This is a genomic window from Thermoanaerobacter ethanolicus JW 200, assembly GCF_003722315.1.
In the GTDB taxonomy this organism is placed as follows: domain Bacteria; phylum Bacillota; class Thermoanaerobacteria; order Thermoanaerobacterales; family Thermoanaerobacteraceae; genus Thermoanaerobacter; species Thermoanaerobacter ethanolicus.
In genome coordinates this window covers 403,036-455,000 of record NZ_CP033580.1, presented here as the reverse complement: position 1 = coordinate 455,000, position 51,965 = coordinate 403,036, and the positions used below count along the sequence as shown (strand labels likewise).

The following is a 51,965-nucleotide window of genomic DNA, read 5'->3' as shown; positions in this document are numbered from 1 at the left end:
AAATTTATTCCCTCTTTTTTTGCTTTTTTCAATAAATATATGTACTTTCTCTTTAAACTCTCTAACCGATATATAGCATAATCTACTAAGTCAGGGTCTGTGACACTTTGAAAATAAATTTCTGCATCTTTCAATTCTTTTATCGTTTGTCTCACTTCATTTACCAATTGATAGTTCTCACTATTGTAGTCATATATATTTTTTGTTACCGCAATCCCTTTTAAATAATCGAAAAGCATTCCCATAATATACCTCCTCAACCGTATTATTTCCTAAAATACGGTTGAGTATACATCAAAGTACCACTTCTTTTAAAATTTCTAAAGACTCTCCGCTTACTTTATTATCTTTCACCGATTTTGCAATAATGTCTATCGCCTGCTTCGGTTCAAGTCCCTTTCTATAAGGCCTGTCTTCTGTCAATGCTTGATACATGTCACAAACCGCCACATGTCTATCATCTCTCCAATTTCGTCACCTTTTAATCCCTCAGGATACCCGCTTCCATCTAATTTCTCGTGATGATTTGCGGCCCATTCTGCTATATCATCTATTCCTCCTATTTCTTTGAGTATTTCTTTAGTATAATAGGTATGAGATTTTATAACCATAAACTCCTCTTCAGTAAGCTTGTCCGGTTTGTCAAGAATAGAATTAGGTATGGCTAGCTTTCCAAGGTCATGAAGCAATCCCGCAATTTTTATTTTTCGAGAAGTTTCTTCATCATATCCTATCACCTTAGCCATTTCATAAGCTAACTTTGAAATACCTTTAGAATGGTTATAGGTAAAACGGCTTCTATTATCGATAATCTGTGCAAAAACCTCTGCTATATCCTCTAATTCATTAATTCCTATTGAAACCGTGTCTTTAGGTTCAATCCTTTTTAATATACTTTTTATATCAAAAAATTTATAATCAAGCCAAAATTTTTCTTGTCTTGTAAGGTCAAGTAATGCATTTGCAACCACGGGATTAAACATCTTGCCAGTACCACTTTTTATACCTTCTTTGATATTATTCCGAATATTATACTCACTTTCTTTCCCAACCGATGAGGTGTACCGTATATCAAATTGATCAGATATAAAAACAATCTGAGCTCCTAAAGGAATAGAATCGCCATTTAGTTTAAAATGTCCGCTTCCATCGTAATTTTCATGATGATATCTTATAATATCCGAAAAATTTTCTCCAAAGGGCAACTTCTTTACAATTTCACTTCCTCTTTCACTGTGTTTCCACCATTCGTCTTTGTTAAAATCTTCGTATATATCTCCTTGTCCTATATCATGTAACAAAGCAGAATAATACACTTTTTTTGTTTCTTTTTCATCCAAATTCAGCATCTCAGAAATCCTTAGAGAAATATAAGCCACCCTTCTTGCATGTCCCATGTTCTTATACTCTTGCACGTCAAGGGCCAAAGATAAAGCAGACAGCAGATTATTATAATTCAAATTCACATTTTATTCCTCCTAACTGATATTTATTTTCTACTGACATATATTATACACCAATCAAATCAATTTTCCCATATAATTTCCGAGATAATATCCCAATACTCCTCCTATTAGTCCAAATATAATTGTTAAGGACATATATATAAATGCATGAAAATATTTTTTATTCTTGATTAAGTCTACTGTCTCATGGGAAAAAGTTGAGTATGTTGTAAAAGCACCTAGAAATCCCGTTGTCAGAAAAAGTTTAACATCATAGCTTAAATTTACATTTATTTTAGGACTTGATAAAAAGTTTAATAAAAACGCACCTAATACATTTATAATAAAAGTTTCGATAGGAATAACTATCTCTCGGTTTTCCTTTATATGCCGCGATATTTCATATCTCAATATTGCTCCCAAAATTCCTCCAATTCCTACATATAGTATACTTGTCACTGTTCTTCCTCCCGCTCCTTTAGTAAGTCAAAAGTTTTGTCAGCAAATTCAAATCCTAAATAAGACATCAAAAGGCCTCCAAATATTGATAAAATTATATAACTTAGAGCAATATAATCTTTCCCTGCTTTTAATAAATTTATTGTTTCCATACTAAAAGTAGAAAATGTTGTAAAAGCCCCAATAAATCCTGTTGTTATCGCCAATCTCAAATTAGTATTTACCTTGTACTCATCCATAGTAAAATTAGCAATAAAACTTAACAAAAACGAACCTAAAATATTTATCATAAAAGTTTCAAAGGGAAATGCAGTGTGATACATCTTTGTAAAGTAAATTGTTATTAAATATCTTAGTACTGCTCCAAAAAATCCTCCAATCCCTATATAGATGTATTCCATGAAAATCTCCCTTTCTGTTTACATTTTTGGGCAATAAAAAGCTCCTATTAGGCCTTATATCATCCTAATAGGAGCCATCAGCGTTTCCGCATTTATGGCGAGCTCCATCGCCTTCTGTTATTTACTACAAATTTATTATAATAAAGTACAAATGAAAATGCAATACCTTTTACAATTCTCTTCTACCTTCAAGAGCCCTTGAAAGAGTTACAACATCGGTGTATTCCAAGTCACCACCTACCGGCACCCCATGAGCAATCCTTGTGACTTTTATTCCTAACGGTTTTAATAGCTTAGCAATGTACATTGCTGTCGCTTCTCCTTCTATGTCAGGATTTGTAGCAAGTATGACTTCTTTTACATTTCCATTTTTTACTCTGTCTAAAAGTTCTTTAATTTTTATATCTTCAGGGCCAACGCCCTCTATAGGAGAAATAACACCATGAAGTACATGATACACTCCTTTATACTCTCGTATTTTCTCCATTGCAACAACATCCATAGGATGAGAAACAACACATATAAGAGAATGATCTCTTTCTTTATCACTACATATGTTACAAACCTCTGTGTCAGTTATGTTATAACAAATTCTACAATACTTTATCTTTTCTTTTGCATCAATAATCGCTTGAGACAAGCTTTTTACCTCTTCCAAAGGCATATTTATTATGAAAAAAGCAAGCCTTTGTGCTGTTTTAGGACCTATACCGGGCAACTTTGACAGTTCTTCTATAAGCTTCGCTATAGAAGTAGAATAATAGTTCATTTTTTCACCTCAAAACAGTCCAGGAATGTTTAGTCCTCCGGTTATCTTTGCCATTTCAGAAGCAATCATTTCTTCTGCATTCCTTAACGCTTGATTAACCGCAGCTAATACAAGGTCTTCTAACGTTTCTACATCATCTTTATCTACAACATCAGGATTTATTTCAATACTTACAAGTTCTTTTCTGCCATTAGCAACTGCTTTTACCATCCCACCACCGACAGTAGCTTCTACAGTCTTTTGCATTAGCTCTTCTTGCATTTTCTTTATTTCTTCTTGCATCTGTTGGGCTTGTTTAATCATGTTATTTATATTAAACCCGCCCGGAAATCCGCCTTTTGCCATAACACTATAACCTCCTAAATTTTATTCTAAAAATATTTATATGCTTTTTTGAATTATTTGTGAAAATTATATTATCTCTATATCTTCACCAAAAAACTCCTTAACTTGCTGTACAAGTAATTCCTCTTCATTTTTTCTTAATTCAAACTTCAAAGGAATTGCCTTCCCAACTAGTTCTTTTAATATTCCTTCAATAAAACTTTTGTTTTCCGCTTTGCTCAATTCCTCCTTTAATAAAGCATACTCTTCAGGATATTCTACCACAATTGTTCCTTTTTTTAAATAAGGAATCCCTTTTTCTATAAAGGCATACAAAGCTATTCTTTCTTTTTTTATCATTTCTTTTACTTCAGCCCACACCTTTTCTAGATCTATATCCTCTTGCTGTACTATTTGCGATGCCACGTTTTCTTCTTTTTCTTCTTCTGGCGAATTTATTTTTTTATTTTTCTCTTCTTTTTCTTCCCTCAGAAAAAATTGTCCTTTTTCTAATTTGTCTTCTATTTGTTCTACTCTTGCTAGCAAACTCATCATATCGTAAGAAATTTCCGGCTTTATCAACCTCAAAATAGTCACTTCTAAAAGGGTTAACGGAGATATAGCATATCTAACTTCTTTTTGTAGATTTGTAAATTTTTCTAAAGCGTTAGTCAAAAAAGCTGTACCAAAGTTTTGCACTCTTTCTTTTACAGTTTCTACATCGCTGTATAAAATTTCTTTTAATTCCTCTCCTCCTGTTTTGTAAAGCACCATATCTCTCAAAATATAAGTTAAGGACTTTAAAAAATTCCCCACGTCTATTCCATAAGACAAAATTTTATCTAATTGTTTCAATGAAGCTGCTACATCTTTAGCATTCATGTAATCTAAAAGAGAAAATAACATTTCATCATTAGCTACACCTAACATTTCGCATACATCTTCATAGGTTATAAGGCCTTCTTTATAAGAAGCACATTGTTCTAAAAGACTAATAGCATCTCTCATAGAACCATTGCCATAAAGTGCGATAGTTTTAAGACCCTTCTCTTCAATTTTTATGTTGCTGTCAATGCAAATTTTTTCAAGATTTTGCGCTATTAATCGAGTAGGTATTTTTTTAAAGTCAAACCTTTGACAGCGGGATAAAATAGTATCTGGCAATTTGTCCGGCTCTGTAGTCGCAAGAATAAAAATCACATGAGGAGGTGGCTCTTCCAATGTCTTTAAAAGAGCATTAAAAGCCCCTGTAGAAAGCATATGCACCTCATCAATTATATATACTTTGTACTTAGCTATGGATGGAGAGTAAATTACAGATTCTCTCAATTCTCTTACATCATTTACACTGTTATTAGACGCAGCATCAATCTCTAAAACATCCATCGTAGTGTTGTTATTTATAGCTTGACAAATCTCACAAGAATTACAAGGCTCTCCATCTTTATTATTTAAACAATTAACTGCTTTTGCAAAAATCTTAGCTACACTGGTTTTTCCTGTTCCTCTTGTACCTGTAAAGAGATAAGCATGTCCTATCTTTTTTAACTTTATTTGGTTTTTTAAAGTTCTTACAATATGTTCTTGCCCCACCACTTCTTTAAAACTTCTTGGCCTATACTTTCTATACAAAGACTGATACATGTTTAACACCTCGTTATTTTCAATTGTAACAAAAAAAAAGATATATTTCTACATCTAAAATTTTAAGAAACACTTTCAAATATCTGATTTTTTACTTCCTCTAGCTTTTGCCTCGCATTCATGTAAATTGAGATAAATACATCTACTATTTCAGGATGAAATTGAGTACCTTTATGTCTTAAAATTTCATTTACTGCTTCTTCAATAGTCATTCCTTTTCTATAAGCTCTATCAGAAGTCATTGCATCAAAGGCATCAGCCACACCAAGAATTGCTGCTTCTATAGGGATTTCTTCGCCTTTTAAACCATAAGGATAACCTTTCCCATCATATCGTTCATGGTGTTTGGAAATAGCTTCTAATATTTCTTTCGGCAGATCTATAGGCATTAAAATTTTTCTTGATATCTCTGGATGACTTTTTATAACGTTATACTCTTCTTCCGAGAGTTTGCCTTTCTTTAGAAGAATAGTATCAGATATACCTATCTTTCCTATATCATGTAATATCCCTGCAATCCTTAATTGTTCTATTTTTTCCCTTGAAAAGCCCATATATTCCCCTATTAAAACAGCATATTGAGATACTCTCATAGAATGTCCTTTCGTATATAAATCCTTTGCTTCCATTGCATAAGCTAAAGCTTCTATAGTCTTTATATAGACTTTTTTAATCTCGTCATACAGTTTGGAATTTTCAATTGCCACAGACACTGCGCTGGCAATAGATCTCAATAAACTCATATTTTTGACCGTATTTGCTGCAGTCCAAACTGTTAAAATTCCCTTAGTTTCATTTCTAAAAATTAAAGGCACTATCACAACTGAATAAACATCTTTAGCTGCAAAAATAGGTGTTATTTTTTCACTATGAGAAAACTCTTCTACATCTTTTATTTTTATTTCTTTTTGATTTACTAATTCATTTATGTCCTCTTCTGATAATTTAATTTCTTCATAGACAGGATAATCTTTTAATTCTCCCCCTTTTACAAGTAAAACAAACTTATGAAAATACGGATTATATTCTCTTATAGTGCACAAAGGTGAATTTAACAATTCAGCAACTTTTTCTACTATGTTATTCAATACCTCTTTTATGTCACTTCCCGATGTAAGTAGCCTTCCTACATCACTAATAGCCAATATTTCATTATTCTTTTCAGCTATCTGTTTTTTTACATAATACATTTCTGTAATATCTCGAGAAATGCCTTGAATGCCTACCACTTCTTCATCAATTTTTAGCCTTTTAACATGGGTTTCTGTTATAACCAATAAGCCTTCTTTGTTTTTAAAATTGATTTCTGAAAAATTAATTTTACCTTCCATCATGTTTTTCAAGATTTCTCTGCTGTCTTCATCTACAATTTCAAAAATGCTTTTTCCTATCAATTCGTGAGGAGTATAATTTAAATACCTTATAACTCGTGAATTGACAAATTCAATAATAAAATTTTTATCAGTCACCCACAAAATATCCCGAATATTTTCTACTAACAATCGATACTTTCTTTCAGAAATTTCTAATTCATGAGTCAAAGTCTCTAACTGCTCGTAGGAAGCTTCTAATTCCGCGTTAAACTCCTGTAATTCTTCATTTTGTTGTATTAAACTTTCCGTCTGTTCTTTTAATTTTTTATAACTTTGAGATAAGTCTCTAGCCATGGAATTAAAATTCTCTGAAAGTTCCCTAAACTCTTTTGAATCAGTAATATTTAACTGATAATCAAAATCCCCGCGAGAAATCCTTTTAACAGCTTCGTTTAATTTTTTAATAGGTTCAGACAATTTTTTAGATAAAAAACTCGATAACCCCAGCGAAATTAATAAAATTATTCCCCCTATAAAAACTCTATTTTCAAACCCTAACAAAAAATGAGCTAATGACAACGAGTAAACAATTACAGAAATTCCAAATAAAGTAAAAAATATCCGTGTATTATAATATCTTTTAAACATACTATCCTCCATCTCTTTTCTTTTGTAAGAATAAGTTCCCTATATTTATTTCGGCTAAAAGCCTTCACATTTTAAGTAAGAGTTATAAAAAATAATAAGAAATATTTTCCAGTAAAAGAACAAAAATAAAAGGCCGTACACCCAGCTTCGACCTGCCACCATAAGCGTTACATAAGCAGTTAGCTCCACTCAAGCTCCCCTGCGGCACACGGAAGTGTTTGCTTACCGCTGCTTCCTTCCGGACCTGACGGGGTTCGCAAATTTCCGTTGCGCAGGACTCAAGTATCAACGCCACTTACTTATGCCAGACCTTACAATGGTCAGGCCTCAGCCTGGGAATTCGACCCTGCTATAGCGGGTTGCAGGTTACAGGGCACCGCTACCTCCCCATCTAGTACGGCCAAGAATTACCTTTTTCATGGCGGAGAGAGAGGGATTCGAACCCTCGGTACCCCTTTTAAAGGGTACACACGATTTCCAGTCGTGCACCTTCGTCCACTCGGTCATCTCTCCACGTTTTACTGGACTTCAACCCATGTAATTACTCCACCTTTTTATTCAATTTTCATGGCGGAGAGAGTGAGATTCGAACTCACGAGGCGAAAAATTCGCCCACTCGCTTTCGAGGCGAGCGCTTTCGACCACTCAGCCATCTCTCCGCACTTATCCCCTTAAATTTTCAAAGAAATCTTTTAAAAGAGTTTTGCATTCCTCTTCCATTATTCCAAAATACACTTCTGTTTTACTTCCTAAATAGCTGTTATTTAAAATATCAACTACTGTACCTGCAGCACCTGTTCTTTCACTTTCCGCTCCTATATATACCCTCTTTATGCGGGATTCTAAAATAGCTCCAGCGCACATAGGGCAAGGCTCTAAAGTCACATACATGCTACAGTCATCAAGTCTCCAACTGCCAAGAGTTTTACAAGCTTCTTTTATCGCTAATATTTCCGCATGAGTTGTTGCATCATTTGATGATTCTTTTTGATTGAATCCTTTCCCAATTATTTGTCCATCTTTTACAATAACAGCTCCAACAGGTACTTCTCCAAGTTGGTAACTTTTCTTCGCCTCTAAAATAGCAGCTTCCATGAATCTATTAATCATACAGTCCACCGTAAATATGCATGCCCACAAAATAAACCTGTGGCTTTTTATTTGTACTCTGCATAAAGGTATTTTATCAGAGAATTATTTAAGTGTCAAGTATACTCCTACTTGAATTTATTTAGATCACAAACAATACAATATAATACACTATCAAAAGTATTGCACCTAGAGGAACAGCAGTTCGTGCCCATTCTGTACTTTTTATTTTTAATTTTCCCGCTGAAATGATGTTTGGAATATTACCTGGAATTAACATCCCTCCACTAATAAGCATTCCCATTAAAATAGCTCTTATCTGTTCCGGCGTCATTGATGGAGAAATTTCTGCTGCTGCTAGCGTAGCATTATCAACAATTGCGGAAATTGTATTTACCCAGTATAAAAGCTCACTTTTCATTTTAACAATATATAAATCAATTATAGGCTTAAAACCTGTTCCAAGTAGCTCTAATGCAAAAATAAAGACGAATACTTTAAAAGCTCTAATGAATACTTCTTTTATATTCTCATCTGCCTCAACATCTTCTGTAGGCTCACCTATCCCACTTTCTCTTTTTGCAAAAAATGTTCCTATTAATCCAAGAGCTAAAATTGCAATTATTATATCAATACCTATTAATCGTGCAAGATAAAAGAAGTCGGCATGTAACTTGGATACAACAATAGTAGCCAGTGGCTCCCCTACAGGCGTTAAAACAGCACCAAGGCCTATGGAGAAACAAGCAATGACAATTAAATTTATTTTGTTTTTTCTAGTAAGAGGCAAGTAGTTTACGACTTCAACCAAAACCAAAGAGGCAATTATTGCTGTAATAATGCTTGACATAAGCCCAAGTACCACGATTATAATGAATGCAAAAAGCCTCAAAGATATTTTATCTGCAACTTTTTCAACACCTATTTTCAATTTTTCTTTTAACAATGTAAAAATTAACCCTGCAATCAAAACTGCTAAAGTAATATAGTAAATGAGTGGATTTTTGAAAATATGGAAAAACAATTCTGCACTAAATTGTTTTGACACAATTACAGATATAATTCCCATTGTAAATAAAAAATATTCCAAATTGTGTTCTACTTGTTTTACCACAAATGGCAATAACAGAATAAGCACCAAAATTACAACTAATGCTGTTACCATATATTATACCTCCTACTTTTGCATATGTTTATCAATATAATCACAATGAGTAATTTTTATCCTAATATTTTCTTGGTTTTCCCAGTATTATACCCTATATCATCTCCCAAAGATTCATCCGGCAGAAGCTTAAATTTTTGCTTTATATGCTCTACCTCTTCCTTTGCACTCATCGATTTTACTGTCTTTACTTTGTATATATAATGTCTTGACATCTTTAATGAGTTAGTTGGACAAACATCTACGCAAAATCCACAAAAACTACACCTTCCATAATCAACAACTGGTTTTTTAATAGCTCTGCCTTGCTCATTTTCGCCAATAACTTTCATTTCTATAGCATCGAAAGGACATATTCTCTGGCACATTCCACATCCAATACATTTGTTTAAATCATTGGTATGAAGCCCTCTATAAATAGGCGATACGCCATCTTTTGGAAACACTTTCAAAATTTCTTTGGGATATTTTACTGTCATAGGTTTTTTAAATAAATTTTTAAGATTAGTAAGCGGGGAATATACACTCTTATCTCCCAGTGACATATCATTACTTCCCTCCTATTTATCTATATCAGGCGGACAAATTGCAAGTGATGCCATCCACGCAGCTACATCATCTATTTTCATTTTGGGAAGATGTTTTTGCGCAAGCAGTAATCCTGCAGGAAGAGAAGGACCTCTAACCGCAACTCTGTATGGCTTCATTCCGCCGTCTGACACTACATAATATCCAAACTCTCCCTTTGACGATTCAACTTTTGCATATGCTTCTCCTTTTGGCACTTTAAGTGCCGAAAGATTTCCAAGATTTAGTCTAATCTCTCCTTCTGGCATAGTCTTAAGTGCCCGCCTTATAAGATTAATCGTTTCTTCAAACTCCAATCTTATTTGAATAGCCCTAGTTAATGCATCTCCACCTTCTTGTGTTATTACTCTAACGTCAAGGTAGGGGTAAGCTGCATATGGATCATCAACTCTTACATCATAGGGGTTACCTGATGCTCTAAGATTCGGGCCAGTAAGCCCATATTTTACTGCATCTTCTTTAGAGACATAACCTAATCCTTTTAATCTTTTGTGGATTATAGGATTTTCAAACAGTAATTTATCATATTCAATTAGCCTTTTTTCTAAATGGTCCAATACTTTATATAGTCTTTCTACAAAACCATCAGGCAAATCATTTCTAACGCCTCCTGGTATGCTAAACATGTGGTATACTCTTGCTCCTGTTAACCATTCGAATAAATCAAGTATTAAGTCCCTATCGGCGGTCATAATGTTCATAGCCGTATATAGACCTACAGCTGCAGCAAGGGCACCCATTCCCATTAAGAAAGAAGACAGCCTGCTCATTTCAAGAGTGATTGTTCTTAAAAATTTTGCTCTATCTGGGATGTCAACCCTTAGTATCTTTTCAATGGCTGTACAATAGGCTACTTCATTGGGATCTGGATCAGCAACACATATTCTAGGAACAAGTGCTATATTTTGAACCCACAGCTTCTGTTCCATTAATTTTTCAAATCCTCTATGCAAATGTCCTGCATTGGGTCTAACTTTAACTATTTCTGTCCCTATCATTTCAAGTACATAGCCAAAATTACCATGCATTCCTGGATGATTAGGACCAAAAAAAAGCTCGTATACAGTTAAATTGTCTTTTTCAGCTATTTTGCTCAACATATATGATGGTGAATCCATCATATATCACCTCCTTATCTCGGCACCAAACAATCTTACAGAAAACTCTTTTGTATCAAAATCTTTTCTAAGCGGCGGTATATCTACCCAATTTTCCAAGAACAAAGGAGATAAATCTTTGTTTCCCTCAAAAATTATCCCAAAAAACTCGTGTATTTCTTGCTCATAAAACTGCGCTTGTTCCCAAAGATTTACTATCGTTGGTATAACAGGATTATTTCTGCTTATTCTTACTTTGTTTAAAACATGAATTTTATGGGTGTAAGACCAAACATGATAAACAAGTTCAAATTCACCTTCATCTATAAAATCAACTGCATTTATAAATGATAGATGATCAAAACCTATTGACCTTAAAAATACCAAATGGTTTAAGAGGTTATCTTTTTTAATATTTACACTTATTTGATTTGGATAAAGGTCTAAAACCTCTACTCCTTTTTGATTTAAAAGTTCTATTATGCTTTCCTTATCAAGTTTCATAATTCCCCTCCTTTTCTTGATAAATTGACTCTGTTTCGCTGCTTCCTAATATTGGGGCTGTTTTCCTTAAAACTCTATCCTGGTTCTTTTTATAGTATTCATAGTTTTCTTTGTATTTTTTGTACGCTCCTCCCTCGCCAGACTGTATCATCTCCATTAGCGTTTGCAATGCATCTATAACTGCTTCTGGCCTAGGCATACAGCCCGATACAGTAATATCAACAGGAATATATTCCGCAAGATTTGTTATGGTGTTATAAGAATCCCAGTAAATTCCTCCATTTACTGTACACGAACCAAATGCTAAAACCCATTTGGGTTCTGGCATTTGTTCATAAATCTTTATAATCCTCTTTAATGTCTTCAACGAAACATATCCTGTTACTAAAAGGACATCTGCCTGTCTTGGCGTCGCCATTGGCACTATGCCAAATCTTTCAATATCCCACCTGGATGTCATTGAAGGCGGCAGTTCCACTGCTCCGCAACCTGTACAGTAATGAAGCATCCATATAGATCTTTTTCTAAAAAAATCTATCAAATTATCAATATAGCTTCTTTTATCATTAGCCTTTAAATCTTCCATTCAAATTGCCCCCTTCTATTATCTTACAATAATATTATCGCAAGCTGGACAACTGCAATGCTCATGGGAACAGTCCAGAGAAATTTAACTGCCTGCTCTATTCTAAATCTCGGGAATACGGCCTCAATAAGTACAGTAATTAAATATATTTCAAATTGTTTTAATACAAAAGTAAATACATTTGAAGCACCGCCCATAAATAAATTTACCATTATCCCCGTTTCAACAAAAATTGAAACTGCATGTGTCAAAAATGCAAGTCCCAGGTACTTACCACCAAGCTCCACCATAGGTCCTGAAGCTATCTCAGCAGGTGCTACCATTGCATCAAATGGTTTTTCTCCCATTATCGCTTGTAATGCAATTTCAGCTGCTAAAAATCCAAGCGGAAATTTAACCATATTCCAATTCAATAATCCACCTGCCTGACTTTGCGCAATAAGCTCAAGAGAAGAAGTCCCATTAAAAATTATTAATCCTAACATTACTGTAAAAAACGGAATTTCATATCCCAGCATCATTGTAAGTGCACGAGATACACCAATTGTTGCATTGGGATTTCCACTAGCAGAAGCTGCCATCGCCATTCCAAGATGTCCAATGGCCATAAGGTAAATTATTAGAATTAGATTAGAACTACTCTTTATAGCCATATGTCCAGCTACTGGAACAAATAGCATAGTTGACAGTAGTCCCGCAAGCGACATTATCATACCAAGGTCCATCACAAAATTGTGTGTTATGGACTTTCTGGCAAAGAGTTTTCCTACATCTAAAAATGCCTGATAAAATGGTGGGCCTAATCTCAACTGAATTCTTGCAATAATCTTCCTTCCTATTCCCATAAATAAAAGTCCAATAAATATTGCAAACAAACTGTAACCAAAAACTCTTATAGCTGCTATCATAAAATCCAACCTCCTAATATCAATAAGAGAACACCAATGCTAAAAAGCAACACTGCTCCTTCTCCTCTTTTATACAACCCTTGAATGGTTGGGCTTATATATTCAAAATTTTTACCTATACTTGAAAAAAATCTATCTATTGAAATTCTTTCAAAAAGCGGGTCAAACATCTCCTTAAATGGTTGGTAAAATGAATAAGAATAGTTAAACTTGTCTGCATCAACTCCCCATTCTATTGGGTTCTCTCCTGCTGTGTAATTATCATGCTGTGGTACAGTTTCGGATTTGTTTCCAAACAAATACATCAAAGCTGCAACTACAATACCCATAGCAAACATGTAAAATACTATTTTTAAATCTATCGTCGCATTTTTAAAAGACGAACTAAGAGTAGTCCAAGTAGCGATATCAACTTTATACCCTAATGCATCCAGTGCAATAGTTAATGGTTTCATCACAACCCCTGGTACCACACCAATTAGAAGCATCAAGCCCATCATTATAATCATGGGTATTGACATTGTATATGGTACCTCTTTTACATCCTTATATCTTTCGGGAAGTTGTCCTAAAAATATAGAAACAAGTGCCCTAAATAAATACATAAACGCTCCGGTTGATGCAAATACCATGGATATTACAAGAACAACCATCTTCTTCTCCATAAGCGCTTGTATTATCATCCACTTTGAGCCAAAGCCATTAAGCGGTGGTATTCCTGCTGCTGCTATTATTCCAAAAAGAAATGTCAAAAAAGTAATAGGCATTTTATATACAAGTCCACCTAATTTGTGCATCTCACTCTCACCCGTCCTATACACTACAGCAGCAAGAGATAAAAATATCGCAGCTTTTAAAACAATATGATTAACAACATGGAAAAGCGAACCTTCAAAACCTACTATACTCATAGATGCGAAACCTAAAAGTATATATCCCATGTTTGCCACAGAGGAATACGCAAATAATTTTTTCATATCAGTCTGAAACATAGCAAGTAAAGTCCCTACAACAGCACTAAGCGCTCCAAGATAACCAATAAAATATTGCATCCAATTACCTGCATTAAATATCTTAGGAAGTTGTAAATTCCCAATTACAGGAACTATGAATATTGCCATAGGATAAATGCCATATTTTATCATTACTGAAGACATAAACGCAATGTAATCTTCAGGACCTACAGCATATACTTTTGAAGGCCACATGTAAAATGGAAATATTGCCGATTTTATGAAGAATGCCATAATAAACAAAAGTAATATTGTTGTAAAAACACCTTCTGCCAAATTAAACAGCTGGATCAATCTATAAGCAGAAGTAATAATAATAAAAGTTTTAGTATATGCACCAAGCAGTAATATTGCAATTAACATGGAAGACCCACCAAGAAGAGAAAGAGCCAAGTAATATTTTGCACCATCTAATGCTTTAGTATTTCCATTGGTTATTGCGAAAAAAGATGTCCATCCCATTAGTTCCCACATCATAAAAAATGTTATCCAATCTGCTGCATAGAATATTCCAAGATTAGCAAATATAATTAGCATCCATATAGGAGCTACATTTCCTTTAGAGTTTGTATTAAATCCTATAGAAAATATAGCAATTACTAAGGTAACAACAGCCGAGAAAAAGGCAAAATACCATCCTAAAGGATTATTTGAAAGTCCTAAACTTAGTTTTGCACCAAATATTTGGTAATCAGTGTTTAATATATAAGTTAAATCCCACTTTCCATACAATGAGTAAAGTTTATATAATATATAGCCATTAGAAATCAGAAAAAGAAACCATACGAGCCGCTTGTTTTTTATAAAAATAGCCGATATAACTGCTGTTATAAGAGGAACCAGTAAAATTTCTACCATAGTCTCACCCTCACTTTAAAGGCAAAATTACTTGTATATATTTTTCTGGTGTATTCTGTATTTCATTTATCATCGTCCATATTATATTTTCAATTGAATTTGGATATATCCCTATAATCAAAATAACCGCCGCTAAAATTATTGGTAGCACGCAATTAATCCTTGATAATTTAGTGTCTTGAATATTTCCATCACTAAAAAATGTATGAGATATTCTAAGATAATAAACACCTTCAATTACAGAGGAAATCAGTATTATTATTACACCTGTAATGGCAATTTTGTCCATTAAAAGTGCATTTCCAACTATGGAAAGTTTACCCCAAAATCCTGCGAAAAAAGGCATTCCCATAAGACTTAAAGCTGATATTGTAAAAGCTATCGCGAGTCCAGGATATTTTCTCCCTAATCCTTTCATCGCGTTGTAATTTCTGCTTCCTGCAACAACAGAATAATTTTTTGCAACAATAAACATTATAAGTTTCGCAAAATAGTTTGATATAACTATATAAAATGCTCCTTTTAGTGCTTCATAATTGCCTAAACTTATTCCAAACAGGAATATACCAAGTTGTGCCATAGAGGAAAACGCCAAAACTTTAATTAAATTTTTTTCTGTCAAAGCTCCAATTTCGCCAATCATTACTGTTATAAAAGCTAACAATATTAAAATATTTGCTATGTTGCTACTTTGATCTGACATTACACCATTTTTTGAAAATACCATAAGAAGTATTCTTATTGCCCCATATACACCGGCAGTGCTAACCATCCCATGAAGAAAAAGATTTACTGCTGGAATAGAAGCATCATAAGCCTTTACAACCCAAAGGTTAAAAGGAAAAATCTTCAGTTCAACCAACATACTAGAAATAAAAAGTATTAAAATTAAAGATAATGATGCCTTGTTTAAATTAGAAATTTTGCTGGCTATGTCTGCAAAATTAAGGGTCCCCAAAGTCTTGTATATGAGGCCTATTGCTGCTAAGCTAAAAATAGATGCAGTTGATGATAATATTAAATATTTTAGTGATGCACCTGTAGCTAATCTATCTCTTTTGTACGCCACAAGTCCTCCAATTGCAAAGGTAGTAAGCTCTGTAAAAAGATAAAAGTTAAATATATCACCTGTCAAAACCATACCATTAGTCGCAGCAAGTAGTATAAAATAGAAAGCATAGAATTGGTACTCCATATGTTCCTTTATTGTTGTCAGTGAAAGAACTGCTGCTACATTAATAAGTAGTAAAAAGAAAATTGTGATATCAGTAACAACAAAGTTTATTCCATATGGAGCCCTCCAACCTCCAATTGCAACATTAAAGGGTATTTTCCCACTTACAAGGACAACTACAGAAAAAGATAAGTTAAAAATTGTAACTATATATGCAATTAATTTATTCACCTTGCCTAAAAATAAAGATAAAAACGCCGCAATAATTGGTATTACAACTAGAAAAACTATGCTATTCATATACCTCTTCCCTCTTCCTCTTCAGATGCATTTATTAAAATAGAATTATGAGTAATTTTGTATCGTATTGCCAATGCTAAAGCAAATGCAGTTGTTCCCAAGCCTATAACTATTGATGTAAGAACAAGCGCCTGTGGAACTGGATCTACCATTTTATTTAGGTTAAGTATACTCTCCTGTGAAGTTAAAATAGGTGTTATTCCATGATCAATGTATCCAAAGGAAACCAAAAGTAAGTTGATACCTGTTTCTATAATATTTAGCGCTATAATTATTTTTAGTAAATTTTTTCTCGTCAAAACTCCATATAGACCTATAAACATAAGAGAAAGGGAGGACAGTATAAAAACTTGCGTCATAACATCACTCCTCATAAAATTCAAAATAGATATTTGAAAGCTCAGCAGCAACTTTAAAGGCTATTAAACCATAAAATATAGGTATCAAGCCACCTGAAAATAGATCTCCTATCTTGTCATTTAATATAAAATTCTGAAAGAAGCTACCAGTTAGAAAATAGCTTATGATTCCGATGGAAAATATTGATATACCTGTTATTGCCTCTATTATTTTAAGGGATTTTTGACTTATTGTTCTCCTTCCAGTCAAAACACCCGTCAAAATAGCCGTCGATATAATAGCACCTGCCGGGAAACCCCCTCCAGGAGATAAGTGTCCATTAATAAATGTGTATCCCCCTATCATAAGCATAAGCAGCATCAGAATTGGCGCCCACCTGTTAAGTATAGTGGTAGGTTTAATTATCTTTCTCTTGTCTTTAGGAATAACAAAGCCAAAACCTAATATTGTAATAAATAAAACTATTACCTCAAGAGTTGTATCAAATAATCTATAATCAACAACAACCGAAGTTACAATATTAGCAGCTGTATCTTCAGCTGTACCTCCCCATTGATATGTGCTATTATCATCTAACACGTTCTTGTTTAGATATTTATCGGCCACCCTCATGGTAGGAGTTATATTATCCGTTATTTTTATTCCTGCTCCTGTATCAATAGCTACAATATATATATAAATTCCTATCACAAAGAGAATTAAAAAAGCAATAATATTTACTAATACAGATGTTTCATCTTTCATCTTTTTCCTCCTCCACTTTTTTGTATGTGAAAATAAATAAAGCAGTAGTTATGCCCGAGCCTATAGCCGCTTCCGTTATAGCAACATCTGGCGCCTGCATAAGTAAAAACATTATAGAAGAAGAAAGGGATACTATTGCAAATATAACAATAGCTTTAAATAAATCTTCAGTTACAATTGTCCACATAGCACCAAATATCATAATAACCGCAATAATTACTGATAAAAACATATTACTCACCTTCTTTTGAAAAAGCATTTTCTTTTAATATAAGTTTTGCTTTATTTCTCTTTATCGCTGCCTTACATATTGCATGTGAAGCAATCGGCGAAGTAAAAAGAAAAAACAATGCCATAAGAATTAACTTGGGGGCCCACAATGGTTTAAGAAAAGCAAAACCAATAAATAGTCCAACAATCCCCATAGTTGATGCTTTAGTCCCCGCTTGAGATTGATTTAATACATCCGGCATCCTATATATTCCGAGACCTGCTAGCGCTAAAAAAACAGCTCCAATAAGCAAGAAAAAGTATCCAATATACTGCATACTAAATTCCTCCTTCTAAATAACGAGCTATTGCTACAACCCCAATAAAAGACAAAATACCATATACCAGCGCCACATCTAAAAATAACCCGTTATCGCTTATAAAAGCAAAAATCACTATTAGTCCCGAAGAAATAGTTGTCATAATGTCAATAGCAACCACTTTGCTTTCAATTGAACTGCTCCTTACCAACCTTATAAAGCTTAATAAAAGACCGAAAATCACTAATCCTAAAATAACATTTATTATCATTCAAAAGCCTCCCTTAAAATCTTTTCAAAGGGTCCTTTTAAATCTTCAACGTTTTCTACTTTATCACCCTCAACCACATGAATGTATAATGTATCCCCATCAAGTTCTACAGATATTGTTCCTGGAGTTAAAGTTATAGAATTTGCAAGTAATGTTCTTGCTATTGGAGACTTAAGGCTTGTTGTAACCTTGAAAATCTTAGGCGAAATAGGTAAAGAAGGAGTCAAAACTATTCTTGCCATATTCAAATTAGCTTTGACAAGTTCTTTTAAAAACACGACGAAATATTTAATCAAACAAAAAAAAGTTTTTAATTTAAATTTTTTTTGCTCTTTATCATATACATTAGCAATTACTGCAATCAAAAATGATAAAATAATTCCAAAAATAGTTTTTTGGGCTGATAGTGGCGCATTCAATGCAGTCCATACCAAAAACATCGCTACCCAAATAAATAACAAATTGCTCAATTAGTCACACCTCCATTTTCATTAGTATCACGTATAAAGCTCCGCTGTATCGTCGTTTATTACCGCCTTACTCTAGGGAGGTATATATTATTTCCACTTGAAATTATATCACACAAAACATTCATAGTAAACATTCTCAACAAAATTTTTTTAATTTTGTTCAACTTTTATAATAGTTGTAGCAAAATTATTATTTAATACAAAAATAGATTGTCACAGATTCCTTACTTCCTTGATAAAAATAAAAGGATATCGTTACAACATAAGTCTTTGCTATCTTTTTTTTAAATTTTGGATTAATCTTTATATGTTTACTCTTTCAAAAGATATGTATAATTTCTCTGCAGATACTCATATATCTTATGTGCTATTATTTTATGGCCTTTTTCATTAGGATGAATACCATCTGCACAAATAAATTGCCTAAAATCTGGGTAATTCAAAAAAGCGCTCCTTATATCAATAAGCCTTGTTTTTGTTTCTTCAGCTATACTCAATATAGCTGAGTTATACTTTTCCTGCCACCAATATATTTTAGTCACACTGCCTAACCACTTTAAAATGTTTTTGCCCATCTCTTCACTGTTTTTACTTATCCATTTAAAATATCTGTCAGCATCCAAAGGAGGTAATGTCATTAACACAGGAATTATGTTTGCATCATCTAAGGATTTTATCAATTCTTTAAGCTTTTCTTTAAAAATATAAAAATCTGTTTTGGGTCTATGCTCATCATAAGGATTCTTTGCAATTTCTTCCCAGTCGAAATCACAGTCATTTCCTCCAAATTCTATTACAACTATATCAGGTTTATCTTTTGACAAGTACCTCTTCAAAGTGTCAATACCTTTTAAAAGAGTGTTCCCAAACTTAGCAATATTTTTTACTGTTCCTTTTATGTTATTCTTTAGTAAATTTACATAATTTACATCTGATATAACATATTTATTTTTTTCTTCGCTGTATACTACACCCCTTGAAATAGAGTCCCCTGCTATAACAATGTCATAATAATTCTGCAATGTCACACTGGCCATTTTTACCACCCCACCATAAAATTTTTATTTGCCAAAACATCAACTGACATCAACCATTTTGTAACAAAAGTTAACTTTTTAGCAATTTCCATTATCATTATACCACTAATAACCACTTACACCAATGGAGGAAATTTGGCACTTTTGTACAAAATAATGTCGCTTAAGTCCAAATAATCGGAATTTCTAACACCAGGTGAAATAGTTAAGAAAATTAGAAAAATGCTAAAAATGAAGCAAAGAGAATTACAGGTTTGTATAGATACCTAAATATAAAAAGAAAATATTGGATGTTAATATTGCAAAAGTGCCTACTTACTTGCTTCGTAAAAAGGTGAAAAATATGAATAAAAATAGAAATACTGGTTTTTTATATCATTGCAGATAATTTCGGATATAGGAAATTGGTAGATAGAATTGCTGTTTTAATGTTAGTATACAATATTAATAAGTCACCTGTAGACATGTCATTTCTATCTATTATGATGTTATGCCTTCAATAATATTTGGAGCTTTTGCTGGGAATGCATGAAAAATATAAAAATCAAAAAAGGTATCGGCGCAATTCCGATACCTTCAATCTCTCAAAATGGTGCGCCCGGAGGGAGTCGAACCCCCAGCCTTTTGATCCGTAGTCAAACGCTCTATCCAATTGAGCTACGGGCGCTTAAGCTATAATATATAATAACACATTTTAATTTCAATTGCAATTGTAACTTTGCTTTATTTCCCTTATATTATTTTTTCACACTTTTATTTAATTCATCTAATATCTTCCTTAATTCCTCCATATATTTTCCAAAATCAGACCAATTTCCTTTCTGAACTGCTTCCATAGCGTTTTGATATGTTTCATGAGCCTTCTCTATAAGCTGCTTTTGTGTATCATTTGCTGTATTTGAAGGTACATTTTGCTGAGATATTTGCTGAGTATTCAGGTTAAACAATTTATTTAAAGCATTTTTTAAAGTATCTTCCATTACAATCTGGTCTTTATAAGCTACAATAACTCTCTTTACTTCTGGCAATGCATTCTGATTTTGCGACTGTATATACAAAGGCTCTACATAAAGCATAGAATCATCAATCGGAATCGAAAGGAGATTTCCTCTGCTGACTGTTGAGCCCTGTTGGTTCCACAAACTTAATTCTTTAGAAATATTAGGGTCTTGATCAATCATGTTTTCTATTTGCAAAGGTCCATAAATAATGGTATTTTTGGGAAATTTATATACAATAAGTTTGCCATAATTTTCTCCGTCCATTCTCGCTGCCATCCAAGCCACCATGTTAGCTTTTGTAGCAGGAGTATAAGGTATCATTAAAATGTATTCTTCTTTAGTTTCTCCTGGCAGTTTCATTATCATATATTGAGATTCTTGGTACTCTATTTTATCTTCAAATTTTTCTTTTGCAATATCCCATGCGTCTTCTTTATTGTAAAACACTTGTGGGTCAGTCATGTGATAATTTTTATAAACCTCTGCTTGAATGTCAAATAGAAATTGAGGATACCTTATATGCTGTCTCAAACCAGGAGGCATTTCTTTTATATCTCTAAATAATGTAGGGAAGATTTTGCTATATACTTTTATTAAAGGATCATTATTGTCTGAAATATAGTACTTAACATCTCCATTATAAGCATCTACTACTACTTTCACAGAATTTCTTATATAATTGATTCCCATACTCCCATAAGGCTGAGAATATGGATAATTGGCAGAATAAGTGTAAGCGTCTATTATCCAATATAATTTACCATTATCTATTACAATGTAAGGGTCATCGTCATAGAGCAAAAAAGGAGCTATTTTAGAAACCCTTTGCTCTATATTGCGATATATGAGTATCTTACTGTCTTTTGTTATATCAGTAGACAATAAAATTCTTGCATCCCCTGTATATATGCTAAAAAGTATCCTGTTTATAAATGTCATAGGTATACCTGTAGTTCCTTTATAATTTGTCTGGACATTTTTGTCTCCAGAAGGATAATCAAATTCTCCAGTTTTTGTATTTACAATAGCATAATCGTTAGTAAGTTCTCCAAAGTAAATTTCAGGCCTATCAATTTTTATATCAGTATTAGTAGAAGGTGGTATGTTTTTTATTATCATAGCCGGTTGGCCTGTTGGTGTAACATCATTGACTAGAGACATTACTACACCGTAGCCATGGGTATATTTTAAATGCAAATTTATCCATGTTTTTGCTTGAGGAGATAAACTCTCATGGTCCATCTCTCTTGCTGCTAAAAATACTTGCCTGTACTTTCCACTTATTGTATACCTATCCATGTCAATGTCATTAAACTTGTAATAAAGCCTTATCGCTTGTAATTGATTATACGCCTGTTTAACTGGTCTATAGTCGTTAATCATTATATTATCAATAGTAGCCTTATTTTCTTCCAAAACTTTAGGAGTTAACTCTTTTTTCATATCATAATTTTTTTCTGTTACTCTATCTAACCCAAAAGCCTTTTTTGTGTATTCTATGTTATAGCTTATATATTTTTTTTCTTTGTCTAACTCATTAGGAGAAACAATTAAATTCTGAACGGCTGTTTCAGTGATCACCATTATGGCTGCTAAAATTATTATAATAGCCGGAGCAGCAACTATATATTTTATATTTTTCTTATAAAATCCTATCAAAAGTAAAATAGCTGCTACAAAAGAAATTATTGCAAGTGCCCTGTAAAACTGCAGTGAAACGTGAATATCAGTATAAGTCGCTCCAAAAACTATACCTTTGGTAGAATACAAAAGTTTAAAAGCTTTTAAATAATACCCTATGCCCATGAGTACAAAAAAGATAAATCCTAAGAGGACAACTTCTTTAAATGCTTTTATTAAAATGTCTTTGTTATAAATGGCTTTAAATAAATTTCCGTCTCTGTCTGAAATCTCATAAAACCTTGTTTTATCAGACAAGTACATTAGTCCATACGCGATTATTACGACAACTATCATCACAGGTATAAACACAATTAAAAGATTATAAATATCATAAAAAAGCGGTAACTTAAACATATAGAAGCTAATGTCTTTATGAAATATGGGGTCAGTTTCATTAAAATCTACAGAATTTACAAAAAACAATAAATCATTCCACCAATTTGTCGCTGCATATAGCGTTATAAATAGTGCAATTAATAGAGAAATAGCAATACCTAATCTTCTATATATGTTAATATTCTTTTTAACGATTATATCCTGTGCAAAGTTAACATAATCTCTTATTATCTTGTTTGTATAAAAATACAACACCATAAATACAAGAATGAAAATCGGCACACCCATTGTAAGCTGAGTCAAAAATTTTTTAAAAAATACATTAAGATAATGCAAATCAGAAAACCATTGAAAATCCACGAGGATGTTTATAAAATTTACAATAATTCCCAAAATCACAAAAATTAAAATGATAAAAGAAATTAAAAAAATATTAGGTCTTTTCAAACTCAGCACCCCTTTTTCATAGCTTTTCTTTTTATTAATTATATCATAATCTTGATATGTAGTCTTTAAATAGAGAAAGAAGGAGAATAAACTTAATAAATATTGATTCTAGTGTAGAAACTCAATTTTAGAATCTGCTTTTCTGTACTTTGACAAATTTATTTAGGTAAATTGTGGTAATTTGCACCTATGATAACAAAAATCCAGTTTAAAGTCCGCCAAGAAAAGCTTATATTTTACCTTTATAATACGTTATTACCATTTATTGGGCCAATATGGGCACACTTCCCCCTCGGACCTTTGGAATAGCTTTTTTAGCTCGCTCCAACATGTATCTTGCAAAACGCTTAAAGTTCTGGGCCAATACCTTTAAGCCTACGTTTACTCTACATTTTACAAGTCCCCTTACTCGAAGCTTCGAAAGACCATGACCCCTCTTCAAGGCTGAATTGGTACCTTCTATTGCAGCTCTTTTGCTCTTGTCTTCCTCACACCTACATTCTATCTTTTCCCGTTGTTTGGCTGCTTCTATCGATTTTAGATTTATCCTCACCACGTAATCTTTTTTCTGTTCTTTGCAGTAACATTGATTTTTCAATTCACACATTGCACAGGCTTCTTTTGGAAAATGGGCCACCGTCTGCCCCTTCTTAACACCGGCATGGATGGGTATTATTCCCCTTGGGCACTTCGTTATCACTTTCGTTTCTTCATCTATTTCATATTCGGTCACTGATATCCTAGAAATAGGCTTCCTGCCGCTTAAGTCGGTAAAGTGGAGTTCCACACCGTTTTCTTTTGCAATTTGCACTACTTCTTCGGAGTAATAACCACCGTCTACATAGACTTCTTGGCATTCAGTATTTTGTTTTACAATAGGTAGTCTTTCTTTTAAAAGTTCTACATCGCTTTTTATGTTCTTTTCTACCGTATAGTCTGTTATGAGCTGGAAGGGATTTTCTTTTGAACAGGTTTCGCTGAGGTTTAAAACGTATCCGCTTTCAGCTTTGTTCCCCTTCTTGCGATAAGTAGCATCCTCATCGTATGCTGACTGAAGGGAATCGCTGGGTATGCTTTTGCTGTCTTTGGCCTTGAGCCTCTTGGTTTTTTCGTCGTAGTACGCCTGTTCTGACAGGAATCTTGCGAGGATTTTATATGCATCGGATTTTTCAAGTCCGGGAATGTTTTCGATTGTTTCCTTTGCTTCTTGGCACAGATTCAAGAGTATTTCGAGCCTGCTTTCGCTTTCTGAAGGCTTGGTTTTATGTATCACTTCTGTCTTGAATTTAGGGTTGAGGACTTCTTTCAGGTTCTCTGAAAGTCTATCTTCAGGGATGGATTTTACTGCCCTGTAAAGTACATCAAAGGCAAGGGCGATTCTTCCTGCTTTTTTGATGTTTGACATGAACATGGTGGAGTCCATGCGCTGTTCTTTCATGGATATGCCTGCTTCTTTGGCAAAAATACTGGTAAGATTTAGAAATTGCCCGAATATCAAGTCCTCTTGTTCAGGATGTTTTATGAGGTATTGGTATATCCTTGATCTAAAGTCATACAAGGTTTTCTCTGAAAGGTTCATGCCTCCTAATGTCCTTATTCCTACAGCGTAATTTATCAGGTAATTGAAGTTAAAGTTTTCAATAAGTTCATCATCAGAGTAGTTTTTAAGGTGTTTTATGTATTCCAGGGAAAGGAGTATGTTAACCGGGAAGTTAGGCCTTCCTGTATCACTGTATAAGACTGAAAAGGGTTTTTCATCGATGTTGCAGAACACGTATTTATAGAATATGGGTGCCCATGATTTTTCTAGTTTAGCCTTTATCCTTGAATCCATGAAGTTAACACTTTCAAATAAAGATTGTTGAAAATGGTCGCTGTTTTCTCTAAACAAGTGCAACACCCCATTTGTTGTAATTTTTGCTTCTTTGATTCTAACATAATTCTATGAAAATTTGTACTACCTATATTTTTATGTTTATTTATTCAATCTATTTTATATTTATACTTCTTCATAAAGAAAAGAGGCTTTTTACACTAGAATCAATATTTAATAACTTGTAACATTCTATTAATTGACTTTTAATTTTTAAAATGCTATATATTCATTATATAAACAAAATAATGGTACGGTAGTTATAGGAGGAAAAACCATGAAAAGAATATTAAAAATAATAATTCTTATTATAATAGGTATTGTCCTTTCCCTTGGTGTGGGAACTTATATATTTTATAAAAATATTCATGTCCCTGCTTCAAATGAAAAAAATACTTCTACCGTTAGTAGAAATGAGTCTCAAAATAAAGAGCAAGCTATAGAAAGGAAAAACATTCTTTTTGTAGGCAGTGATGAAAACAATTTATCAGATACTATTTTTGTAATAAACTATGACGCTGTAAACAAAAAAATAAATATATTATCAATTCCAAGAGATACATACTATCCAAGGCCAGGATTTAACGCTCCAGAAGAGAAAAAAATAAATGCTGCCTTTTCTGAAGGAAAAATTGAAGGGTTAGAAAAAGCAGTAGAAGATTTATTAGGTATCAAAATCGATAATTATGTAATTTTAAATTATGAAGGTTTCAAAAAAATAATAGATACAATCGGGGGAGTAGAAGTCGATGTACCCTTTAACATGAAATACGATGACAACAGTGCAAATCCCCCTCTTCATATAGATTTAAAAAAAGGTAGGCAAGTATTAGATGGAGAAAAGGCAATTCAGTTTGTAAGATATAGACATGGTTATGTAGACGGTGACCTTGGAAGAATAAAGGCACAGCATCAATTTCTCGAAGCTTTCTTAAAAAAAATGCTGCAACCCTCAATATTACCAAAAGTACCTTCTTTAGCAATAGCAGTCAGTCAATATTTGAAAACAGACTTAACCGCCTCTGAGATAACTCAATACGCTTATCAATTTATAAAAGACAAGCCTTCGACTATAAATGCAATGGCTCTTCCCGGAGAAGGCCGATATGAAGGAAATACCAGCTATTTCTTTGTAGACAATATAAAAGTTCAAGAAATAGTAAAAGAACTTTTTAGCGATGAGGTTTCAACCTCAAATACTTCAACAACATCTTTTGCAGAAAACAAAAACATAAAAGTAGAAGTGTTAAACGGTGCAGGAATACCAGGGCTTGCCACAAAGTACGCTGAAGTTTTAAAAAATGAGGGTTTTGACGTTGTGAAAATCGGAAACGTCATTGGCATGACTTTTACTTCTTCCCATGTATATGCAAGAACAGATGAAGAAAGGGCTGAAAAAGTCGCAAAAACTCTTTTTATAACCAATGTAGAAAAAGATATCTCTCCTGATGCAAATGTAGATGTGACAGTTATATTAGGCAAAGACAAAGAATAAAAGTAGGCAAAAGCCTACTTTGTATTTTTTCTATGAAAAATAGAGCAACACTATAATAAAATGGCGGAGAAGGAGGGACTCGAACCCTCGCGCCGGGTTATCCCCGACCTACAGTCTTAGCAGGACCGCCCCTTCACCATCTTGGGTACTTCTCCACGTTAGTTGCTCATAAAAAAATATTAACTTTCTGGCGGAGAGGGTGGGATTCGAACCCACGGCTCCGTGAAGGAGTCACTGGTTTTCAAGACCAGCTCCTTAAACCACTCGGACACCTCTCCCAGCTGGGACGATATAAAGTATATCATACCCCAGCTTTATTGTCAATATGCTTATATAGTATAATATTGGAAAACAATATATTTATTTCTTTATCACATCTACTTTCATGTATGGCCTTAAAACTTCTGGTATTACAACAGATCCATCTTCTTGTTGATAATTTTCTAATATTGCAGCAAAAGTTCTTCCTACAGCAACTCCAGAGCCATTTAAAGTATGGACATATTGAGCCTTTCCACCGTCTTTAGGCCTATACTTTATATTAGCTCTTCTTGCTTGAAAGTCTTCACAATTGCTACAAGAAGAAATTTCTACATATCGTCCATAGCTTGGCATCCACACTTCTATATCGTATTTTTTAGAAGCAGTAAAGCCTAAATCTCCTGTGCATATGGCCACTACTCTGTAAGGAAGTCCTAACGCCTGCAATACTTCTTCAGCATCTCTAGTCATTTTTTCTAACTCTTCATAGGATTTGTCTGGCTCTGTAAATTTGACAAGTTCAACTTTATTAAACTGGTGCTGCCTTATAAGCCCTCTCGTATCTCTTCCTGCAGAACCTGCCTCTTGTCTAAAACAAGCGCTATAAGCACAGTGGTATATTGGAAGCTTATCGCCGTCTATTATTGTGTCTCTGTACATATTAGTAACAGGCACTTCTGCCGTTGGTATCAAAAAATAGTCTGTACCGTAAACTTTAAAAGCATCCTCTTCAAACTTAGGAAGTTGACCTGTGCCAAACATGCTTCTTCTATGTACCATAAAGGGAGGAAACACTTCAGTATAGCCATGTTTTTCAATGTGTAAATCTAACATAAAGTTTATAAGTGCTCTTTCTAGTCGTGCCCCCAAACCTTTATAAAAAGTAAATCTAGAACCTGTAACTCTTGCAGCCGCTTCAAAATCTAATATACCTAATTCCTCCCCTATTTCCCAATGAGGTTTTGGTTCAAAGTCAAATTTCCTCGGTTCTCCCCATCTCCTTATTTCAACATTATCTTCATCACTATCGCCAATTGGAACACTCTCATGAGGTATATTAGGGATTGTCCATAAAATTCGCTCCAATTCTTCTTCTACTTCTTTTACCTCTTGTTCCATTTCTTTAATCTTATCCGATAATTCTTTCATTTCAGCAATCAAATCGCTAGCATCTTTGCCTTCTCTTTTAAGTTTTGCAATATTGTCTGATTCCACATTTCTACGATTTTTTAATGTTTCCAACTCCACTAGCATTTGTCTTCTTTTTTCGTCTAATTCTAAAAACCTATCTATATCTGCTTTTTCTCCTTTAAGCTCTACAGCTCTTCTTACAGCCTCTGGATTATTTCTTATCCTCTTTACGTCTAACACTTTACCACACCTCCCTTAAAAATAATTCCCGTCCCATAAAGGGACGGGAATGCCGTGTTGCCACCCTCTTTTGGCTTAAATAAGCCCTCCACATGATTTAACGGTCGCCCGAAGGTCATTACACCTTAGCTCCGGGATGGAATTCATAAGTAAAACTTACTGGTTCGCACCCACCACCAGCTCTCTTAAAAGTTTATACTTACTACTCGTCCCTTCATTGCCGACAATATTATGTTTTTTAATATTATACTACTTTATAACACTACTTTCAATAACTATTTTCCAGACATAGAACCAATTCGATCAGGAGGCCAAATTCTAAAAACTATTTTACCCAAAATTTGGTCTTTTGATACATACTTGTGCTGCCAAAATCTACTATCCATAGACTCATTTCTATTATCACCTAACATAAAATAATGACCAGGTGGGACGACATATGGTCCAAAATTGCCTTTCATAGGTTCTTTTATATAGGGCTCCTTAACTACTTTTCCATTTCTTATTAACTGACCATTTTTTATTTCAATTACATCTCCACCAATGCCAATAACTCTTTTTACAAAATTAACTTTTGGGTCGTCAGGAAAACGAAATACTACAATATCTCCTCGTTTTACAGGTTCAAACCTGTATATAAACTTGTTTACAATAAATTTATCATTTATTTGAATAGTATTTAACATTGAACCTGTGGGTACATCTACCAATTCAAAAACATAAGTTCTTATAAACATTGCAATTAAAAAAGCAAGAGCTATAGTAAATATCCAGCTTAATATTTCTTTTTGTACATTTTTGCCCATATTTTCTCTCCTCACTTAAAAGTACAGTGATATTATAGCATAAACTTCAAACAAATTCTAATTTTTTTATTTTGTATGCATATTTTTCTAATATATGTCAATAATAAAATTAAAGAATTATTTGGGAGAGATGTAAAATGAGAGAAATAGAATATCTTCTAGATTTAGCCGAAATAAAAGACACAGAGTACAAAAATTTATTGGCTTTACTTTCCCTCATAGATTTACTAGTAGAAAAAGGAATTATAACGCGAAGCGAACTTGCCCAAAAATCAAAAGAAATAGCAAAAATAAAAACCGCCCTTTAAAAAATCCGTTTCGGCGGATTTTTTTATTATAGTCAATAATTACTCTTAATGATAGACTTTCATCAATTCTCATATTATAATAAAGAAAAAGGAGGTCAAAACGGTGAATAATTTTCTATTGAGATACGGTGATATAATAAAAAAAACACTGCTCATTGTTGCTGTCTTTATTATATTTTACTTAATCATATTTAAAATTATTCCTTTCTTGATGCCATTTGTAGTGGCTTTGCTTTTCGCTGTGATAATCGATCCTGGTGTAAATTTCTTAGAGAAAAAATTAAAGGTGCCGAGAGGATTAGCATCCTTTATTTTACTTTTGATATTAATAGGCGTGATAGGATCACTTATTGCAATATCAATAACACAACTTATATATGAACTAAGTTCTCTTGCGGAAATAAGTACAAATTATGCAAATACTATTAATGACATAATTTTAAATCTCGTTGATAGAATAAGAATGTATTACGTAACATTACCCCCAAATATTACATCCCTTATTGAAAACAACATGCAATCGATTTTAAACTATATATCATTATTTGCAAAAAATCTTGCTACATGGCTTTTGAATTTTGCAACAAAATTGCCTAATTTTTTCTTTATGACTTTGATAACACTCGTTGCTACTTTTTTTATAAGCAAAGATAAACAGCTTATACTAGATTTTATAAAAAGGCAGATTCCATCTCATTGGGCACAGCATGCAAAAAATATTCAGGTAGACCTTTTAAAGACATTTTTCGGTTATCTGCGAGCAGTAGCAACAATAATGCTTATAACCTTTTTGGAAGTCTCCATAGGCCTTGCAATGATAGGTTTTGACTATCCATTTCTATTGGGTCTTCTTGTAACCATTGTAGATGCATTGCCCGTACTTGGTTCTGGTGCTGTCATGGTACCATGGGCGCTTTATAACATCATAATGAAAAACTACATGGTAGGGATATATCTTTTAATACTGTACGGCTTGGTGGTAGTTGTAAGACAAATGATAGAGCCTAAGATTGTAGGTCAGAGTATCGGACTTCATCCTCTTGTTACGCTTTTATCTATGTTTATAGGTGCAAAACTTTTCGGTGCTTTAGGGCTTGTAATAGGGCCTGTATTTGTAGTAGTATTTAAAGCTCTTCAAAAAGCAGAAATTATTCCTCCTTGGAAATAAAATAAGGGCATTTTGCCCTTATTTTATTTCATCTATTAGATTTGCCATCTCTATTGCTGTAACGGCTGCCTCAAAACCTTTATTCCCACCTTTTGTTCCCGCCCTTACAATAGCTTGCTCAATTGTATCTGTGGTAAGAACGCCGAATATAACTGGAACTTCTGTATCAAGAGATATTTTTGCAATACCTTTTGATACCTCATTTGCAACGTAATCAAAATGGGGTGTCTCTCCTCTTATTACTGCTCCAAGTGCAATTACTGCATTATATCTTTTAGATTCAGCCATCTTTTTAGCTATAAGTGGTATTTCAAATGCTCCAGGTACCCATGCAATTTCAATATCTTCATTTAAAGCACCATGCCTTTTTAGGGCATCAAGTGCTCCTTCGAGAAGTTTGTTAGTTATAAATTCATTGAATCTGCTTACCACAATTCCAAATTTCTTTCCTTCTACCGTAAGTTTTCCTTCGTATATTTTCATAACTATGCACTCCCCTTACTAGTGTTCTTCACTGTGCTTATAATTACATTCAATTCACTTTTTGCATAGCATTTCACACTTCCAAAATTAGATGTCCCATTTTTTCTTTTTTTGTTTTGAGATATTTTTCATTATAATAATTTGGACAAATTTCTATAGGAATCCTTTCTACAACCTCAAGACCATAGTCTAATAATTCCATAATTTTTTGCGGATTATTTGTCATAATCCTTATCTTTTTAACTCCTATATCTTTCAAAATCTGGGCAGCTATGCTGTATTCTCTTAAATCGGGTGGAAAGCCAAGCTTAATATTCGCTTCAACAGTATCAAACCCTTGATCCTGCAAATGATACGCCTTAATCTTGTTTAAAAGTCCTATACCCCTTCCTTCCTGTCTCAGATAGACTAGTACTCCTCCTTCCTGTCCTATTCTTTCCATTGCCGCATGAAGCTGGTCACCACAGTCACATCTTAATGACCCCAATATATCCCCCGTCAGGCACTCTGAATGTATCCTCACAAGTACAGGATCCCTATTTATGTCTCCTTTAATCAGAGCTACATGCTGTTTTCCTGTTAATATTTCTTCATACCCGACAATTTCAAAATTCCCATATTTTGTTGGAAGTTTCGCCTGTGCTACCCTTCTCACAAGTATTTCATTTTTCATTCTGTACTCTATTAAATCTTCAATAGATATAATCCTCAACCCAAATTTTTTTGCAAACTCCAAAAGGTCAGGCAGCCTTGCCATATTTCCATCATCTTTTATGATTTCGCATATTACTCCAGCAGGTTTGAGTCCCGCAAGAACTGCAAGGTCTACAGCTGCTTCTGTATGTCCTGCTCTTACTAAGACACCACCATCTTTTGCTCTTAAAGGAAAGATATGTCCTGGCTTTGTAAAATCTTCTGGCTTTGAATTATCATCTACTAATTTATTCACCGTTAGTGCTCTTTCGAAGGCAGAAATACCAGTGGTACATTCTTTATAGTCTACAGATACAGTAAAAGCAGTTTCTTTATGGTCAGTGTTATTCTCAACCATCTGGTAAATGCCAAGGTCATCAAGTCTCTTTTCTGTCATTGGAACACATACAAGACCCCGTCCATACTTTATCATAAAGTTGATATGTTCTCCGGTAACTTTTTCTGCTGCCATGACTAAGTCGCCTTCATTTTCCCTGTTTTCATTATCAACAACAATAATCATTTTTCCTTGCTTTATATCTTCTATTGCATCTTCTATCCTATCAAACATAGTCTTTCCTCCTTAACTTAGAAAAGTCATCTAAATCTATATAAATCCATTTTCTTTCAATAAATCTTTTATATCCTTTTGCGCTATTAGTTTTTCTACATACTTAGAAAGTATATCAACTTCGATATTCACACTATCTCCTACCCTTTTATAACCCAATGTCGTCTTAAGCATTGTATGTGGAATAATTGAAACAGTAAAATAATCATCTCCATCTTCAACAACCGTTAAACTTATACCATCTACCGCAATGCTTCCCTTACGCACAATGTATTTTGTAAATTCTTTATTGATAGCTATCTTAAATATAAAAGCATTTTTTTCCTGCCTTTTGTCTATGATTTTTCCAGCGCAATCTATATGACCAGTTACGATATGCCCACCCATTCTCCTTCCAACTTGAAGTGCTCTTTCAAGATTGACAATGTTTCCAATTTTTAAATCTTTTAAATTGCTTGCTCTCATGGTTTCAGGCATAACGTCAGCTACAAAACTTTCGTTTGACATATTAGTAACAGTTAAGCATACACCGTTAACTGCTATACTATCACCTATTTTTGTTCCCTCAAGGACTTTGCTACATTTTATAACAATTTTTGTAAAAGTACCATGTATAATATTTTTAACAGTTCCTGTTTCTTCTATAATTCCAGTAAACATACGCCATAACCTACTTTCTTACATATGCTGTTATTAGTATATCATCATCTATTCTATCAATCTCCACATCTTTTAATTCTATTGAATTTCCTATATCCGAAAAACCTATACCTTCTACAGGTGTTAAAGCATTTTTCCCCCCTATTATTCTAGGTGATATAAAAAACATAACTTTATCAACAATTCCCTCTTTAAGTGCAGACCAATTTAATGTCCCACCGCCTTCAATCAATACACTATCAATCCCCCTCTCTCCAAGTTTTATCATTAGCTCTTTTAAAGGTACTTTTCCATTGTCGTTTTTTAATATAATAACTTCAATATCCATATCTTCAAGTTTCTTTCTTACACTGTTTGGCATAAGTTCTGTTGTAGCAATTATCGTTTTTGCCGCTTTGTCTCTTATTACATTTGAGGCAAGTGGCGTTCTACCTCTACTATCCACAATAATCCTTACAGGACTTTTGTACCCCTCTAACCTTGTTGTAAGCATTGGGTTATCCTTAATTACTGTATTTACCCCAACCATAATCGCGGATACACGTCCTCTTATTTTATGAGCAAATTTTCTTGATTTCTCATTTGTAATCCATTTAGAATTTCCATTATAACAAGCAATCTTCCCATCAATGCTCATAGCAGATTTTAATATTACAAATGGAATTTTTGTCGTAATATATTTAACAAATATTTCGTTGAGTTTCCTCGCTTCTTTCTCCATCATCCCAACCTGTACTTCTATTCCCGCCTCTTTTAACCTTTTTATACTATTTCCGCTAACTTTAGGATTTGGGTCTTCCATCGCTATATACACTCTCTTAATGCCAGATTTAATTATTTCTTCAACACAAGGTGGTGTTTTGCCATAATGGCTGCAAGGTTCAAGTGTTACAAACATAGTAGAACCTTTAACATCTTCAACTGCATTTTTTAATGCATTTACTTCAGCATGGGGACCTCCAAAATATTCATGATAACCCTCACCTATTATTTTTCCATTTTTAACTATTACAGCACCCACAAGTGGATTAGGGTTTGTGTATCCCCATCCTTTTTCAGCCAGTTTTAAAGCCCTTTTCATATATTCTTCCAATTTAATCCCTCCTATACTAAAAAATCCTGAAGGTTAAACCTTCAGGGTTAAAAAAACCCCAGAGAATATATTCCCTGGGGAATATTTCTCCTTCTCCCATCCAGACTTTAACTGTCGGCCTCGGAATTTCACCGAGTCTGCCAAAAGGCTCGCGGGCTATACCGCCGGTACGGAATTTCACCGATCCCTGAAGGTTTTATCCAATTGTATTTTCAACAGTTCCCCCCGCGGGGATAAATGGAAGCACCATCTCATCTTTGTCTATAATACATTCTATCATAAAAGGTCTTTTTTCGCTATAGGCTTTTTTAAACGCTTTTTCAAATTCTTCTTTTGTTGTAACTCTTATTCCTTCTACTCCAAAGTCGTTTGCAAGCTTAGCAAAATTCAAATTTGCGTTCAAATCTGTGTGGGAAAATCTCTTGTCATACAAAAGATTTTGCCACTGTCTTACCATGCCTAAAGTTTGGTTGTTGAGTAGTACCGTTATAACCGGAATATTATATACAGCAGCTGTTTCTAAGGCATGTATATTCATTCTTAAACTTCCATCACCTGCAATGTTTACAACTCTTTTATCTGGCCTTCCTACTTGCGCTCCTATTGCAGCAGGAAGCCCAAAGCCCATTGTCCCTAATCCCCCTGATGTAACAAAGGTTCTGGGGTGTTTAAATTTATAAAACTGGGCAGCCCACATTTGATTTTGTCCCACTTCAGTGGCTATTATAAGGTCATCGTTCGAAATTTCTTGAATTTTTTCTACTATCCACTGAGGCCTCAAAACTTCATCGTTTTTATACTTTAATCCGTGCTTTTCTCTCAAGAAAGAAATTTCCTCTAACCATTCTTTTCTCTCAATGAATGGAAGTTTATTCGTTAAAAGTTTCAATACTTCTTTTACTTTGCCTATAACTGCTACCTCTACTTCTACATTTTTCCCTAATTCTGCAGGGTCAATATCAATATGGATTATTTTAGCATTTGGAGCAAGTCCTCCTGCTTTGCCAGCGACTCTGTCGCTAAATCTTGTCCCTATTGCTATCACAAGGTCTGACCTATATACAGCCAAATTTGCAAATCTACTTCCATGCATGCCAATAAGACCTAATGACAAAGGATGGTCTTCTGGAAAGCATCCTAACCCCATTAAAGAAGTAGCAACAGGTATATTGGTCTTCTCTGCAAATTCTATGAGTTCGGCTGATGCTTCTCCCCAAATCACTCCTCCTCCTGCAAAGATTACAGGTTTTTTACTTTGTAAAATAAGCTCTATAGCTTTGTCTAACTCTTTTTGTGAAACTATTCCCTTGACATTGTTTTTTATATTAATACTATCTTCCTTTCCTTTAACATATTCTATATCGGCATTTTGCATATCTTTTGGAATATCAACTAACACAGGACCAGGCCTTCCACTTTTGGCTATTGCAAATGCCTGCCTTATTGTATCTGCCAGTTTATCAGGAGACTTTACAATAAAGTTGTGTTTAGTTATAGGCATTGTAATTCCTGTTATGTCAACCTCTTGAAAAGCGTCTTTCCCTATGAGATTTGTAGGAACCTGTCCTGTTATCGCCACAACAGGTACTGAATCCATATAAGCATTAGCTATACCCGTTACAAGATTGGTAGAACCGGGGCCAGAGGTAGCAAAGCAAACCCCTACCCTTCCCGTAACTCTTGCATAACCATCTGCCATATGGGCTGCCATTTGCTCGTGAGTAGCTAAAATATGCCTTATATCAGAGTCATAAAGAGCATCATAAATGGGAATAACTGCTCCTCCTGGTATGCCAAATATAGTATCAACGCCCATCTCTTTTAAAACTTCTATAACTACTTGCGCTCCTTTTAACTTCATATACCTCCCCCCTTAAAAACTGCACCTGTATTTGCAGAAGTCACCTGTTCTGCATATCTTGCCATATAACCAGTTTTTATCTTTGGTTCAGGTCTTACCCATCTTTTCATTCTTTCTTTAATCTCCTCATCAGTTAATTTCACATTAATTTTTCTTGCGGGAATATCAATTTCAATAATATCCCCATCTTCAATAATCGCTATTTCTCCTCCTTCCATAGCTTCCGGAGAGACGTGTCCTATGGAAGCTCCTCTTGTTGCACCTGAAAATCTACCGTCTGTTATAAGAGCGACATCTTTGTCAAGTCCCATACCTGCAAGGGCTGAAGTAGGACTTAACATTTCTCTCATTCCCGGCCCACCTTTTGGACCTTCGTATCTTATTACTACCACATCGCCTTTCTGTATTTTCCCACCATATATTGCTTCAATAGCCTCTTCTTCAGAATTAAATACCTTTGCTGGTCCTTCATGTCTTAACATCTCTTTTGCTACAGCAGATGCTTTTACAACAGCTCCTTCTCTTGCAATGTTCCCGTACAGTATCGCAAGACCTCCAGTACTGCTGTAAGGGTTGTCTATTGGCCTTATCACATCATGATTTAAAATTTTCGCGTCTTTTATATTCTTTCCCAATGTCTTTCCTGTAACTGTTAACACTTCAGTATTTATGAGATCAGCTTTCGTCAGCTCTTTTAAAACAGCTGAAATTCCGCCTGCAAAATAAAGGTCCTCTATGTGGTATTTCCCTGCAGGACTTAATTTACATAAATTAGGTACTCTTGTACTAATCTCATTAATCTCATTTAAAGGTATATCTACGCCTGCCTCATGAGCTATAGCTTTTAAGTGCAATACTGTATTTGTAGAACCACCTAAAGCCATGTCTAAACTAAAGGCGTTTATAAATGCCTCTTTTGTAAGTATATCGGAAGGTTTAATTCCTCTCTCTACAAGCTCCATGATTTTCATTCCAGCTTGTTTTGCAAGTCTTATCCTTTCAGAATAAACAGCTGGAATTGTGCCATTTCCTGGAAGTCCCATTCCTAAAGCTTCTGTCAAGCAATTCATAGTATTTGCGGTAAACATACCAGAGCAGGAACCACAGGTAGGGCAAGCGTTAAGCTCTATCCTGTAGAGGTCTTCCTCAGTGATTTTACCAACCTTGTGAGCCCCTACCGCCTCAAAAACACTGCTCAAATCACAGGTATCTCCATTACACTTTCCTGCAAGCATTGGACCTCCGCTTACAACTATTGCAGGAATATTTAGGCGTGCTGCTGCCATAAGCATTCCCGGTACTATTTTGTCGCAATTAGGTATAAGCACAAGCCCGTCAAAACCGTGGGCCATTGCCATGATTTCAATGCTATCTGCAATAAGTTCTCTACTCCCTAAAGAGTATTTCATACCTTTATGGTTCATGGCAATGCCATCACAAACACCAATAGTGGAAAACTCTATAGGGGTTCCTCCTGCCATTCTGATGCCTGCTTTTACAGCTTCAGCTATTTTGTCTAAATGCATATGACCTGGTATAATTTCATTTTTTGAGTTTGCAACTCCTATAATAGGCCTTTTTATCTCTTCATAAGTCAAGCCTAAAGCATATAAAAGTGACCTATGCGGCGCCTTTTCAACTCCTTTTTTTATGCTATCGCTTATCAATCTCCTCACCCCTTTACATACTCTACCACTTTATCTCCCATCTCCTGAGTATTTAAAATTATTCCTTTTCCTAAATCAAAAGTCCTATAACCTGCCTCTAAAACTTTATTTACTGCATCCTTTATGTCATTAGCAGCATCTATAAGGTCAAAAGAATATTCCAGCATCATAGCAACTGACAGTATTGTAGCTAAAGGATTTGCTTTTTTTGTTCCAGCAATATCTGGAGCAGAACCGTGTATAGGTTCATAAAGCCCCACTTTATCTTCTCTTAAGCTAGCAGAAGGAAGCATACCTATAGAACCTGTAAGTTGGGAAGCCTCGTCACTTAATATATCGCCAAACATATTGGAAGTGAGAATTACATCAAATTGAGAAGGATTTTTAATTAGTTGCATAGCACAATTATCTACATACATATGGTTTAACTCAACATCAGGATATCTCTTACTTATTTCTTCTACCGTTTTTCTCCACAATCTTGAAGAATCCAAAATGTTTGCCTTGTCTACAGAAGTGACTTTCTTTTTCCTCTTTAAAGCCGCTTCAAAAGCAATAACCGCTATCCTTTCTATCTCTGAAGTCTGGTACACTTCTGTATCATAAGCCTTAAAACCATAATCTATAGCAACTGTTCCTCTCGGTCCAAAATAAATGCCACCAGTAAGTTCTCTTACCACAAGAATATCTAAACCCTCTTGTAATAACTCGTTTTTTAAAGGAGAAGCTTCTTTTAAAGGAGGATAAAGAACAGCAGGCCTTAGATTTGCATAAACCCCTAGGCTTTTTCTTAAAGCCAGAAGACCCGCTTCTGGCCTTTTATCCCCCTCAAGGTCATCCCATTTATGTCCACCTACTGCTCCCAAAAGAACAGCATCGCTGGAAAGACATGCATTTTTTGTCTCTTCCGGATAGGGAACACCATATTTATCTATAGCTTCTCCTCCAAAGGGATACTTTTTTACATCAAATTTAAGTTTGTACTTGTCTTCTATAGCAGACAAAACTTTTAACCCTTCTTCTATGACTTCAGGTCCAATTCCATCTCCAGGCAAAACAGCAATTTTAAACAATGTCACACCTTCTCTCTGACATAATTTATAAGTCCACCATATTTCATTATTTCTTTTATGAAGTCAGGAAAGGGTTGAGCTTTAAATTCTGTTCCCTTAGTCAAATTTTTTATGATTCCATTATCTGTATCAACCAAAACAATATCACCTTCTTCAATCCCATCTACTGCCTCTTTGCATTCTAATATCGGAAGCCCTATATTTATCGCATTTCTGAAAAAAATTCTTGCAAACGACTTAGCAATTATACAGGATATACCAGATGCTTTAATAGCAATTGGCGCATGCTCTCTGGAGGATCCACTACCAAAATTTTCACCTACAACCAGTATATCTCCTTCTTGAACTTTGTTTTTAAACTCTTTGTCTAAATCTTCCATGCAATGCTGTGCCAATTCTTGTGGGTCTGATGTGTTTAAATACCTTGCTGGTATTATAACATCTGTATCTATATTGTCCCCATATTTTATGGCTTTCCCCTGCATCATTCTACCTCCTCTGGACTTACGATATATCCTGCAATAGCTGAAGCCGCCGCAACAGCTGGACTTGAAAGATACACTTCACTCTCAGGATGTCCCATTCTTCCTACAAAATTTCTATTAGTAGTAGCCAGTGCCCTTTCTCCTTTAGCCAGAATTCCCATATGTCCGCCAAGGCAAGGTCCACACGTAGGAGTAGATACTGCCGCACCTGCTTTTATAAACTCTTCGATGTAACCTCTTTTAACACATTCTAAGTATATTTCCTGTGTTGCAGGAAAAATTAAAAGTCTTACATCAGGATGAACCTTTTTGCCTTTCAATATCTTATAAGCTATCTCCATGTCTGATATGCGTCCATTGGTGCAAGAACCAATAACCACTTGGTCTATTTTCACTTTTCCAACCTCATCAATATTTCTGGTGTTTTCAGGCAAATGAGGAAATGCTACTTGAGGCCTTATCTCATCCAAATTTATCTCATAAACCTCACTGTACTCAGCATCTTCATCCCTTTCAAATACTTTATATTCTCTTTTTGCTCTCCCTTTAACATATGCGTCGGTAATTTCGTCAAAATCGAAAATACCGTTTTTAGCCCCTGCTTCAATTGCCATATTGGCAATTGTGAATCTATCGTCGATTGACAAAGCTTTTATGTTTCCTGTAAATTCCATAGATTTGTATAAAGCTCCGTCAACTCCTATTTTTCCGATTATATACAAGATAACATCTTTTCCGCTTACCCATTTTTGCAAATTGCCTTTTAACACAAATTTTATAGCTTCTGGCACTTTAAACCAAGCCTTGCCTGTCGCCATCGCTGCCGCCATGTCAGTGCTTCCAACTCCTGTAGAAAAACAAGTAAGAGCGCCATAGGTACAAGTATGAGAATCGGCACCTATGACAACATCCCCAGGAAGTACAAGTCCTTTTTCGGGTAAAAGTGCGTGCTCTATTCCCATTTGCCCTACTTCAAAGAAATTTACTATTCCATGTTTTTTTGCAAATTTTCTCATTATATTCACTTGCTCCGCCGATTTTATATCTTTATTAGGAACAAAATGATCAGGAACAAGGGCAATTTTTGTATTGTCAAAAACTCTATCAATGCCTATCTTTTCAAACTCCTTTATAGCAACAGGAGCAGTGACGTCATTGCCTAACACCATATCCACATCAACTTCAATTAACTCCCCTGGTTTTACTTCTCTACCAACTTTTGCTGACAATATCTTTTGTGTCAATGTTAAGCCCAAGCTTCTCCCTCCTTAAAACTCCTAAACTCTTCCAAAGTCTCTTCAACAACAAATCTTATATCCTCATCCACAATGACCTTTTTTCTGTCTGCCAAATCTTTAAACCTTCTAAAAGCATCACTTAATTCTCCTGGTGAAAGATTATTGTACCCCAATTGTTTGACTTTCAATTCAAAAGCATTTCTTCCTGAAAGCTTACCTAATGCAAAAGTATCTGGAATTATTCCAATGTCCTCTGGTTTCATTATTTCATAAGTAGCTCTGTTGTTTATAACTCCATGTTGGTGAATTCCCGCTTGATGTCTAAAAGCATTAGCACCTACAATTGCTTTATTAGGTTGGAGTTTAATTCCTGCAAGTTCGCTTACCAATTTGCTTGTATTGTATATCTCTTTAGTGTTTATTCCGTGAACAAGGCCAAAATAATCTTTTCTCGTATTTAATGCCATCACTACTTCTTCCATAGCTGCATTTCCTGCCCTTTCTCCTATTCCGTTTACAGTCACTTCTACCTGAGTTGCTCCGTTTTCTATGGCAGACAAAGAATTCGCTACAGCCATTCCTAAATCATTGTGACAATGAGCACTTATCATTACTCCATCGATGTTGGGAACATTATTTCTGATGTATTTTATGAGTTCTCCAAATTCTCTTGGCATCGCATATCCCACAGTATCGGGCACATTTATTACATTTGCTCCTGCATCAATTACCTCACTAAAAACTTTTACTAAGAAATCCCAATCAGTCCTTGAAGCGTCTTCTGCTGAAAATTGAATCTCATCAAATTTTCCTTTTGCGTATTTTACCATTTCAACGGCTTTTTCAAGCATTTCTTCTCTTGACATCTTAAGTTTGTATTTAAGATGTATATCAGAAGTTGCGATAAAAACGTGTAATCTCGACCTTTCAGCATTTTTCAAAGCGCTGCTAGCTCTGTCTATATCCTCTTTTACAGACCTTGCCATTGCAGCAATAGTAACACCTTTCAATTTATCAGCAATATTTTTAACTGCTTCAAAATCTCCATTAGAAGCTGCTGGAAATCCTGCTTCTATGACATCAACTCCTAAGGATACCAACTGTTTTGCTATTTCAAATTTATCGTTAATGTCAAAGTTGACGCCAGGAGTCTGCTCACCATCTCGTAACGTAGTGTCAAAAACAATGACTCTTTTGACCCCCATTGCCTATCTACCTCCTTATTCATTCTTTTTTAATCCAAGCCATCATTTCTCTCAAACCTTTGCCGACTTTTTCAATAAGATGATTTGCCTCTTTATCTTTTATAGCATTGTACTGTGGTCTTCCTACCTGATTTTCTAAAAGCCACTCTTTTGCAAATTTTCCTGATTGTATTTCTGACAAAACTTTTTTCATCTCTTTTCTTGTTTCCTCTGTTATTATCCTCTTGCCTGTCATATAATCTCCAAATTCTGCAGTATCAGAAATAGAATATCTCATATAACTAAAACCGCCTTCGTATATTAGGTCAACTATAAGTTTCATTTCATGCACACATTCGAAATAAGCTATTTCTGGCTGATAACCAGCTTCTACCAATGTTTCAAATCCTGCTTTCATGAGTTCAGTAACTCCACCACAAAGGACAGCCTGCTCCCCAAAGAGGTCTGTTTCTGTCTCCTCTTTAAAAGTAGTCTCAATGACACCTGCTCTTGTACCTCCTATTCCCTTTGCATAGGCTAAAGCTAAGTCAAAAGCCTTCCCTGTGTAATCTTGATACACTGCTACAAGATTTGGAACTCCCTTTCCTTCTTGGTATACCCTTCTTACAAGGTGTCCTGGTCCTTTTGGAGCCACCATAAACACATCCACATTTTTTGGAGGAACAATCTGTTTAAAATGAATGTTAAACCCATGAGCAAAAGCGAGAGCTTTACCTTCTGTAAGATTTTTTTCTATGCTTTCTTTATAGACTTTTGCCTGCTTTTCATCCGGTATTAGTATCATTATGATATCTGCTACTTTAGCTGCTTCCTCAACTGTATAAACTCGCAGCCCCTCTTTTTCTGCTCTTTCTTTTGATTTACTTCCCTCGTAAAGGCCAACTACTACATCAAGTCCAGAATCTTTCAAATTTAATGCATGAGCATGACCCTGACTTCCAAAACCTATTATTGCGATTTTTTTGTTTTTGAGTAAATTTAAATCTGCATCTTTGTCATAATACATCTTTGCCATTACAATTCCCCCTCATATTCTTTTAATGCTTTATTGCCTCTTTCCAAAGCTACAAGGCCTGTTCTTACCAGCTCTTTTACTTCAAATTTGCTTATGAGATTTATAAAAGCATTAATCTTTTCACTATCTCCGGTAATTTCTATAATCAATGAGTCCATTGAAATATCTATAACTTTTGCTCTAAAAGTATCTACAATGTGCATTATGTCATCCCTTGTATTTGAATCATAACCTACTTTAACTAACAGCAATTCTCGAGAAACATTATCCCTTGCTCCTATGTTTTGTACTTTCAGCACATCTACAAGTTTATTAAGTTGCCTTATCACCTGGATAACTGTATAATCATCTCCTTTCACTGTCAAAGTTATCCTTGAGATGTCTTCTCTTTCTGTCGTACCTACTGCAAGGCTTTCAATATTATAGCCTCTCCTTGAAAAAAGACCTACTACCCTTGACAAGACTCCTGGATGATTGTTCACAAGGACAGATATAATGTGCAAATTATCACCCCCTATATAAAAATCATTCCCCGCCCTAAATTACAGGGCGGGGATTTCCTCCACGCGGTACCACCTGTTTTCGCTATTACCTCACGGCAATAGCCTCACCAAGTTATACAACTTGACCTGTAACGGGTAATCCCGGTATAGCCTAATAAGCTTACCGCCGTTCAGCTATACAGCTCCAGAGCGATCTAATATGCGCCTCGGCACCGGTTTGCACCATCCACCGGCTCTCTTGAGCCTCAACGCATACCCCTCACCTTCATCGCTTTTATCCTTTATCATTTTAAAAATACAAATCCAAATAAAGTTACTTGTTATTTTAGCAGCATCTTTTACTTTAGTCAACTAAATTATTTGTAAATTTTCAATAATCTATCGTTTACATTTACTAAAAAATTTTAAATATCTCCCAAAAAAATTACTCTTTTTTTAACTATCATTAAAAATTGCTTAAATCGCATGCAGCTTAAACATTTTTGTCAAATTTGGTTTTTAAAAAGATATGTATTATGATTAAAATTAGAAAGTTCAAGAAGGGAGAGTGTTTATGAGTATTTTACATATGCCTTTAAAGATAAAGGATATTACAATAAAAAATAGAATCATGATGTCTCCTATGTGTATGTACTCAGCTTCTACAGATGGGATGCCAAATGACTGGCATATAGTTCATTACGCCACAAGGGCTATTGGTGGAGTAGGACTCATTATGCAAGAAGCCACAGCTGTTGAGAGCAGAGGAAGAATAACTGACCGTGACCTTGGGATATGGAATGATGAGCAAGTTAAAGAATTAAAAAAAATTGTAGACATCTGTAAAGCAAATGGCGCTGTAATGGGAATACAGCTTGCTCATGCAGGAAGAAAATGTGATATACTTTATGAAGATGTTGTAGGACCTTCCCCTATTAAAGCAGGAAACCACTACAAACTTCCAAGAGAATTAACCATTGACGAAATAAAATCTATAGTAAAAGCTTTTGGGGAAGCTGCTAAAAGGGCTAACTTAGCAGGTTATGATGTAGTTGAAATACATGCAGCTCACGGCTATTTAATCCACGAATTTCTTTCTCCTCTTTCAAATAAGCGAAAAGATGAATACGGTGGTAGCATTGAAAATAGAGCAAGATTTTTAATTGAAGTGATAGATGAAGTTAGAAAAAATTGGCCTGAAAATAAACCTATTTTCGTGCGGGTATCTGCAGATGATTACATGGAAGGCGGAATAAACATAGATATGATGGTAGAATATATCAACATGATAAAAGACAAAGTTGATTTAATTGATGTAAGCAGTGGAGGACTTTTAAATGTTGATATAAATCTATATCCTGGATATCAAGTTAAATACGCTGAAACAATTAAAAAGCGCTGTAATATAAAAACTTCTGCGGTAGGATTAATAACGACACAAGAGCTTGCAGAAGAAATTCTTTCAAATGAAAGGGCAGACTTAGTTGCACTTGGAAGAGAACTTTTAAGAAATCCCTATTGGGTTCTGCATACCTACACTTCAAAGGAAGACTGGCCAAAACAATATGAAAGAGCTTTTAAAAAATAAGCCCCCAAAAATTGAGGGCTTATTTTTATTCTTCATTTTCTATTCTTGCAGTAGAAACAACCCTGTCACCATCATCAAGCTTCATAAGGGTTACTCCTCTTGTATCTCTGTGCATCTTAGAAATATCTGACACCTTCATTCTTATAAGAATCCCATTTGCAGAAATTATCATAAATTCATCTTCTGGATTTACTGACCGTATAGACACCAATTTACCAGTCTTTTCGCTAAGCCTTATTGCAATTATTCCCTTTCCTGCTCTTGTTTGAAGCCTGTATTCCTCTAAGTCCGTTCTCTTCCCAAATCCATTTTCTGTTACTACTAAAATTTCGCTGTTGGGATGAACAAGGTCCATTTCTACCACTTCATCATCTTCTCTCAAGGAAATAGCTATTACACCTTTTGCCACTCTTCCCATAGGTCTTATGTCTTTTTCATCAAATCTTATAGCATAGCCTCTGGCAGTCCCTATTATTATTTCTCTTTCTCCATTTGTTAATTTTACATTTATAAGCTCATCACTTTCTTCCAACGTGATAGCAATTATACCATTTCTCTTAATTGACCTGAACTCTTCTATAGAAGTCTTTTTAATTATGCCTTTTTTAGTGCACATCACAATATACTTAATATCTTCTGACTTTTTAAGAGGAATAACCGCTGTGACTTTCTCTCCTTGAGCTATCTGTATGAGATTGACAATAGCCGTGCCTTTTGCTTGTCTTCCTGTCTCAGGAATGTCTATTGTCCTTAAACTATATACTTTACCTTTGTTTGTAAAGAACAACAGTCTGTCATGAGTTGTAGTGATAAATATATCCTCTACAAAGTCATCTTCTCTTGTAGATATACCTAATATGCCTTTCCCTCCACGTTTTTGAGCCTTATAAGTATCAAGAGGCATTCTCTTTATATATCCATAGTGTGTCATTGTCACTACAACATCTTCCAATTGAACCAAATCCTCTAAATCTAACTCTTCTTCTTTTGCCACAATGCTTGTCTTTCTCGGAGTAGCATATTTATCTTTTATTTCCAAAAGTTCTTTTTTGATTATTTCCAGCACTTTTCTTTCATCTGCCAAAATTTCCTTTAATTCTTTTATCTTTTCAATTAACTCTTTAAGCTCATCTTCTACTTTTTGCCTTTCAAGCCCAGTCAACCTTCCTAATCTCATGTCAACTATCGCTTGTGCTTGTTTTTCGCTTAACCCAAACTTGTCCATTAAATTTTGTTTAGCAATTGCTTCTGTCCTTGAACTTCTTATTATGTTTATCACTTCATCAATGTGGTCAAGGGCGATTTTTAACCCTTCTAAAATATGGGCTCTTTCTTCTGCTTTTCTTAAGTCAAACTTGGTCCTTCTCGTTACAACATCCGCTTGATGATCTACATACTTTTCTATAATCTGCTTTAAATTTAGTATTTTTGGCTCTCCATCTACAAGAGCTAACATTATAGCTCCAAAGGTCTGCTGCATTTGTGTGTGCATATAAAGTTTATTAAGTATCACCTTTGGATTGACATCTCTTTTTAGCTCTATTACAATTTTCATTCCATTCCTATCAGATTCATCTCTCAAATCAGAAATCCCTTCTATGTGCTTGTCACGGACTAACTCAGCTATTTTTTCAATTAACTTAGCTTTTAAAACCATATAAGGAATCTCAGTAATTACAATTCTCGTCTTACCGTGGTGTTCTTCAATTTCTGCCTTTGCCCTAACGACAATTTTACCTCTTCCTGTCTCATAAGTCTCTTTTATACCGTCTCTTCCTAGAATTATTCCTCCTGTAGGAAAGTCAGGTCCTTTTATATATTTCATCAGTTCATCTACTGAAATATAAGGATTGTCTATATAAGCGACAATTCCATCTATGACTTCTCCTAAATTGTGAGGAGGAATATTCGTAGCCATACCTACAGCAATTCCTTGAGAGCCGTTGACTAAAAGATTAGGAAATCGAGAGGGAAGTACAACTGGTTCCTTTAAAGTCTCATCAAAGTTTGGCACAAAATCTACTGTCTCTTTGTTGATATCTGTAAGCATCTCAAGGGCAATTTTTGAAAGCCTCGCCTCTGTGTACCTCATGGCAGCCGGAGGGTCTCCATCTATGCTTCCAAAGTTTCCGTGCCCATCTATCAAAGTTTCTCTCATTGAAAAATCCTGTGCTAGTCTCACTAAAGTATCGTAAACAGCTGCATCACCGTGAGGATGGTATTTTCCTAAAACTTCACCAACAACTGCAACGCTCTTTTTATATGGCTTGTCAGGGGTTAATCCCAACTCATTCATAGCATAGAGAATCCTTCTATGAACTGGTTTTAAACCATCTCTCACATCTGGCAATGCCCTTCCAACAATTACACTCATCGCATAATCTATATAAGATTTTTTCATTTCATCTTCAATGTCTACTGGGATTACTTTCTCTTTTTCTTCACTCATCTATTTCACCTCTTTTATATGTCCAAGTTTCTAACTGTTTTTGCATATTTTTCTATAAATTCCCTTCTTGGTTCGACTTTATCCCCCATCAAAATGGTGAAAATTTCATCTGCAGCTATCGCATCCTCTAATGTAACTTTAAGCATCGTCCTCTTCTCTGGATCCATAGTTGTATCCCATAACTGGTCAGCATTCATTTCTCCAAGACCTTTATACCTTTGAACAGTATAATTTTCCCTTCCAATTTCATTTAAGATCTTGTCTAATTCTCTATCCGAGTAAGCATAATATACCTTTTTGCCCTTTGTAATTTTATATAAAGGTGGTTGAGCAATGAACACATTTCCATTTTCAATTAAAGGTCTCATAAACCTATAGAAAAATGTTAAAAGTAATGTCCTAATATGGCTTCCATCTACGTCTGCATCTGTCATTATAACTATTTTGTGGTACCTTAACTTACTTATATCAAAATCATTCCCTACGCCAGTACCTAAAGCAGTTATCATTGCTCTTATCTCTTCATTAGACAATATCTTGTCAAGTCTTGCCTTCTCTACATTTAAAATTTTTCCTCGGAGTGGAAGTATCGCTTGAAATCTACTGTTTCTACCTGATTTAGCAGAACCTCCTGCAGAGTCACCCTCTACCAAGAAAAGCTCACATTTGGAAGGGTCTTTCTCCGAACAGTCGGCAAGTTTACCCGGCAAAGTAGTATTTTCAAGAGCAGACTTTCTTCTGGTAAGCTCTCTGGCTTTTCTCGCAGCTTCCCTTGCTCTTGCTGCTTGAGTAGCTTTTTCTACTATAACTTTTGCAACTGAGGGATTTTCTTCTAAAAAAGCCGAGAGTTTTTCTGTTACTACATTTTCTACAATAGACCTCATTTCAGAATTTCCTAATTTTGTTTTAGTCTGTCCTTCAAACTGTGGATTTTTTAATTTTACACTTACAATAGCTGTAAGTCCTTCTCTTACATCTTCACCCTGTAAATTTTTCTCGTTATCTTTTATAATTCCGTATTTTCTTGCGTAATCATTAATAACTTTAGTCAAAGCTGCTTTAAAGCCTACTAGATGGGTACCACCTTCTCTAGTATCAATATTATTAGCAAAACTAAAGATATTTTCATTATAGCTGTCATTATACTGCATGCAAACCTCTACTTCATAGTCGCTATTTTTCGCTTCCATGTATATAGGCTCTTCATGGAGGACTTCTTTATTTCTATTTAAATACTTTACAAAAGATATAATTCCACCTTCGTAGTTAAAGACCTCTTCTTTTCCGTGTCTTTCGTCTATAAGCTTAATATTTATACCCTTATTTAAAAACGCTAATTCTCTCAATCTTTGAGCTAATACATCATAGTCGAATACAGTTTCTTCAAAAATCTCCTTATCCGGCTTAAAAGTAATAGTTGTACCTGTCTCTTCTGTCTCTCCAATAACCTCTAAATCCGTTTTTGGAACTCCTCTTTCATATATTTGCCTATAAATTTTCCCATGTTGTTTTACAATAACTTCTAATTTTTCAGATAATGCATTTACAACAGAAACACCTACTCCATGCAATCCTCCAGATACTTTGTAAGCGTCATTATTAAATTTTCCACCTGCATGTAACATCGTTAAAGCTACTTCTACAGCCGGTTTTCCAACTTTTGGGTGAATATCTGTAGGTATACCTCTTCCGTCGTCTTCAACCGTTATAGAATTATCTTTGTGTATAGTAACTACTATATTTTTGCAATAACCGGCCAATGCTTCATCTATACTATTATCGACTACCTCGTATACAAGGTGATGCAGTCCTCTGCTACCAGTAGAACCTATATACATTCCTGGCCTTTTTCTCACAGCTTCTAAACCCTCTAATATTTGTATTTGACTTGCAGTATAAGTTTCATCCTTTGCCATATTCACAACCTCCGCAAATTTATCCAACAGTTTTATTTTATCATTCTTTTAAGAATTGCTCAATTCAAAACATTTCCCGAAAAATTTCCCGGGAAATGAAGAGGAAATAATTTTATTTTTATTATTGCCTATAATATAATATACTTAACAAATATACCTATAATATAATATACTTAAATTGAGGTGAATTCAATGGCTACTTATGAAGATTTTTTAAAACTTGACATACGTGTAGGAAGAATAATTGAGGTAGAAGACTTTCCAAAAGCAAAAAAACCTGCTTATAAGTTAAAAATTGACTTTGGCGAATTAGGAATCAAAAAGTCCAGCGCTCAAATAACAAAATTGTACAAAAAAGAAGAGTTGTATAATAAATTGGTGGTCTGCGTAGTTAATTTTCCTCCAAAGCAAGTAGTAGATTTTATATCTGAAGTATTGTTGCTTGGAGTTGATGACGAAGATGGGAATGTCGTCTTGCTTCAACCAGAAAGAGAAGTAAAAATAGGCAATAAAATCTATTAATGGTTTTATTTTTTATGGAAGGTGGTAAATAGTGAAATTTTTAGGTGTCAACATAGGTAAACTCATCAACATATCCTGCAAAATCACAGGAAAAGGTGGAACATCTCTTCCCGGAAAAATCGCACTAAAGTACGATTCTAAATTAATTGAAAAACTAATAGGGCCCATAAAAAACAACAAAGTAATAATAACAGGTACAAATGGCAAAACTACAACTTCCGGATTAATAGCCTCTATTTTGACCACTGCTGGGAAAAGTGTTGTACACAACAAAGAAGGAGCAAATATGAAAACGGGAATTGCAACTGCTTTAATAAAAAGCAGCAATTTTTTGGGAAATTTACAAAAAGATGCGACCGTTTTTGAAGTAGATGAAGCAAACATGCCCATTGTGATAGAAGATGTAAAACCCAATATAGTAGTAATAACCAACTTTTTTAGAGACCAATTAGACAGATATGGAGAACTAGATACAACAGTAGAAAAAGTAAAAAAAGCCCTTTTAAACCTGCCACAAGATTCTATAGTATTACTAAACGCTGATGAACCTTTTACAGCTTCAATAGGAGATGAAATAAAATCGAAAGTTTTTTACTATGGAGTTGAAGACAACATTGAAGGAATTAACTCCTCTTCTTTTGAACAAAAATACTGTCCAATTTGTGCCCACAAATACGAATATAAAAAAATATATTACGGGCAACTGGGAGACTATTACTGCCCCAATTGTGGCAAAAAGCGGCCAAATCCTCATTTTAAAGCCACTAATATATTTTTAAATGAAGATGGAATAAATTTTAATCTATACTATAAAGATAAAATTTTTACAGTTAAAAGTAGATTAATAGGCTTATACAATGTGTATAATTTATTAGCAGCTATATCTGCTGGCATTTTGTTGAACATAGACTTTAGCACTATATTAAAAGCAATAGAAAGCTATTGGCCAATAGAAGGAAGATTACAAAAAACTAAAATAAAAAGCAAAAGGACAATAATAAATTTAATCAAAAACCCCATCGGTTTTGAAAGCACTTTAAATATGCTATCTCAATTTAATAAACCCTTAAACCTTTTAATTTCTATAAATGATAATTACGCTGATGGAAGGGATGTGTCTTGGCTGTGGGATGTAAACTTAGAAAGCTTTTTATCAAAGACAAAAGTAAACTATATAGTAACTTCAGGTTTAAGGGCAGAAGACATGGCAGTAAGATTAAAATATGCCGGCTTTGATATTAAAAAAATAAAAATAATAAATTCTATAGAAAAAGCTCTTGACACTATAGCTGATTTAACAGAAGAAGAATTAATAGCTGTACTTCCCAACTATACTTCTTTGTATGATGTAAGCAAATATTTAAAATTACAGGAGGCAAAAAAATGAAATTAGTCGTTGGCCACATGTATCCTGATTTATTAAACTTATATGGAGACATAGGAAATATTGTAGCTTTAAAAAAAAGATGTGAATGGAGAAAAATTGAAATAGAGATAAAGCCAATAACTTTAGATTACACTGAAGAATTTACTGACATAGACCTTCTATTCTTAGGAGGAGGGTCAGATAGAGAGCAAAAAATTGTAAGTGATGATTTAAAAAATAAAAAAGGTAAAAATTTGAAAACAGCTATTGAAGATGGTTTGACAGTATTAGCTATATGTGGAGGATATCAATTACTTGGAGAATACTATCAAACTCTGGCTGGTAGCAAATTAGAAGGTTTAGGAATTTTAAAAGCCTGGACAATAGCTGGTAATAGGAGATTGATAGGAAATATAGTTATAGAGACAAATATAGCCGATAAAAATTTTAAAATGGTAGGTTTTGAGAATCACTCAGGAAAAACTTTTTTGGAAAAAATGGAGCCTTTAGGTAAAGTAATAATTGGAAATGGAAATAATGGAGAAGATAAAACAGAAGGATGTATCTATAAAAATGTGTATGGAACATATCTCCACGGTCCAGTACTACCCAAAAATCCTGAATTTGCAGATATTTTAATTGAAACTGCTTTAAAGAGAAAATATGGAAAAGTAGAATTAACTCCTTTGGATGACTCTTTAGAACAACAAGCTAAACAATCTTTGATAGAAAGATTTGTAAAAAAATAGAGGCTTTTGCCTCTATTTTACAATTCAATTTCACAACTTTCCTTCTCAACTTTTTCACCATTTATCTTAATCTCTTTGATGTCGTCAAAATTTTTAAATATAAATTTATACTTTTTAACTCCTTTGTCATAGCCAAAGTGAATTTTATCAAATTTTATATCCATTCTTCCTTCTTTATAACAAAAACTTATATCGAAGAGGTTATAAACCCCTTTAGTATAATCGAAAGATTTTCCATCATCTTCATAATGGAGATAATGTCCCTCTTTCCCTTTGTATATCTCCACTGTTAATTCTTCCAGCTTCTTTTCCCCTATAAAAGACTGAGGCTGCTGTTTTAACAGTATTCCTCCTTCTTTTACAAAAAGAGGTATTACTTCTATAGGAGCATCCACAAGGTAAT

Annotated in this window: 49 protein-coding genes, 5 tRNA genes, 1 other RNA gene, 1 pseudogene, 2 riboswitches and 2 other annotated features (2 of these 60 only partly in view); of the genes and pseudogenes, 7 read left to right on the top strand and 49 right to left on the bottom strand. The window is 34.4% G+C overall.

Annotated elements, in window-relative coordinates; all coding sequences use genetic code 11:
- From EB239_RS02300 to EB239_RS02150, 30 genes and pseudogenes are all read right to left on the bottom strand, one after another.
- Nucleotides 1-245, bottom strand: partial view of a DUF2508 family protein gene (locus tag EB239_RS02300; protein ID WP_003869942.1) — the 5' portion only. 28 nt of this gene lie to the left of the window's left edge; only the first 245 of its 273 coding nucleotides appear in the window; its start codon is at nucleotides 243-245; its stop codon lies beyond the left edge, outside the window.
- A gap of 49 nt (nucleotides 246-294) precedes the next feature.
- Nucleotides 295-1,466, bottom strand: a pseudogene (locus EB239_RS02295) (HD-GYP domain-containing protein).
- Between the two features lie 54 nt (nucleotides 1,467-1,520).
- The gene (gene crcB / locus EB239_RS02290) at nucleotides 1,521-1,904 is read right to left on the bottom strand and encodes a fluoride efflux transporter CrcB (protein ID WP_003869945.1); all 384 of its coding nucleotides are present in this window, start codon (nucleotides 1,902-1,904) and stop codon (nucleotides 1,521-1,523) included.
- The gene (crcB, locus tag EB239_RS02285; protein WP_003869946.1) at nucleotides 1,901-2,305 is read right to left on the bottom strand and encodes a fluoride efflux transporter CrcB; all 405 of its coding nucleotides are present in this window, start codon (nucleotides 2,303-2,305) and stop codon (nucleotides 1,901-1,903) included. The genes crcB (EB239_RS02290) and crcB (EB239_RS02285) overlap by 4 nt, the downstream gene beginning before the upstream one ends.
- 61 nt (nucleotides 2,306-2,366) lie before the next feature.
- Nucleotides 2,367-2,426: riboswitch (Fluoride riboswitch) on the bottom strand.
- A gap of 48 nt (nucleotides 2,427-2,474) precedes the next feature.
- The gene (recR, locus tag EB239_RS02280; protein WP_003869947.1) at nucleotides 2,475-3,074 is read right to left on the bottom strand and encodes a recombination mediator RecR; all 600 of its coding nucleotides are present in this window, start codon (nucleotides 3,072-3,074) and stop codon (nucleotides 2,475-2,477) included.
- A 9-nt stretch (nucleotides 3,075-3,083) separates the two neighbouring features.
- On the bottom strand, nucleotides 3,084-3,419 hold the full coding sequence (locus tag EB239_RS02275; RefSeq protein ID WP_003869948.1) for a YbaB/EbfC family nucleoid-associated protein: 336 nt from the start codon (nucleotides 3,417-3,419) through the stop codon (nucleotides 3,084-3,086).
- A 66-nt stretch (nucleotides 3,420-3,485) separates the two neighbouring features.
- Nucleotides 3,486-5,042 carry a DNA polymerase III subunit gamma/tau gene (dnaX, locus tag EB239_RS02270; protein WP_003869949.1) on the bottom strand — a complete coding sequence of 519 codons (1,557 nt, stop codon included), beginning with the start codon at nucleotides 5,040-5,042 and terminating at the stop codon, nucleotides 3,486-3,488.
- 62 nt (nucleotides 5,043-5,104) lie between these two features.
- The gene (locus EB239_RS02265) at nucleotides 5,105-7,003 is read right to left on the bottom strand and encodes an HD domain-containing phosphohydrolase (protein ID WP_003869950.1); all 1,899 of its coding nucleotides are present in this window, start codon (nucleotides 7,001-7,003) and stop codon (nucleotides 5,105-5,107) included.
- A gap of 133 nt (nucleotides 7,004-7,136) precedes the next feature.
- Nucleotides 7,137-7,403: signal recognition particle sRNA large type (gene ffs / locus EB239_RS02260), an RNA gene on the bottom strand.
- Nucleotides 7,404-7,422: 19 nt separating this feature from the next.
- Nucleotides 7,423-7,516, bottom strand: a tRNA-Ser gene (locus EB239_RS02255).
- Between the two features lie 55 nt (nucleotides 7,517-7,571).
- Nucleotides 7,572-7,662 (bottom strand) — tRNA-Ser (locus EB239_RS02250).
- Between the two features lie 4 nt (nucleotides 7,663-7,666).
- Nucleotides 7,667-8,113 (bottom strand): tRNA adenosine(34) deaminase TadA, encoded by a 447-nt coding sequence (gene tadA / locus EB239_RS02245; RefSeq protein WP_003869951.1) that lies wholly within the window; start codon nucleotides 8,111-8,113, stop codon nucleotides 7,667-7,669.
- Between the two features lie 121 nt (nucleotides 8,114-8,234).
- A complete protein-coding gene (locus EB239_RS02240; protein ID WP_003869952.1) occupies nucleotides 8,235-9,257 on the bottom strand; it encodes a DUF1646 domain-containing protein in 1,023 nt (340 codons plus the stop codon).
- Nucleotides 9,258-9,313: 56 nt separating this feature from the next.
- Entirely contained in the window at nucleotides 9,314-9,802 is a 489-nt protein-coding gene (locus EB239_RS02235; protein ID WP_003869953.1) for a 4Fe-4S binding protein, read from the bottom strand.
- Between the two features lie 15 nt (nucleotides 9,803-9,817).
- Nucleotides 9,818-10,966, bottom strand: a complete 1,149-nt coding sequence (locus EB239_RS02230; RefSeq protein ID WP_003869954.1) for an NADH-quinone oxidoreductase subunit D — start codon at nucleotides 10,964-10,966, stop codon at nucleotides 9,818-9,820.
- Nucleotides 10,967-10,969: 3 nt separating this feature from the next.
- Complete coding sequence (locus EB239_RS02225) at nucleotides 10,970-11,446, bottom strand: NADH-quinone oxidoreductase subunit C (protein WP_003869955.1); 477 nt, start codon at nucleotides 11,444-11,446, stop codon at nucleotides 10,970-10,972.
- Complete coding sequence (locus tag EB239_RS02220; protein WP_003869956.1) at nucleotides 11,436-12,032, bottom strand: NuoB/complex I 20 kDa subunit family protein; 597 nt, start codon at nucleotides 12,030-12,032, stop codon at nucleotides 11,436-11,438. Before EB239_RS02220 ends, EB239_RS02225 begins: the two co-directional genes overlap by 11 nt.
- A 23-nt stretch (nucleotides 12,033-12,055) precedes the next feature.
- Nucleotides 12,056-12,940 (bottom strand): respiratory chain complex I subunit 1 family protein, encoded by an 885-nt coding sequence (locus EB239_RS02215; RefSeq protein WP_003869957.1) that lies wholly within the window; start codon nucleotides 12,938-12,940, stop codon nucleotides 12,056-12,058.
- Nucleotides 12,937-14,811, bottom strand: coding sequence for an NADH-quinone oxidoreductase subunit M (locus EB239_RS02210; protein ID WP_003869958.1), 1,875 nt, complete (start codon nucleotides 14,809-14,811; stop codon nucleotides 12,937-12,939). The genes EB239_RS02215 and EB239_RS02210 overlap by 4 nt, the downstream gene beginning before the upstream one ends.
- Before the next feature lie 10 nt (nucleotides 14,812-14,821).
- The gene (locus tag EB239_RS02205) at nucleotides 14,822-16,285 is read right to left on the bottom strand and encodes a complex I subunit 5 family protein (RefSeq protein WP_003869959.1); all 1,464 of its coding nucleotides are present in this window, start codon (nucleotides 16,283-16,285) and stop codon (nucleotides 14,822-14,824) included.
- Nucleotides 16,282-16,644, bottom strand: coding sequence for a sodium:proton antiporter (locus EB239_RS02200; protein WP_003869960.1), 363 nt, complete (start codon nucleotides 16,642-16,644; stop codon nucleotides 16,282-16,284). Before EB239_RS02200 ends, EB239_RS02205 begins: the two co-directional genes overlap by 4 nt.
- A 4-nt stretch (nucleotides 16,645-16,648) precedes the next feature.
- On the bottom strand, nucleotides 16,649-17,389 hold the full coding sequence (locus tag EB239_RS02195) for an MnhB domain-containing protein (protein ID WP_003869961.1): 741 nt from the start codon (nucleotides 17,387-17,389) through the stop codon (nucleotides 16,649-16,651).
- Nucleotides 17,379-17,621, bottom strand: coding sequence for a Na(+)/H(+) antiporter subunit B (locus EB239_RS02190; RefSeq protein ID WP_003869962.1), 243 nt, complete (start codon nucleotides 17,619-17,621; stop codon nucleotides 17,379-17,381). Before EB239_RS02190 ends, EB239_RS02195 begins: the two co-directional genes overlap by 11 nt.
- A 1-nt stretch (nucleotide 17,622) precedes the next feature.
- Entirely contained in the window at nucleotides 17,623-17,937 is a 315-nt protein-coding gene (gene mnhG / locus EB239_RS02185; RefSeq protein ID WP_003869963.1) for a monovalent cation/H(+) antiporter subunit G, read from the bottom strand.
- A 1-nt stretch (nucleotide 17,938) separates the two neighbouring features.
- Nucleotides 17,939-18,190 (bottom strand): monovalent cation/H+ antiporter complex subunit F, encoded by a 252-nt coding sequence (locus EB239_RS02180; RefSeq protein WP_003869964.1) that lies wholly within the window; start codon nucleotides 18,188-18,190, stop codon nucleotides 17,939-17,941.
- The gene (locus tag EB239_RS02175; protein ID WP_003869965.1) at nucleotides 18,187-18,660 is read right to left on the bottom strand and encodes a Na+/H+ antiporter subunit E; all 474 of its coding nucleotides are present in this window, start codon (nucleotides 18,658-18,660) and stop codon (nucleotides 18,187-18,189) included. Before EB239_RS02175 ends, EB239_RS02180 begins: the two co-directional genes overlap by 4 nt.
- Nucleotides 18,661-18,971: 311 nt before the next feature.
- Nucleotides 18,972-19,697: an SGNH/GDSL hydrolase family protein gene (locus tag EB239_RS02170; protein WP_003869966.1), complete on the bottom strand. Its 726-nt coding sequence runs from the start codon at nucleotides 19,695-19,697 to the stop codon at nucleotides 18,972-18,974.
- Between the two features lie 590 nt (nucleotides 19,698-20,287).
- Nucleotides 20,288-20,364 (bottom strand) — tRNA-Arg (locus EB239_RS02160).
- A 70-nt stretch (nucleotides 20,365-20,434) separates the two neighbouring features.
- Nucleotides 20,435-23,164: a UPF0182 family membrane protein gene (locus EB239_RS02155; protein ID WP_003869967.1), complete on the bottom strand. Its 2,730-nt coding sequence runs from the start codon at nucleotides 23,162-23,164 to the stop codon at nucleotides 20,435-20,437.
- 262 nt (nucleotides 23,165-23,426) lie between these two features.
- Nucleotides 23,427-25,064 (bottom strand): transposase, encoded by a 1,638-nt coding sequence (locus tag EB239_RS02150; RefSeq protein WP_003869710.1) that lies wholly within the window; start codon nucleotides 25,062-25,064, stop codon nucleotides 23,427-23,429.
- Nucleotides 25,065-25,314: 250 nt separating this feature from the next.
- Here EB239_RS02150 and EB239_RS02145 point away from each other — a divergent pair, with 250 nt between their 5' ends.
- Nucleotides 25,315-26,532: an LCP family protein gene (locus EB239_RS02145; protein ID WP_003869968.1), complete on the top strand. Its 1,218-nt coding sequence runs from the start codon at nucleotides 25,315-25,317 to the stop codon at nucleotides 26,530-26,532.
- A 61-nt stretch (nucleotides 26,533-26,593) separates the two neighbouring features.
- Here EB239_RS02145 and EB239_RS02140 read toward each other — a convergent pair.
- The 4 genes from EB239_RS02140 to lepB form a co-directional block, all read right to left on the bottom strand.
- Nucleotides 26,594-26,687: transfer RNA gene (locus EB239_RS02140), tRNA-Ser, on the bottom strand.
- A 33-nt stretch (nucleotides 26,688-26,720) separates the two neighbouring features.
- Nucleotides 26,721-26,810: transfer RNA gene (locus EB239_RS02135), tRNA-Ser, on the bottom strand.
- Nucleotides 26,811-26,892: 82 nt separating this feature from the next.
- On the bottom strand, nucleotides 26,893-28,164 hold the full coding sequence (gene serS, locus EB239_RS02130) for a serine--tRNA ligase (protein WP_003869969.1): 1,272 nt from the start codon (nucleotides 28,162-28,164) through the stop codon (nucleotides 26,893-26,895).
- A gap of 36 nt (nucleotides 28,165-28,200) precedes the next feature.
- Nucleotides 28,201-28,391, bottom strand: a binding site (T-box leader).
- 48 nt (nucleotides 28,392-28,439) lie between these two features.
- Complete coding sequence (lepB, locus tag EB239_RS02125) at nucleotides 28,440-28,970, bottom strand: signal peptidase I (protein ID WP_003869970.1); 531 nt, start codon at nucleotides 28,968-28,970, stop codon at nucleotides 28,440-28,442.
- 137 nt (nucleotides 28,971-29,107) lie between these two features.
- On the opposite strand from lepB, the gene EB239_RS14580 reads away from it, so the two are divergent.
- Both EB239_RS14580 and ytvI read left to right on the top strand, forming a co-directional pair.
- On the top strand, nucleotides 29,108-29,278 hold the full coding sequence (locus tag EB239_RS14580; RefSeq protein WP_003869971.1) for a hypothetical protein: 171 nt from the start codon (nucleotides 29,108-29,110) through the stop codon (nucleotides 29,276-29,278).
- Between the two features lie 103 nt (nucleotides 29,279-29,381).
- Nucleotides 29,382-30,446 carry a sporulation integral membrane protein YtvI gene (gene ytvI, locus EB239_RS02120; RefSeq protein WP_003869972.1) on the top strand — a complete coding sequence of 355 codons (1,065 nt, stop codon included), beginning with the start codon at nucleotides 29,382-29,384 and terminating at the stop codon, nucleotides 30,444-30,446.
- An 18-nt stretch (nucleotides 30,447-30,464) separates the two neighbouring features.
- On the opposite strand, the gene ribH is transcribed toward ytvI, so the two are convergent.
- The 12 genes from ribH to ilvN all read right to left on the bottom strand — a co-directional run bounded on the left by ribH (nucleotide 30,465) and on the right by ilvN (nucleotide 42,993).
- Complete coding sequence (gene ribH / locus EB239_RS02115) at nucleotides 30,465-30,929, bottom strand: 6,7-dimethyl-8-ribityllumazine synthase (RefSeq protein ID WP_003869973.1); 465 nt, start codon at nucleotides 30,927-30,929, stop codon at nucleotides 30,465-30,467.
- Between the two features lie 73 nt (nucleotides 30,930-31,002).
- The gene (locus EB239_RS02110) at nucleotides 31,003-32,193 is read right to left on the bottom strand and encodes a bifunctional 3,4-dihydroxy-2-butanone-4-phosphate synthase/GTP cyclohydrolase II (RefSeq protein WP_003869974.1); all 1,191 of its coding nucleotides are present in this window, start codon (nucleotides 32,191-32,193) and stop codon (nucleotides 31,003-31,005) included.
- 36 nt (nucleotides 32,194-32,229) lie between these two features.
- A complete protein-coding gene (locus EB239_RS02105; RefSeq protein WP_003869975.1) occupies nucleotides 32,230-32,853 on the bottom strand; it encodes a riboflavin synthase in 624 nt (207 codons plus the stop codon).
- 10 nt (nucleotides 32,854-32,863) lie between these two features.
- Nucleotides 32,864-33,946, bottom strand: a complete 1,083-nt coding sequence (ribD, locus tag EB239_RS02100) for a bifunctional diaminohydroxyphosphoribosylaminopyrimidine deaminase/5-amino-6-(5-phosphoribosylamino)uracil reductase RibD (RefSeq protein WP_003869976.1) — start codon at nucleotides 33,944-33,946, stop codon at nucleotides 32,864-32,866.
- 84 nt (nucleotides 33,947-34,030) lie between these two features.
- Nucleotides 34,031-34,145, bottom strand: a riboswitch (FMN riboswitch).
- The gene (gene ilvB / locus EB239_RS02095) at nucleotides 34,143-35,807 is read right to left on the bottom strand and encodes a biosynthetic-type acetolactate synthase large subunit (RefSeq protein WP_003869977.1); all 1,665 of its coding nucleotides are present in this window, start codon (nucleotides 35,805-35,807) and stop codon (nucleotides 34,143-34,145) included. (Overlaps the previous riboswitch by 3 nt.)
- Nucleotides 35,804-37,474: a dihydroxy-acid dehydratase gene (ilvD, locus tag EB239_RS02090; RefSeq protein ID WP_042835462.1), complete on the bottom strand. Its 1,671-nt coding sequence runs from the start codon at nucleotides 37,472-37,474 to the stop codon at nucleotides 35,804-35,806. Before ilvD ends, ilvB begins: the two co-directional genes overlap by 4 nt.
- Before the next feature lie 5 nt (nucleotides 37,475-37,479).
- Entirely contained in the window at nucleotides 37,480-38,547 is a 1,068-nt protein-coding gene (gene leuB, locus EB239_RS02085) for a 3-isopropylmalate dehydrogenase (protein WP_003869979.1), read from the bottom strand.
- A 2-nt stretch (nucleotides 38,548-38,549) separates the two neighbouring features.
- Nucleotides 38,550-39,032 (bottom strand): 3-isopropylmalate dehydratase small subunit, encoded by a 483-nt coding sequence (leuD, locus tag EB239_RS02080; RefSeq protein WP_003867393.1) that lies wholly within the window; start codon nucleotides 39,030-39,032, stop codon nucleotides 38,550-38,552.
- Nucleotides 39,032-40,288 carry a 3-isopropylmalate dehydratase large subunit gene (gene leuC / locus EB239_RS02075; RefSeq protein ID WP_003869980.1) on the bottom strand — a complete coding sequence of 419 codons (1,257 nt, stop codon included), beginning with the start codon at nucleotides 40,286-40,288 and terminating at the stop codon, nucleotides 39,032-39,034. The genes leuD and leuC overlap by 1 nt, the downstream gene beginning before the upstream one ends.
- Nucleotides 40,279-41,475 (bottom strand): 2-isopropylmalate synthase, encoded by a 1,197-nt coding sequence (locus EB239_RS02070; RefSeq protein WP_003869981.1) that lies wholly within the window; start codon nucleotides 41,473-41,475, stop codon nucleotides 40,279-40,281. The genes leuC and EB239_RS02070 overlap by 10 nt, the downstream gene beginning before the upstream one ends.
- Before the next feature lie 19 nt (nucleotides 41,476-41,494).
- Nucleotides 41,495-42,490 carry a ketol-acid reductoisomerase gene (gene ilvC, locus EB239_RS02065; RefSeq protein WP_003869982.1) on the bottom strand — a complete coding sequence of 332 codons (996 nt, stop codon included), beginning with the start codon at nucleotides 42,488-42,490 and terminating at the stop codon, nucleotides 41,495-41,497.
- Nucleotides 42,490-42,993, bottom strand: a complete 504-nt coding sequence (gene ilvN / locus EB239_RS02060; RefSeq protein ID WP_003869983.1) for an acetolactate synthase small subunit — start codon at nucleotides 42,991-42,993, stop codon at nucleotides 42,490-42,492. Before ilvN ends, ilvC begins: the two co-directional genes overlap by 1 nt.
- 39 nt (nucleotides 42,994-43,032) lie before the next feature.
- Nucleotides 43,033-43,271 (bottom strand) — a binding site (T-box leader).
- 275 nt (nucleotides 43,272-43,546) lie between these two features.
- On the opposite strand from ilvN, the gene namA reads away from it, so the two are divergent.
- Complete coding sequence (gene namA / locus EB239_RS02055; RefSeq protein ID WP_003869984.1) at nucleotides 43,547-44,560, top strand: NADPH dehydrogenase NamA; 1,014 nt, start codon at nucleotides 43,547-43,549, stop codon at nucleotides 44,558-44,560.
- Between the two features lie 25 nt (nucleotides 44,561-44,585).
- On the opposite strand, the gene gyrA is transcribed toward namA, so the two are convergent.
- Together gyrA and gyrB are read right to left on the bottom strand one after the other, a co-directional pair.
- Nucleotides 44,586-47,009 carry a DNA gyrase subunit A gene (gene gyrA / locus EB239_RS02050; RefSeq protein ID WP_003869985.1) on the bottom strand — a complete coding sequence of 808 codons (2,424 nt, stop codon included), beginning with the start codon at nucleotides 47,007-47,009 and terminating at the stop codon, nucleotides 44,586-44,588.
- Between the two features lie 14 nt (nucleotides 47,010-47,023).
- Nucleotides 47,024-48,925: a DNA topoisomerase (ATP-hydrolyzing) subunit B gene (gene gyrB / locus EB239_RS02045; protein WP_003869986.1), complete on the bottom strand. Its 1,902-nt coding sequence runs from the start codon at nucleotides 48,923-48,925 to the stop codon at nucleotides 47,024-47,026.
- Nucleotides 48,926-49,117: 192 nt separating this feature from the next.
- On the opposite strand from gyrB, the gene EB239_RS02040 reads away from it, so the two are divergent.
- Genes EB239_RS02040 through EB239_RS02030 form a run of 3 tightly spaced genes read left to right on the top strand, consistent with a single transcriptional unit; the run spans nucleotide 49,118 to nucleotide 51,562 of the window.
- A complete protein-coding gene (locus tag EB239_RS02040; protein WP_003869987.1) occupies nucleotides 49,118-49,447 on the top strand; it encodes a tRNA-binding protein in 330 nt (109 codons plus the stop codon).
- 31 nt (nucleotides 49,448-49,478) lie between these two features.
- The gene (locus EB239_RS02035; RefSeq protein ID WP_003869988.1) at nucleotides 49,479-50,834 is read left to right on the top strand and encodes a Mur ligase family protein; all 1,356 of its coding nucleotides are present in this window, start codon (nucleotides 49,479-49,481) and stop codon (nucleotides 50,832-50,834) included.
- Complete coding sequence (locus EB239_RS02030; protein WP_003869989.1) at nucleotides 50,831-51,562, top strand: type 1 glutamine amidotransferase; 732 nt, start codon at nucleotides 50,831-50,833, stop codon at nucleotides 51,560-51,562. The genes EB239_RS02035 and EB239_RS02030 overlap by 4 nt, the downstream gene beginning before the upstream one ends.
- Before the next feature lie 17 nt (nucleotides 51,563-51,579).
- Here the strand turns inward: EB239_RS02030 and EB239_RS02025 are convergent, their stop codons facing one another.
- A protein-coding gene (locus EB239_RS02025) for a glycoside hydrolase family 31 protein (RefSeq protein WP_003869990.1) crosses the window boundary here: on the bottom strand, nucleotides 51,580-51,965 show its final stretch. It continues 1,873 nt past the right edge of the window; 386 of the gene's 2,259 nt are visible here — the last part of the coding sequence; its start codon lies beyond the right edge, outside the window — the gene reads right to left on this strand; the stop codon is at nucleotides 51,580-51,582.

What these genes read in the sequence shown, in the direction of transcription:
- crcB (WP_003869946.1), bottom strand. Translation starts at nt 2,305, where the DNA reads ATGGAATACATCTATATAGGGATTGGAGGATTTTTTGGAGCAGTACTA.
- recR (WP_003869947.1), bottom strand. Translation starts at nt 3,074, where the DNA reads ATGAACTATTATTCTACTTCTATAGCGAAGCTTATAGAAGAACTGTCA.
- EB239_RS02275 (WP_003869948.1), bottom strand. Translation starts at nt 3,419, where the DNA reads ATGGCAAAAGGCGGATTTCCGGGCGGGTTTAATATAAATAACATGATT.
- dnaX (WP_003869949.1), bottom strand. Translation starts at nt 5,042, where the DNA reads ATGTATCAGTCTTTGTATAGAAAGTATAGGCCAAGAAGTTTTAAAGAA.
- EB239_RS02265 (WP_003869950.1), bottom strand. Translation starts at nt 7,003, where the DNA reads ATGTTTAAAAGATATTATAATACACGGATATTTTTTACTTTATTTGGA.
- tadA (WP_003869951.1), bottom strand. Translation starts at nt 8,113, where the DNA reads ATGATTAATAGATTCATGGAAGCTGCTATTTTAGAGGCGAAGAAAAGT.
- EB239_RS02240 (WP_003869952.1), bottom strand. Translation starts at nt 9,257, where the DNA reads ATGGTAACAGCATTAGTTGTAATTTTGGTGCTTATTCTGTTATTGCCA.
- EB239_RS02235 (WP_003869953.1), bottom strand. Translation starts at nt 9,802, where the DNA reads ATGTCACTGGGAGATAAGAGTGTATATTCCCCGCTTACTAATCTTAAA.
- EB239_RS02230 (WP_003869954.1), bottom strand. Translation starts at nt 10,966, where the DNA reads ATGATGGATTCACCATCATATATGTTGAGCAAAATAGCTGAAAAAGAC.
- EB239_RS02225 (WP_003869955.1), bottom strand. Translation starts at nt 11,446, where the DNA reads ATGAAACTTGATAAGGAAAGCATAATAGAACTTTTAAATCAAAAAGGA.
- EB239_RS02220 (WP_003869956.1), bottom strand. Translation starts at nt 12,032, where the DNA reads ATGGAAGATTTAAAGGCTAATGATAAAAGAAGCTATATTGATAATTTG.
- EB239_RS02215 (WP_003869957.1), bottom strand. Translation starts at nt 12,940, where the DNA reads ATGATAGCAGCTATAAGAGTTTTTGGTTACAGTTTGTTTGCAATATTT.
- EB239_RS02210 (WP_003869958.1), bottom strand. Translation starts at nt 14,811, where the DNA reads ATGGTAGAAATTTTACTGGTTCCTCTTATAACAGCAGTTATATCGGCT.
- EB239_RS02205 (WP_003869959.1), bottom strand. Translation starts at nt 16,285, where the DNA reads ATGAATAGCATAGTTTTTCTAGTTGTAATACCAATTATTGCGGCGTTT.
- EB239_RS02200 (WP_003869960.1), bottom strand. Translation starts at nt 16,644, where the DNA reads ATGACGCAAGTTTTTATACTGTCCTCCCTTTCTCTTATGTTTATAGGT.
- EB239_RS02195 (WP_003869961.1), bottom strand. Translation starts at nt 17,389, where the DNA reads ATGAAAGATGAAACATCTGTATTAGTAAATATTATTGCTTTTTTAATT.
- EB239_RS02190 (WP_003869962.1), bottom strand. Translation starts at nt 17,621, where the DNA reads ATGTTTTTATCAGTAATTATTGCGGTTATTATGATATTTGGTGCTATG.
- mnhG (WP_003869963.1), bottom strand. Translation starts at nt 17,937, where the DNA reads ATGCAGTATATTGGATACTTTTTCTTGCTTATTGGAGCTGTTTTTTTA.
- EB239_RS02180 (WP_003869964.1), bottom strand. Translation starts at nt 18,190, where the DNA reads ATGATAATAAATGTTATTTTAGGATTAGTGATTTTCGGTCTTTTATTA.
- EB239_RS02170 (WP_003869966.1), bottom strand. Translation starts at nt 19,697, where the DNA reads ATGGCCAGTGTGACATTGCAGAATTATTATGACATTGTTATAGCAGGG.
- EB239_RS02145 (WP_003869968.1), top strand. Translation starts at nt 25,315, where the DNA reads ATGAAAAGAATATTAAAAATAATAATTCTTATTATAATAGGTATTGTC.
- lepB (WP_003869970.1), bottom strand. Translation starts at nt 28,970, where the DNA reads ATGGGCAAAAATGTACAAAAAGAAATATTAAGCTGGATATTTACTATA.
- EB239_RS14580 (WP_003869971.1), top strand. Translation starts at nt 29,108, where the DNA reads ATGAGAGAAATAGAATATCTTCTAGATTTAGCCGAAATAAAAGACACA.
- ribH (WP_003869973.1), bottom strand. Translation starts at nt 30,929, where the DNA reads ATGAAAATATACGAAGGAAAACTTACGGTAGAAGGAAAGAAATTTGGA.
- EB239_RS02110 (WP_003869974.1), bottom strand. Translation starts at nt 32,193, where the DNA reads ATGTTTGATAGGATAGAAGATGCAATAGAAGATATAAAGCAAGGAAAA.
- EB239_RS02105 (WP_003869975.1), bottom strand. Translation starts at nt 32,853, where the DNA reads ATGTTTACTGGAATTATAGAAGAAACAGGAACTGTTAAAAATATTATA.
- ilvB (WP_003869977.1), bottom strand. Translation starts at nt 35,807, where the DNA reads ATGAAGTTAAAAGGAGCGCAAGTAGTTATAGAAGTTTTAAAAGAGATG.
- leuD (WP_003867393.1), bottom strand. Translation starts at nt 39,032, where the DNA reads ATGCAGGGGAAAGCCATAAAATATGGGGACAATATAGATACAGATGTT.
- EB239_RS02070 (WP_003869981.1), bottom strand. Translation starts at nt 41,475, where the DNA reads ATGGGGGTCAAAAGAGTCATTGTTTTTGACACTACGTTACGAGATGGT.
- ilvC (WP_003869982.1), bottom strand. Translation starts at nt 42,490, where the DNA reads ATGGCAAAGATGTATTATGACAAAGATGCAGATTTAAATTTACTCAAA.
- namA (WP_003869984.1), top strand. Translation starts at nt 43,547, where the DNA reads ATGAGTATTTTACATATGCCTTTAAAGATAAAGGATATTACAATAAAA.
- gyrA (WP_003869985.1), bottom strand. Translation starts at nt 47,009, where the DNA reads ATGAGTGAAGAAAAAGAGAAAGTAATCCCAGTAGACATTGAAGATGAA.
- gyrB (WP_003869986.1), bottom strand. Translation starts at nt 48,925, where the DNA reads ATGGCAAAGGATGAAACTTATACTGCAAGTCAAATACAAATATTAGAG.
- EB239_RS02040 (WP_003869987.1), top strand. Translation starts at nt 49,118, where the DNA reads ATGGCTACTTATGAAGATTTTTTAAAACTTGACATACGTGTAGGAAGA.
- EB239_RS02030 (WP_003869989.1), top strand. Translation starts at nt 50,831, where the DNA reads ATGAAATTAGTCGTTGGCCACATGTATCCTGATTTATTAAACTTATAT.